Annotated in this window: 54 protein-coding genes and 1 pseudogene (1 of these 55 only partly in view); 17 read left to right on the top strand and 38 right to left on the bottom strand. The window is 68.8% G+C overall.

Annotated features, from left to right (window positions below):
• Positions 1-170: 170 nt before the first annotated feature.
• Positions 171-659 carry a cold shock domain-containing protein gene (locus ACLQ2T_RS27085; RefSeq protein ID WP_425769180.1) on the top strand — a complete coding sequence of 163 codons (489 nt, stop codon included), beginning with the start codon at positions 171-173 and terminating at the stop codon, positions 657-659.
• Here the strand turns inward: ACLQ2T_RS27085 and ACLQ2T_RS27090 are convergent.
• Both ACLQ2T_RS27090 and ACLQ2T_RS27095 read right to left on the bottom strand, forming a co-directional pair.
• Positions 649-1,299 carry a hypothetical protein gene (locus tag ACLQ2T_RS27090; protein WP_425769181.1) on the bottom strand — a complete coding sequence of 217 codons (651 nt, stop codon included), beginning with the start codon at positions 1,297-1,299 and terminating at the stop codon, positions 649-651. The genes ACLQ2T_RS27085 and ACLQ2T_RS27090 overlap by 11 nt on opposite strands.
• Positions 1,296-1,613 (bottom strand): PadR family transcriptional regulator, encoded by a 318-nt coding sequence (locus ACLQ2T_RS27095; protein ID WP_425769182.1) that lies wholly within the window; start codon positions 1,611-1,613, stop codon positions 1,296-1,298. Before ACLQ2T_RS27095 ends, ACLQ2T_RS27090 begins: the two co-directional genes overlap by 4 nt.
• Positions 1,614-1,832: 219 nt before the next feature.
• On the opposite strand from ACLQ2T_RS27095, the gene ACLQ2T_RS27100 reads away from it, so the two are divergent.
• On the top strand, positions 1,833-2,471 hold the full coding sequence (locus ACLQ2T_RS27100) for an SAM-dependent methyltransferase (RefSeq protein ID WP_425769183.1): 639 nt from the start codon (positions 1,833-1,835) through the stop codon (positions 2,469-2,471).
• A 3-nt stretch (positions 2,472-2,474) separates the two neighbouring features.
• Here the strand turns inward: ACLQ2T_RS27100 and ACLQ2T_RS27105 are convergent, their stop codons facing one another.
• The 4 genes from ACLQ2T_RS27105 to ACLQ2T_RS27120 all read right to left on the bottom strand — a co-directional run bounded on the left by ACLQ2T_RS27105 (position 2,475) and on the right by ACLQ2T_RS27120 (position 6,225).
• Positions 2,475-2,741: a hypothetical protein gene (locus ACLQ2T_RS27105; RefSeq protein ID WP_425769184.1), complete on the bottom strand. Its 267-nt coding sequence runs from the start codon at positions 2,739-2,741 to the stop codon at positions 2,475-2,477.
• Between the two features lie 283 nt (positions 2,742-3,024).
• Positions 3,025-4,089: a zinc-binding dehydrogenase gene (locus tag ACLQ2T_RS27110; RefSeq protein WP_425769185.1), complete on the bottom strand. Its 1,065-nt coding sequence runs from the start codon at positions 4,087-4,089 to the stop codon at positions 3,025-3,027.
• 8 nt (positions 4,090-4,097) lie between these two features.
• On the bottom strand, positions 4,098-5,516 hold the full coding sequence (locus tag ACLQ2T_RS27115; RefSeq protein WP_425769186.1) for an aldehyde dehydrogenase family protein: 1,419 nt from the start codon (positions 5,514-5,516) through the stop codon (positions 4,098-4,100).
• Positions 5,517-5,559: 43 nt separating this feature from the next.
• Positions 5,560-6,225, bottom strand: a complete 666-nt coding sequence (locus ACLQ2T_RS27120) for a TetR/AcrR family transcriptional regulator (protein ID WP_425769187.1) — start codon at positions 6,223-6,225, stop codon at positions 5,560-5,562.
• Positions 6,226-6,314: 89 nt separating this feature from the next.
• Between ACLQ2T_RS27120 and ACLQ2T_RS27125 the strand changes: the two genes are divergently transcribed.
• From ACLQ2T_RS27125 to ACLQ2T_RS27140, 4 genes are read left to right on the top strand one after another with little or no spacing between them, the layout of a single operon-like run.
• A complete protein-coding gene (locus tag ACLQ2T_RS27125; RefSeq protein WP_425769188.1) occupies positions 6,315-7,463 on the top strand; it encodes an acyl-CoA dehydrogenase family protein in 1,149 nt (382 codons plus the stop codon).
• 21 nt (positions 7,464-7,484) lie between these two features.
• On the top strand, positions 7,485-8,657 hold the full coding sequence (locus ACLQ2T_RS27130; RefSeq protein ID WP_425769189.1) for an acyl-CoA dehydrogenase family protein: 1,173 nt from the start codon (positions 7,485-7,487) through the stop codon (positions 8,655-8,657).
• Positions 8,654-9,118, top strand: a complete 465-nt coding sequence (locus tag ACLQ2T_RS27135) for a MaoC family dehydratase (protein ID WP_425769190.1) — start codon at positions 8,654-8,656, stop codon at positions 9,116-9,118. Before ACLQ2T_RS27130 ends, ACLQ2T_RS27135 begins: the two co-directional genes overlap by 4 nt.
• Positions 9,115-9,996, top strand: coding sequence for an AMP-binding protein (locus ACLQ2T_RS27140; protein WP_425769191.1), 882 nt, complete (start codon positions 9,115-9,117; stop codon positions 9,994-9,996). Before ACLQ2T_RS27135 ends, ACLQ2T_RS27140 begins: the two co-directional genes overlap by 4 nt.
• A gap of 51 nt (positions 9,997-10,047) precedes the next feature.
• Here ACLQ2T_RS27140 and ACLQ2T_RS27145 read toward each other — a convergent pair whose 3' ends face one another.
• Positions 10,048-10,764 (bottom strand): YqjF family protein, encoded by a 717-nt coding sequence (locus tag ACLQ2T_RS27145; RefSeq protein WP_425769192.1) that lies wholly within the window; start codon positions 10,762-10,764, stop codon positions 10,048-10,050.
• Between the two features lie 228 nt (positions 10,765-10,992).
• On the opposite strand from ACLQ2T_RS27145, the gene ACLQ2T_RS27150 reads away from it, so the two are divergent.
• Both ACLQ2T_RS27150 and ACLQ2T_RS27155 read left to right on the top strand, forming a co-directional pair.
• Positions 10,993-11,469 carry an Atu4866 domain-containing protein gene (locus ACLQ2T_RS27150; protein ID WP_425769193.1) on the top strand — a complete coding sequence of 159 codons (477 nt, stop codon included), beginning with the start codon at positions 10,993-10,995 and terminating at the stop codon, positions 11,467-11,469.
• 5 nt (positions 11,470-11,474) lie between these two features.
• Entirely contained in the window at positions 11,475-11,999 is a 525-nt protein-coding gene (locus tag ACLQ2T_RS27155; protein ID WP_425769194.1) for a nuclear transport factor 2 family protein, read from the top strand.
• 24 nt (positions 12,000-12,023) lie between these two features.
• On the opposite strand, the gene ACLQ2T_RS27160 is transcribed toward ACLQ2T_RS27155, so the two are convergent.
• A complete protein-coding gene (locus ACLQ2T_RS27160; protein ID WP_425769195.1) occupies positions 12,024-12,851 on the bottom strand; it encodes a helix-turn-helix domain-containing protein in 828 nt (275 codons plus the stop codon).
• A gap of 187 nt (positions 12,852-13,038) precedes the next feature.
• Between ACLQ2T_RS27160 and ACLQ2T_RS27165 the strand changes: the two genes are divergently transcribed.
• On the top strand, positions 13,039-14,835 hold the full coding sequence (locus tag ACLQ2T_RS27165) for a carbohydrate binding domain-containing protein (RefSeq protein ID WP_425769196.1): 1,797 nt from the start codon (positions 13,039-13,041) through the stop codon (positions 14,833-14,835).
• 4 nt (positions 14,836-14,839) lie between these two features.
• On the opposite strand, the gene ACLQ2T_RS27170 is transcribed toward ACLQ2T_RS27165, so the two are convergent.
• Entirely contained in the window at positions 14,840-15,358 is a 519-nt protein-coding gene (locus ACLQ2T_RS27170) for a helix-turn-helix domain-containing protein (RefSeq protein ID WP_425769197.1), read from the bottom strand.
• Positions 15,359-15,589: 231 nt separating this feature from the next.
• On the opposite strand from ACLQ2T_RS27170, the gene ACLQ2T_RS27175 reads away from it, so the two are divergent.
• A complete protein-coding gene (locus ACLQ2T_RS27175; RefSeq protein ID WP_425769198.1) occupies positions 15,590-16,597 on the top strand; it encodes a helix-turn-helix domain-containing protein in 1,008 nt (335 codons plus the stop codon).
• Positions 16,598-16,651: 54 nt separating this feature from the next.
• On the opposite strand, the gene ACLQ2T_RS27180 is transcribed toward ACLQ2T_RS27175, so the two are convergent.
• Positions 16,652-17,149 (bottom strand): YcxB family protein, encoded by a 498-nt coding sequence (locus ACLQ2T_RS27180; RefSeq protein ID WP_425769199.1) that lies wholly within the window; start codon positions 17,147-17,149, stop codon positions 16,652-16,654.
• Positions 17,150-17,315: 166 nt separating this feature from the next.
• Between ACLQ2T_RS27180 and ACLQ2T_RS27185 the strand changes: the two genes are divergently transcribed.
• Positions 17,316-18,089, top strand: a complete 774-nt coding sequence (locus tag ACLQ2T_RS27185; protein WP_425769200.1) for a hypothetical protein — start codon at positions 17,316-17,318, stop codon at positions 18,087-18,089.
• Positions 18,090-18,105: 16 nt separating this feature from the next.
• Here ACLQ2T_RS27185 and ACLQ2T_RS27190 read toward each other — a convergent pair whose 3' ends face one another.
• Together ACLQ2T_RS27190 and ACLQ2T_RS27195 are read right to left on the bottom strand one after the other, a co-directional pair.
• Positions 18,106-18,708 (bottom strand): DUF998 domain-containing protein, encoded by a 603-nt coding sequence (locus ACLQ2T_RS27190; RefSeq protein WP_425769201.1) that lies wholly within the window; start codon positions 18,706-18,708, stop codon positions 18,106-18,108.
• A gap of 96 nt (positions 18,709-18,804) precedes the next feature.
• Positions 18,805-19,401 carry an NADAR family protein gene (locus tag ACLQ2T_RS27195; protein ID WP_425769202.1) on the bottom strand — a complete coding sequence of 199 codons (597 nt, stop codon included), beginning with the start codon at positions 19,399-19,401 and terminating at the stop codon, positions 18,805-18,807.
• 290 nt (positions 19,402-19,691) lie between these two features.
• On the opposite strand from ACLQ2T_RS27195, the pseudogene ACLQ2T_RS27200 reads away from it, so the two are divergent.
• Positions 19,692-20,532 (top strand): annotated as a pseudogene (locus ACLQ2T_RS27200) (SAM-dependent methyltransferase).
• 77 nt (positions 20,533-20,609) lie between these two features.
• Here ACLQ2T_RS27200 and ACLQ2T_RS27205 read toward each other — a convergent pair.
• The 3 genes from ACLQ2T_RS27205 to ACLQ2T_RS27215 are packed head-to-tail and all read right to left on the bottom strand — an operon-like array spanning position 20,610 to position 21,771.
• Positions 20,610-20,966: a nuclear transport factor 2 family protein gene (locus ACLQ2T_RS27205; RefSeq protein WP_425769203.1), complete on the bottom strand. Its 357-nt coding sequence runs from the start codon at positions 20,964-20,966 to the stop codon at positions 20,610-20,612.
• The gene (locus ACLQ2T_RS27210) at positions 20,963-21,430 is read right to left on the bottom strand and encodes an SRPBCC family protein (protein WP_425769204.1); all 468 of its coding nucleotides are present in this window, start codon (positions 21,428-21,430) and stop codon (positions 20,963-20,965) included. The genes ACLQ2T_RS27205 and ACLQ2T_RS27210 overlap by 4 nt, the downstream gene beginning before the upstream one ends.
• Entirely contained in the window at positions 21,427-21,771 is a 345-nt protein-coding gene (locus tag ACLQ2T_RS27215) for an ArsR/SmtB family transcription factor (protein ID WP_425769205.1), read from the bottom strand. Before ACLQ2T_RS27215 ends, ACLQ2T_RS27210 begins: the two co-directional genes overlap by 4 nt.
• A gap of 96 nt (positions 21,772-21,867) precedes the next feature.
• On the opposite strand from ACLQ2T_RS27215, the gene ACLQ2T_RS27220 reads away from it, so the two are divergent.
• Positions 21,868-22,206, top strand: a complete 339-nt coding sequence (locus ACLQ2T_RS27220) for a PadR family transcriptional regulator (protein ID WP_425769206.1) — start codon at positions 21,868-21,870, stop codon at positions 22,204-22,206.
• The gene (locus ACLQ2T_RS27225) at positions 22,203-23,183 is read left to right on the top strand and encodes an HAAS signaling domain-containing protein (RefSeq protein ID WP_425769207.1); all 981 of its coding nucleotides are present in this window, start codon (positions 22,203-22,205) and stop codon (positions 23,181-23,183) included. The genes ACLQ2T_RS27220 and ACLQ2T_RS27225 overlap by 4 nt, the downstream gene beginning before the upstream one ends.
• 134 nt (positions 23,184-23,317) lie before the next feature.
• On the opposite strand, the gene ACLQ2T_RS27230 is transcribed toward ACLQ2T_RS27225, so the two are convergent.
• From ACLQ2T_RS27230 to ACLQ2T_RS27240, 3 genes are read right to left on the bottom strand one after another with little or no spacing between them, the layout of a single operon-like run.
• Positions 23,318-24,301 (bottom strand): patatin-like phospholipase family protein, encoded by a 984-nt coding sequence (locus tag ACLQ2T_RS27230; RefSeq protein WP_425769208.1) that lies wholly within the window; start codon positions 24,299-24,301, stop codon positions 23,318-23,320.
• Between the two features lie 27 nt (positions 24,302-24,328).
• A complete protein-coding gene (locus tag ACLQ2T_RS27235; protein ID WP_425769209.1) occupies positions 24,329-25,588 on the bottom strand; it encodes a hypothetical protein in 1,260 nt (419 codons plus the stop codon).
• A 20-nt stretch (positions 25,589-25,608) separates the two neighbouring features.
• Positions 25,609-26,832, bottom strand: coding sequence for a fatty acid desaturase family protein (locus tag ACLQ2T_RS27240; protein WP_425769210.1), 1,224 nt, complete (start codon positions 26,830-26,832; stop codon positions 25,609-25,611).
• A gap of 1,062 nt (positions 26,833-27,894) precedes the next feature.
• On the opposite strand from ACLQ2T_RS27240, the gene ACLQ2T_RS27245 reads away from it, so the two are divergent.
• Positions 27,895-29,106 (top strand): PP2C family protein-serine/threonine phosphatase, encoded by a 1,212-nt coding sequence (locus tag ACLQ2T_RS27245; protein ID WP_425769211.1) that lies wholly within the window; start codon positions 27,895-27,897, stop codon positions 29,104-29,106.
• A 16-nt stretch (positions 29,107-29,122) separates the two neighbouring features.
• Here the strand turns inward: ACLQ2T_RS27245 and ACLQ2T_RS27250 are convergent, their stop codons facing one another.
• Genes ACLQ2T_RS27250 through ACLQ2T_RS27270 form a run of 5 tightly spaced genes read right to left on the bottom strand, consistent with a single transcriptional unit; the run spans position 29,123 to position 36,390 of the window.
• Entirely contained in the window at positions 29,123-31,954 is a 2,832-nt protein-coding gene (locus tag ACLQ2T_RS27250; protein WP_425769212.1) for a DUF5682 family protein, read from the bottom strand.
• Positions 31,951-33,063, bottom strand: a complete 1,113-nt coding sequence (locus ACLQ2T_RS27255; protein WP_425769213.1) for an ATP-binding protein — start codon at positions 33,061-33,063, stop codon at positions 31,951-31,953. Before ACLQ2T_RS27255 ends, ACLQ2T_RS27250 begins: the two co-directional genes overlap by 4 nt.
• Before the next feature lie 14 nt (positions 33,064-33,077).
• Positions 33,078-34,529, bottom strand: coding sequence for a VWA domain-containing protein (locus ACLQ2T_RS27260; protein WP_425769214.1), 1,452 nt, complete (start codon positions 34,527-34,529; stop codon positions 33,078-33,080).
• Complete coding sequence (locus tag ACLQ2T_RS27265; protein WP_425769215.1) at positions 34,526-35,923, bottom strand: hypothetical protein; 1,398 nt, start codon at positions 35,921-35,923, stop codon at positions 34,526-34,528. Before ACLQ2T_RS27265 ends, ACLQ2T_RS27260 begins: the two co-directional genes overlap by 4 nt.
• Positions 35,923-36,390, bottom strand: coding sequence for a hypothetical protein (locus tag ACLQ2T_RS27270; protein WP_425769242.1), 468 nt, complete (start codon positions 36,388-36,390; stop codon positions 35,923-35,925). Before ACLQ2T_RS27270 ends, ACLQ2T_RS27265 begins: the two co-directional genes overlap by 1 nt.
• 388 nt (positions 36,391-36,778) lie before the next feature.
• On the opposite strand from ACLQ2T_RS27270, the gene ACLQ2T_RS27275 reads away from it, so the two are divergent.
• On the top strand, positions 36,779-37,198 hold the full coding sequence (locus tag ACLQ2T_RS27275) for an SRPBCC family protein (protein ID WP_425769216.1): 420 nt from the start codon (positions 36,779-36,781) through the stop codon (positions 37,196-37,198).
• 24 nt (positions 37,199-37,222) lie between these two features.
• Here the strand turns inward: ACLQ2T_RS27275 and ACLQ2T_RS27280 are convergent, their stop codons facing one another.
• Positions 37,223-38,449, bottom strand: coding sequence for a helix-turn-helix domain-containing protein (locus ACLQ2T_RS27280; protein WP_425769217.1), 1,227 nt, complete (start codon positions 38,447-38,449; stop codon positions 37,223-37,225).
• Positions 38,450-38,796: 347 nt separating this feature from the next.
• Between ACLQ2T_RS27280 and ACLQ2T_RS27285 the strand changes: the two genes are divergently transcribed.
• Positions 38,797-38,979: a helix-turn-helix transcriptional regulator gene (locus ACLQ2T_RS27285; RefSeq protein WP_425769218.1), complete on the top strand. Its 183-nt coding sequence runs from the start codon at positions 38,797-38,799 to the stop codon at positions 38,977-38,979.
• A 202-nt stretch (positions 38,980-39,181) separates the two neighbouring features.
• Here ACLQ2T_RS27285 and ACLQ2T_RS27290 read toward each other — a convergent pair whose 3' ends face one another.
• The 14 genes from ACLQ2T_RS27290 to ACLQ2T_RS27355 all read right to left on the bottom strand — a co-directional run.
• Positions 39,182-39,664, bottom strand: coding sequence for a tetratricopeptide repeat protein (locus tag ACLQ2T_RS27290; protein ID WP_425769243.1), 483 nt, complete (start codon positions 39,662-39,664; stop codon positions 39,182-39,184).
• Complete coding sequence (locus ACLQ2T_RS27295; RefSeq protein ID WP_425769219.1) at positions 39,634-40,428, bottom strand: aminoglycoside N(3)-acetyltransferase; 795 nt, start codon at positions 40,426-40,428, stop codon at positions 39,634-39,636. Before ACLQ2T_RS27295 ends, ACLQ2T_RS27290 begins: the two co-directional genes overlap by 31 nt.
• Positions 40,429-40,654: 226 nt before the next feature.
• Positions 40,655-40,996 carry a hypothetical protein gene (locus tag ACLQ2T_RS27300; RefSeq protein ID WP_425769220.1) on the bottom strand — a complete coding sequence of 114 codons (342 nt, stop codon included), beginning with the start codon at positions 40,994-40,996 and terminating at the stop codon, positions 40,655-40,657.
• Positions 40,997-41,228: 232 nt separating this feature from the next.
• Positions 41,229-42,179 carry an amidohydrolase family protein gene (locus ACLQ2T_RS27305; RefSeq protein WP_425769221.1) on the bottom strand — a complete coding sequence of 317 codons (951 nt, stop codon included), beginning with the start codon at positions 42,177-42,179 and terminating at the stop codon, positions 41,229-41,231.
• The gene (locus ACLQ2T_RS27310) at positions 42,176-43,192 is read right to left on the bottom strand and encodes a methyltransferase (RefSeq protein ID WP_425769222.1); all 1,017 of its coding nucleotides are present in this window, start codon (positions 43,190-43,192) and stop codon (positions 42,176-42,178) included. Before ACLQ2T_RS27310 ends, ACLQ2T_RS27305 begins: the two co-directional genes overlap by 4 nt.
• Entirely contained in the window at positions 43,189-47,043 is a 3,855-nt protein-coding gene (locus ACLQ2T_RS27315) for a type I polyketide synthase (protein WP_425769223.1), read from the bottom strand. Before ACLQ2T_RS27315 ends, ACLQ2T_RS27310 begins: the two co-directional genes overlap by 4 nt.
• 109 nt (positions 47,044-47,152) lie before the next feature.
• Positions 47,153-48,196, bottom strand: coding sequence for a PEP/pyruvate-binding domain-containing protein (locus ACLQ2T_RS27320; protein ID WP_425769224.1), 1,044 nt, complete (start codon positions 48,194-48,196; stop codon positions 47,153-47,155).
• Positions 48,193-50,040 carry a PEP-utilizing enzyme gene (locus ACLQ2T_RS27325; protein WP_425769225.1) on the bottom strand — a complete coding sequence of 616 codons (1,848 nt, stop codon included), beginning with the start codon at positions 50,038-50,040 and terminating at the stop codon, positions 48,193-48,195. Before ACLQ2T_RS27325 ends, ACLQ2T_RS27320 begins: the two co-directional genes overlap by 4 nt.
• A gap of 31 nt (positions 50,041-50,071) precedes the next feature.
• On the bottom strand, positions 50,072-50,779 hold the full coding sequence (locus tag ACLQ2T_RS27330) for a hypothetical protein (RefSeq protein WP_425769226.1): 708 nt from the start codon (positions 50,777-50,779) through the stop codon (positions 50,072-50,074).
• A gap of 19 nt (positions 50,780-50,798) precedes the next feature.
• Positions 50,799-52,034: a beta-ketoacyl-[acyl-carrier-protein] synthase family protein gene (locus ACLQ2T_RS27335; RefSeq protein ID WP_425769227.1), complete on the bottom strand. Its 1,236-nt coding sequence runs from the start codon at positions 52,032-52,034 to the stop codon at positions 50,799-50,801.
• Positions 52,034-52,273, bottom strand: coding sequence for an acyl carrier protein (locus tag ACLQ2T_RS27340; RefSeq protein ID WP_425769228.1), 240 nt, complete (start codon positions 52,271-52,273; stop codon positions 52,034-52,036). Before ACLQ2T_RS27340 ends, ACLQ2T_RS27335 begins: the two co-directional genes overlap by 1 nt.
• 10 nt (positions 52,274-52,283) lie before the next feature.
• Positions 52,284-53,309: a beta-ketoacyl-ACP synthase III gene (locus ACLQ2T_RS27345; protein WP_425769229.1), complete on the bottom strand. Its 1,026-nt coding sequence runs from the start codon at positions 53,307-53,309 to the stop codon at positions 52,284-52,286.
• Positions 53,288-54,316, bottom strand: coding sequence for an AfsA-related hotdog domain-containing protein (locus tag ACLQ2T_RS27350; protein ID WP_425769230.1), 1,029 nt, complete (start codon positions 54,314-54,316; stop codon positions 53,288-53,290). Before ACLQ2T_RS27350 ends, ACLQ2T_RS27345 begins: the two co-directional genes overlap by 22 nt.
• 14 nt (positions 54,317-54,330) lie before the next feature.
• Positions 54,331-54,981 carry the 3' portion of a hypothetical protein gene (locus ACLQ2T_RS27355; RefSeq protein WP_425769231.1) on the bottom strand. It continues 507 nt past the right edge of the window, so the window shows 651 of its 1,158 coding nt (coding positions 508-1,158); the start codon falls outside the window, past its right edge — the gene reads right to left on this strand; it ends in the stop codon at positions 54,331-54,333.

Below are 54,981 nucleotides of genomic sequence, written 5' to 3' on the forward strand. Positions count from 1 at the left end.
ACCAACGCCTACGCACCCGCACCGCCACCACCCGACGCCACCGCGGACACCTCAACCCCGCTTAAGTTCGAAGAGCCAGCATGGTCGAACGCGCACCCCGCAGCATGTGAGTGCGTCGGCAGGATGGTGCACTTCGCGATGCTGGTAGGCGCCAGGCAGTTTTTGTGCGGGTGTCAGGCCCAGGAGTCGTTCGGATCTATCACAGCGATGAAGGCTGGGGTGTCATCGATGGGGCAGAGGTTCCCGGCGGGTGTTGGGTCCATTTTTCGGCTATCGCCATGAATGCGTACCGGCAGCTTGCTGCCGGACAGGAAGTCTCCTTCATCGCCGAGCCGGTGGCGCAGGACGGGTTCGCGTATCGGGCGGTGAAGGTGTGGACAACCGAGACAGAGCCCTTGACCAACAGAGAGACAGTGCCCAGTCCCGCGCGTACCACAGCACGGTGGCACTGGCCTTTGACGAACCACCCGAGCTTGACGGGAGCTGACAGCGGAAGGCCTGGCCGACCCAGCGGCCAAATGATCGAGCATTCCGTCGATCGGCCACCGCACCGAGAGCGGCAGGTGTGCGCATCCGGCCGGGGCGATAGAGACAGCCCTGCACGCAAATCACCGATGGCGTTTCGCTCGCCACGCGATCTCGCTCGCCCTAATCCCTAACCCAAACGAATATGTCCCAGCCGAAGCCACTGAGCGCGATGGCCAGCACAACGGCGCTGACCGCCGTCGCGGTCACGGAAAGCCGCCGCCGGCGGTCGTTGCCGGTAAGTGCGTGGACGAGTGACCCTGCAGCGAGGACAGCTCCGAGCACCCAGCCATGAAGCATTACGTACAGCTGCGAGGTCATGAACAGCCAGGTGAAGGGGTTGAGCAGGGAGAACCCGAAAGGCACGAGATCCTTGGGGTCGTGCATATCGTGGGTGAGTTCATAGTGGCCGAGTCCCAACCGGATCCGGCTGACGGCGTATAACACCAGCACGACCGCATATAGACCGCCGAATCCCAACTGCGTCAGTGCAAGGCCGGTACGTACGCGGGGCGCACCGGCTGCCCGGATGGCCAGCGCAATGTTCGCTGACGCAAGCACAGCTGTCTCCTTTCTGGTGGTAGCGGCAAGTTGAAGGGCTGCCACTGCGGTGCCGAGAGCGAGCCGCAGCGGAGACAGCCCTATGTCGGCGGCGCCGCGTATGTCGGCCTCCCACTGCTCGCGGTAGCGCGAACGGGCATCGGAGACTGGCAACGCGGCCGAGGCGATCCGGCTGACGGCCAAAGCGAGGCGCATTCGGTGGGATGCTGTCATCGGGCCAGGTTCGGCCGGATGGTGGAGATCCGGAGCGTGCTCCGCTGAGCGGCAGGTTGGCAGATCCGGCGAGCCTCGGTCGCCCCGTCGCGCGTCAGTACGTACAGTCGCCGCCGGGCACCCTTGCGATCCTGGTCATCCCAGGAGGATGTGACCCATCCGGCTCTCTCTAGGCGGTCCAACAGTGGGTAGACCGTGCCGGACGGCCGGCCGGTGGCCTTGATGATCTCCAACCCCCATCGCGGCTGCTCAGAGTCAAGCAGGACGGTCAGGACGTCAACGGTTGCCCTACCTATGCGGGCGAGCGGTTCCACGGGCCTTAAACTACATATGTAGATCAGCAATGTCTATCGAAAGCACCGGGTGGCCGAAGGCCGTCGGCTCACCAGCTGCGGGTGTGTGTGGATTACGTCCGGCTCGCGTGGCTCGGGCCGGGTGTTCACCGGCAGCCCGGGATCGCTGTGGGTAGCGCGTTCGGTGCGGGCAAGCGGTCGTGGTCGGCAGGGCTCGGATGCGTCTGGCAGCATCGTCGGATGGCCGAGACGACGGACTGGCACGACTGGCATTCGCCGTACGCCGACGATGCGTCAGCGTTGTCGCGGCGACTGCGGATCGTGCAGTGCCACATCGATGACTGGCTGGACCAGCGGTCGGAGTCCACGCTACGAGTCGTCAGCGTTTGCGCGGGCCAGGGCCACGACCTCATCGGCGTGCTGGCCGGCCGCTCGGACGCCGACCGGGTGCAGGCGGAACTGATCGAAAAGGACCCACGTAACGCCGCAGCCGCCCGCAAGCGCGCCGCTGCGGCCGGTCTCGGCGGTATCACCGTCCGGTGTGCCGACGCCGGTGACTTCGCCGCGTACCGTACCGCCGTTCCGGCCGACCTGGTGCTTCTCGCCGGCGTGCTGGGCAACATCAGCGACCAGCACGCCCGAGCGACGATCACCTCACTGCCGAGGCTGTGCGCGCCAGGAGCCACGGTGATCTGGACCCGGACACGTAGGCCTCCGGACCTGACCCCGGCGGTGCGGCGCTGGTTCGCCGGCGTGGACTTCACCGAGCAGGCATTCGACGCGCCACCCGACGAACTGTTCTCAGTGGGCGTGCACCTGTTCCGCGGCCGACCTGACAGCCCGCCCCGGAGCGGCCGGATCTTCACCTTTGCACGATAAGGATCATCCGCCGCCGAGACTGCCGATAGCGGTCTGAAGTGCGTGGGGCGCATGTCGCACAGGATGGTTCTTCGACCCTGATCCAAGGTAGTCGAAGTAGCGGGTCCACCAGGTGGCGTTGCCGGGCGCGAAGGTAGCCGGATCGCAGGCGCCGTCGTAGCTCTGCCAGAGGGGTCCTTCGAGGATGAGGGTGTAGTCCAGGTCGTCAAGGGCTCGGCGGATTCGGGTGCCGTCGTGTGGAAGGCCGCCGCCGGCTGGCTGGGCCGCCATCCCTCGCTCAGCGCCTTGCGGATGACTGCCGCGACCATCGATGGGAGAACAGGGACCGGCGGGCCGCCGATCCAGTTGCTCGGGTGGTCCTGGGGCAGGCTGACCAGAAGTACGCTGCCCCTGCAGTCGGCCTGCTCGACGGCGAGGGCGGGTGGTCGCTCACCGAGCGCCTGGACGTAGGTTGGTCTCCCGCGCACCCGCCACCTGTAGACCACGCCGTCGACCGTGATGAGCCGAGAGCCCTTCCTGGTCAACGCCACGTCGATCCCCTCGCCGCCGCGCGTCAGTCGAACAGAACCACGGTGCGGGCGCCCTCGCCGCGGGCCATCCGGGCGAGCGCCTCGGGTGCTTCGTCGAGGGTGATCCGGTCGCTGACCAGGAAGTCGAGGTCGAAGCTGCCGTCGAGCACCGCGCGGGCCAGCTCCGGCAGGTCGCGGTCCGGGTCGGAGGAGCCGTACACCGAGGAGCGCAGCGTCCGGGCCGAGTGGAAGATCTCCAGGGCGCTCAGAGCGACCAGGTCGTCCTTGCCGCCCATGCCGACCACGATGACCTGCCCGCCGCGGCGGGTGGCCCGCCAGGCGGTGCGGATGGTGGCGGCCCGACCGACGCACTCCACCGCGTGATCGACGCCGCGACCGTCGGTCAGCTTCCGTATCGCGCGGCTGAGGGTGTCGTCGGCGATCAGGAAGTCGGTGGCACCGGCGGCGCGGGCCAGGTCGGCCTTGGCGGGGGAGACGTCGACCGCGATGACGGTGGCGGCCCCGGCCGCGCGGGCGGCGGCGACCGCGGACAGGCCGACGCCGCCTAGGCCGATGACGGCGACCGAGTCGCCGGGGCGCACCTGGGCGGTACGGCGGATCGCGCCGACGCCGGTGAGCACCGCGCAGCCGAGCAGCGCCGCGGTGGGGAAGGGCAGGTCCGCCGGTACGACCACCATCGCGTGCTGCGGCACCACCACCTGTTCGGCGAGCGCGCCGAGGCCGAGGGTGACGTGCAGCGGCTCGCCGTCGAGGGTGTGCCCGGCATCGGTGGCCGGGGTGCCGGTGTGTTCGCACAGCCAGGGTTCGCCGTGGGTGCAGGACCAGCAGGCCCGGCAGGGTGGCGCCCAGTTGAGCACCACGTGGTCGCCGACCGCGACCCGGTCGACACCGGCGCCGATCTCGACCACCACACCGGCGGCTTCGTGGCCGAGCAGCAGGGGGTACGGCGCGGCGATGGTGCCGTCGACCATGGACAGGTCGGAGTGGCAGACGCCGGCCGCCCGGATCGCCACCCGTACCTGCCCGGTGTCGATGTCGGGCAGGTCGACCTGCTCGACGCGCGGGGGAGTGCCAGCGGCCCTGGCCACCAGGCCCCTCACCGCTGGATCGCCTTCAGCTCGCAGAACTCCGCCAATCCGTGCGTGCCCAGCTCGCGGCCGAGGCCGGACTGCTTGTAGCCGCCGAACGGTGCGAGTGGGTTGAAGGGTGCGCCGTTGATGTCGACGGCACCGGTGCGCAACCGGCGCGCGACCTGCAACGCGCGTTCCTCGTCGGTGGACCAGACCGCACCGGCCAGCCCGTAGCGGGAGTTGTTGGCTACCCGTACGGCGTGGTCGTCGTCGTCGACCGGAATGACCGCCAGGACCGGGCCGAAGACCTCTTCCTGGGCCAGGGCGCTGTCCGGGTCGACGTCGGCGATGATCGTCGGGGCGACGAACCAGCCGCGCTGCGGCACCGGGGCCTCGGGTCCGCCGACGACGAGTCGGCCACCGTCGGCCAGGCCCCGGGCGATGTGTTCGCGTACCCGGTCGCGTTGCTGCGCGGAGACCAGCGGGCCGAGTCGGGTGGCCGGGTCGAAGGGGTCACCGAGCCGGTAGCCGGCGACCGCCTTGGCGGCCAGTTCGAGGGCTTCGTCGTAGCGGTCGCGGTGCACCAGCATCCTGGTCCATGCGGTGCAGGTCTGTCCCGAGTTGAGCATCGCGTTGCCGACCCCGACCTTGATCGCGGCGGCCAGGTCGGCGTCGTCGAGGATGACGTTCGCCGACTTGCCGCCGAGTTCCAACGCCACCCGGGCGATCCGGTCGGCGGCCAGGTGGGCGATGCGTCGGCCGGTGGCGGTGGAGCCGGTGAAGGAGACCAGGTCCACGTCCGGGTGGCCGGCGAGGGCCTCGCCGACCACCGGCCCGGTGCCGGTGACCAGGTTGACCACGCCCGGTGGCAGGTCGGCCGCGTGGATGGCGTCGAAGAGCAGGTACGCGGTCAGCGGGGTCAGCTCGCTGGGCTTGAGCACCACTGTGCACCCGGCTGCCAGGGCGGGAGCGAGTTTGGCGACGATCTGGTGCAGGGGGTAGTTCCACGGGGTGATCGCCCCGACCACTCCGACGGGTTCGCGTACCACCAGGGAGTTGCCCACGGTCTGCGGCGCCGGCGGCCGGGCGGCCAGGTCGACGTAGCTGCGCAGGACGGTCAGCGGCAGTCCTGCCTGGACCCGGGTGGCGACCTTGAACGGGGTGCCGAGTTCGGTGGCGACCGTGCGGGCGATGTCCTCGGCCCGGGCGGTCAGCTCGGCGTGCAGTCGGTCGAGGTGGGCGGCCCGGTCGACGGGGTCGGTCGCGGCCCAGCCCTCGAAGGCGGCCCGGGCGGCGGCCACCGCCCGGTCGACCTCATCGGCCGTGCCGGCCGGAACCGTGCCGATGACCTCCTCGGTGCTGGGGTTGTGCACCTCCAGGGACTGCCGGCCATCGGCGGGAACCCAGCCGCCGTCGAGGTAGAAATCGGTCCGTACGGATTCCATGAGCCTCCACCTCGACCTAAAACTAGCGGTGCAAGTTTGGACTCTAGTGCGTCCCGCCCTCCGGCGGGAGGGGGGCAAGTGGACCTACGAGGCGTTCGTAGGTGTGCGACAGCCCCTCGATCAGCGCCTCCAGGCCCAGGGCGAAGGCGCCCTCGTCGACCCGGTGCTGGTGCTCGGCCAGACGGTGGGCCTGGCTCAGATGGGGGTACTGCGCGGCGTACAGGCCCGGGTCCTCCACGAAGCCTCGGGCGAAGGACCCGAGCGCCGAACCCATCACGAAGTAGCGCATGAGGGCGCCGATGTGGGTCGCCCGGGCGGGCGGCCAGCCCGCCGCGACCAGCCCGCCGTAGACGGCGTCGGCCATGGCCAGGGCCGCCGGACGGCGGCCGGGGCCCTGCGCCAGGTGCGGCACGATGTTCGGGTGGGCCGCCAGGGCGGCGCGGAAGGTGTACCCCCAGCGACGTAGGGCCTCACGCCAGTCGACCTGGCCGAAGAACGACACGTCCACCTGGCCGGTGATGCTGTCCGCGACCGCGTCGAGGATCTCGTCTTTGGTGGCGAAGTGGTTGTAGAGCGAGGGCCCGCGTACGCCGAGCGCGGCGGCGAGCCGGCGGGTGGAGAACGCGTCGAGTCCGTCGGCGTCGATCAACGCGGCGGCGGTCTCGACGATCCGCTCCCGGCTGAGCAGCGCCTGTCGCGGCCGGGGCATGGGCGTCTCCTTCGGATGTGTGTGGTTCGCGGGAACTGTGCCACACCGGGGTCTGGACAGCATAAAACTTGCACCGCTAGTTTAAGTGCATGGACCTTCACCTCTCCGTCGAGCAGGTCGCGGTCCGGGAACTCGCCGCCGACTTCGTGAACCGCGAGGTGGTGCCGCACGCGGCGGCCTGGGACCGGCGCGAGGCCGTCGACCCCGACATCGTCGGCCGCCTCGGCGACCTGGGCTTTCTCGGCCTGACCATCGCCGAGGAGCACGGCGGATCCGGCGGCGACCATCTCGCGTACTGCCTGGTGCTGGAGGAACTCGGCCGGGGTGACTCCGCCGTACGCGGCATCGTCTCGGTCTCCCTGGGCCTGGTCGCCAAGTCGATCGCCACCCACGGCACCCTGGAGCAACGTGAGCAGTGGCTGCCCGCCCTGTGCTCGGGGGCCGCCCTGGGCTGCTTCGCCCTGACCGAGCCGGACAGCGGCTCGGACGCGGCGGCCCTGGCCACCCGGGCGGTCCGCGACGGCGACGACTGGTTGCTCACCGGCCGCAAGACCTTCATCACCAACGGCACCACGGCCGACGTGGCGATCGTCTTCGCCCGCACCGGCGGCCCGGGGCACCGGGGCATCACGGCCTTCCTGGTGCCGACCGACAGCCCGGGACTGTCCCGATCGGAGATCAAGGGCAAGCTGGGCCTGCGCGGACAGGCCACCGCCGAGCTGGCCCTCGACGGGGTACGGGTGCCCGACTCGGCCCGGCTGGGCGAGTGCGGGGCCGGTTTCCGGCTGGCCCTGGGCACCCTGGCCAAGGGACGCATGTCGGTCGCCGCCGGATGCGTCGGCATCGCCCAGGGCTGCCTGAACGCCGCCGTCGACTACGCCGGCACCCGGACCCAGTTCGGCAAACCCATCGCCGGGCATCAACTGGTGCAGCAACTGCTGGCCGGCATCGCGGTCGACACCGCCGCCGCGCGGCTGCTGGTCTGGCAGGTGGCCGACCTGATCGACCGGGGACAGCCGTTCGCCACCGAGGCCTCGATGGCCAAACTGTTCGCCAGCGAGGCCGCCGTCCGCGCGGCCAACGACGCCATCCAGGTCTTCGGCGGGTACGGCTACATCGACGAGTACCCGGTCGGCAAGTACCTGCGCGACGCTCGCGTCGCCACCCTCTACGAGGGCACCAGCCAGATCCAGCAGCTACTCATCGGGCGGGCGCTCACCGGCGTCAACGCCTTCTGACCGGAGAGGAACCCTGAGCACATGGACTTCGGGCTGTCCGACGAACAACGGGCCATCCGCGACACCGCCCGCGATTTCATCACCCGGGAGGTCATGCCGCTGGAGCAGGAACTGCTGCGCCGGGAGCGGGCCCACCAGCCCGGCCTGGACCGCTCCGAGCTGCGCGAGTTGCAGCTCAAGGCGAAGAAGTTCGGCTTCTGGGGGCTGGCCACACCGCAGGAGTACGGCGGCATGGACCTGCCCGCGGTGGTCCAGTCCCTGATCTGGACGGAGATCGGCCGCACCTTCGTGCCGTTCCGCTTCGGTGGCGAGGCCGACAACATCCTCTTCCACGCCACCGAGGAGCAGCGGCAGGAGTTCCTGCTGCCGACCATCGCCGGTGACCGGATCTCCTGCTTCGCCATCACCGAGCCGGGTGCCGGCTCCGACGCCGCCAACATCCGGTTCCGGGCCCGCCGCGACGGCGACGACTGGATCCTCAACGGCGAGAAGACCTTCATCACCGGCGGCAACGAGGCCGACTTCGCCATCGTCATCGCGGTCACCGACCCCGACCGGGACGTCCGCAACGGCGGGGCCACCGCCTTCCTGGTGGACCGGTCGATGGGCTGGCGGTCGGAGTTCATCCCCACCATGGGCGAGGGGGGTCCGGCCTCGCTGATCTTCGACGACGTACGGGTGCCGCACCGCAACATCCTCGGCGAGCCGGGCCAGGGCTTCGCCCTGGGTATGCAGTGGATCGGCAAGGGGCGCTACATCATCCCCTCACACGCCATCGGCATCGCCGAACGGGCCCTGCAGATGGCCATCGAGCACGCCAACACCCGGGAGACCTTCGGCGCCAAGATCGGTACCAACCAGGCCATCCAGTGGATGATCGCCGACTCGGAGACCGAGCTGGAGGCCGCCCGCTGGCTGATCCTGCGGGCCGCCTGGACGGTCGACGCCGGAATGGACCCCCGGCACTCCTCCTCCATGGCGAAGCTCTACGGCGCGGGCATGGTGAACCGGGTGGTCGACCGGGTCATGCAGATCCACGGTGGCATGGGCTACACCCGGGAGCTGCCGATCGAACGCTGGTACCGGCAGGTGCGGCTGTATCGGATCTTCGAGGGCACCGACGAGATGCAGCGCCTGATCATCTCCCGCGACCTGCTGCGCGGCTACACCAAGATCGGAGGGCATCTGGGATGAGGACCTTCGCCAGCATCGAGGAACTGGCCGGGGCGGTCGGTGAGACCCTCGGCCCCGGCCCGTGGTTTCCCATCGACCAGAGCCGGGTCGCCCTGTTCGCCGACGCCACCGACGACCACCAGTGGATCCACCTGGACCAGGAACGGGCGGCGGCCGGACCGTACGGCGGCACCATCGCCCACGGCTTCCTGACCCTCTCCCTGCTGCCCGCCCTGGTCGGCAGCCTGTACCGGGTCCAGGGGGTACGGATGGGGGTCAACTACGGCCTCAACCGGGTCCGGTTCCCCGCCCCGGTACGGGTCGGCACCTCGATCCGGGTCGTCGCCACCATCGACCAGGTCAGCCCGTTCGACGGTGGGGTGCAGTTGGTCGCGACCGCGACCGTGGAGGATGAGGGTGGCGGCAAGCCGGTCTGTGTGGCCGAGACGGTGAGCCGGCTGTACACCGCACCGCCCCGATGACCACCATCTCCCCGGCGACCGTACTGGCCGGCTCCGCCCGCCGGCACGCCGACACCGTGGCCGTGGTCGACGGCCGGGTCCGCGTCACCTACGCCGAACTGTGGTGGGAGGCCCGCTGCTACGGCGCCGGGCTGCGCGCCGCAGGGGTACGCGCCGGTGACGCGGTGGCCCTGCTCGCCCCGAACGTGGTCGACTTTCCCCGGGTCTACTACGCCGCCCTCGCCGCCGGTGCGCACGCCGTGCCGATCGGCGCGCCGAGCAGCCCACAGATGGTCCACCTGCTGCGGGGCGCGCGGCTGCTCGTCTGCCACACCTCACAACTGGCCGCCGGGCAGTGGGCCAGCGCCCGGGCCGGCGTACCGCTGGTCACGGTCGGACCGACCCGCGGCCCGTCCGGCGTACCCCGGCTGGAAGACCTCAGCGACCCGGCACCCGGCTGCGTCGCCACGGACCCGGACATCGACGGCGAATCGGCCGGTCGGGCCGCGACCGACCCGGACGACGGCGAGGTGGTGCTCAGTTGCCTGCCGCTGGGTGGCCGGTTCGGCCAGGACGTCGCGCTGACCGGCACCTTCGCCGCCGGGGCGACCCTGGTGCTGCTGGGCCGATTCACCGGCCCGGCGGCACTGGACCTGATGCTCCGCGAGGAGGTCACCGTCTTCCACGGCACCTCGGCGATGTACGCGGCCCTGCTCGACGCGGCCCGGGACCGACCCGCCCTGCCCCGGCTGCGTAGCTGCGTCAGCAGAACACCCCTGCCGCCGTCGCTGGGCGAGCGCTTCACGACCCTCTTCGCCACCCAGGTCGAGGTGGCCGAGGAGAAGTCGCGAGGCGGCGGCGGGCGGCGACGACACGGGTGGTGCCGGCACCGCCGGTGACGGGCGCTGTCGGCCCCACCCACACCGTCACCGACGCCGAGCGGTCGGGGATCAGCGGTGCCACATTCCCAACCTGACCGGCACCCCCGGTGATGCGTGCAGCAGCGGTTGTCCGTCCGGCGCCGGTAGACCCGCCGCAGCCAGCAGGGTCTGGTCGAGGTGCAGCAACTCGGCGCGGTGCAGGGGCCACTCGACGTGTTCGGCCTCGGCGGCGGCAAGCCGACCGAGGACGACCGTGAAGAGTCGGTAGCGGGCGGTGAGGAAGTGCGCCTGCTCGTCTCGCTCCCGCTCACCCAGCGGCGGACCGAAGCGTACGTCCACATCGCAGCGGGCTCCGCGGGGTGCGGGCCAGCGGCGGGAGGATCGATAGGAGATCAGATCCGCGGTACGGCGTACCGTCATGTCGGACCAGAAGTAGGGCAGGCCGTAGCTGGCCCGCGCTGTTACCACCGCCGGCAGCCGGGACGCGTCCAGGGACAGGAACCAGATGCCGCTGCGACCGCGCTCATCCCGGACATAGGTCCGGACATTCGTCTCCGGGAATTCCGACAGCCAGGGCAGTGGTGGCACCCCAGTCGGCCTGACCCCCTGCATGAGGAACGGGATCAGGCTGATCCAGGCTGATCCGTCGAAGGTCTCCACTTTCAGCCCGGCCGGAAGCAGGGACTGAATGAGATCGGGTGGGTAGCGCCAGTGGATGAAGGTGATCAGGTTCCACTCCTGGTACATCACCGGGCGCTGCACGGCGGGCGGAGGGGGAGCGTGCATCAGGTCGCCTCCTACGGCCACGGGCCGGTCGGCCCCGATCCGTCACAGCAGCCTACGTCCTATCCGGACGGTCGACCGACCAACCGTCGCCCGATGACATCACGGCCTGTGCTGTCGTCGACGCCGATCCGGTGGCCGGGTGCGCGGCCCGGCTACCTGCCCGGCCGCGACCTTCCTGGGAGTACCAGGACCAGGCTGTTTGCGGGCGCGATACCTACCGTGGTCGACATGGCGAATCCGAGACTAGATGGCCACCGTCACCGACCGCGACGCCTCTTCCGAACCGCTGACCGATCGACCGGCTCCGGGCAGCCGTACCTGGCCGTACTCACCGGGACCTGCCTTTTCCTGCTGCTGGCGGCGTGTTCCACCGGCCCGGGCGGCGGGGGTACGGCACCGCAGTCCGCGCCCGCCCCGACTTCCTCCACCGGCGAGCAGGCCCCGCATCCGTACGTCGGGATGTGGGTGACCGCCGACGGGCACATCCGGCAGATGCTGCTGCCCGAAGGGCGCTACGACGAGGCCCGCGGCGAACGGGAGAGCGCCTACACCGGCGCCTACCGGGTCACCGGCAACCGCATCGAGTACGACGACGACACCGGGTTCAGCGCACACGGCACCTTCGACGGGGATGTCCTGCACCACGCCGGATACGTCTTCTACCGCGAGGGCAGCGAGGCGCACCGCACCGCGAGAGAGGGATGACCATGATGGACAACGCGACCCCAAACGGCCGGCGCCTGCTCCTGACCGCCGGACTCGCCGGCGGGCTGACGGTACTCGCCGGGGCCGGTGCCGCCTCGGCGGCAACCCCCGGGAAGCCGGACGTGCCGGGACGGCCGGCCACGGAACGCCGGAACAAGGAGGCGGTGCGACACGCCTTCGCGCGGCAGAACGCCGGTGGCGACATCTACGACATCCTGCACGACCAGGTGGAGTGGACCATCGTCAACGGCCGGACCTACACCTCCAAGGCCGAGTTCCTGGCACAGGGATCGGCACCGATCATGGACCGGCTGGCCTCGACCCTGGTGATGACGATCCGGGAGATGTGGGCGGACGGAGACACCGTGATCATCCGATTCTCGGGGGACTCGACCGCCGTCGACGGGGTCGACTACCACAACGAGTACTGCTGGATCTGGCAGTTGCGCGGCGGGCAGGTGGTGCGCTGTCACGCCTTCCTGGACATGGTCGCCGTACGGGAACTCATCGACCGCATCGACCTGCCCTGAGCTGAGCTGACCCGGACCCGCTGGTCACCGTAGCCAGCTGCTGGCGGCCAGGGTGCCCAGCAGCCGCAGCGCCTCGGCGCTGCGGCTGTCCGGCTGGGCGCGGTACACGATCAACTGCTGGCCGGGGGCCTCCCGTACGTCGAAGGCGTGGTACGACAGCGTCAGTTCGCCGACCGCGCCGTGCCGGAAGGTCTTCGGCTCGTGGGTCTTGCCCTGCACCTCATGCCGTCCCCACCACCGACGGAACTCCGCGCTGGCCGCGCTCACCTCCTCGACCAGCTCCCGCACCTGCCGGTCCTGCGGGTCATGGCCGAGGGCCAGGCGCAGGTTGGCCACGCAGGTCTTCGCGGCCCGCCGCCAGTCGGCGAAGAACCGGGGACCGGCCGGGTCCAGGAAGGTCATCCGGACCAGGTTGTCCGCCTGGGTGAAGTCCGCGTAGAAGGCGTCCGCCAGGGCGTTGCCGGCCAGCAGGTCTAGTCGACGGTCGAGGACGAAGGCCGGGGTGTCCGGCCAGGCGTCGAGCAGGTCCCGCAGGCTCTGCTCGACCCGGGGCCGGGCAGGGGTCGGCTGCTCGCCGGGGGAGAGCCCGGCCAGCCGGAACAGATGGTCGTGGGCGTCCGGCTCCAGGTCCAGGGCCCGGGCCACCGCAGCCAGCACGGACCTCGAGGGGTGGCGTTCCCGGCCCTGCTCCAGCCGGGTGTAGTAGTCGACACTCACCCCGGCCAGTACGGCCACCTCCTCGCGCCGCAGCCCGGCGACCCGCCGGGTCCCGGTGGAGACCAGACCGACATCGTCCGGGGTCAACCGGGCACGCCGGGCGGTGAGGAAGGCTCCGAGCGCGGTTGTCGACATGCCAGCCACGGTAGCCACCCGGGCTCCGGCCACCCAGGGTGCGGCACACCCTGGCACCGGCGTACGACCGGTGTTCGGCACTGTTCCGAAGCCTGTTCGGTGGCGGTGAACAGCGAAAACGCTCCTACGGTGAGCCGAAATCCCCGGCGGATGAACTGATCGCCGCCGATTCCCGGAAAGGCTCTCCATGAACCGATCGATCAACCCGCGGCACCATGGCGGCGAACGGCGACTGCGTCGTCTGCTCAGCCTGGTGCTGGCGGTCGTGCTGGCCGGCACCCTCCCGGCCCTCGTCCGTTCCGCACCGGCCGCCGCCGCATCCGGCAACCTCATCCGCAACGGCACCTTCGACAACGGCAGCACCGATCCCTGGTGGACCCGACTGGCCGCGACCAACACGACCGTCGACGCCGGGCAGTTGCGCATCCGCACCGCCAACACGGTCGGCAAGCCCGTCTGGGAGGACCTGGTCGGGCACTTCGAGTTCGGGGTGACGGCGGCGACGCCGTACCGCCTCCAGTTCGACGCCTCCGCCGAGGCCAGCCGCAACGTGCGGGTCTCGGTCTCCCGGGTCGACACGCCGTTCACCTCCGCGTTCGACCGGGAGGTCGCACTCACCGCCACGATGCGCCGCTTCACCTTCGACTTCGTCGCCCCCTTCGGTGACCCGAAGGCGGTGCTCCTGTTCCACTTCGGCGGGCGGGCGGCCTCCACCGTCCGGCTGGACAACATCTCGCTCACCCCGTTGGCCGTGGACGCGGTCAGCGACCCGATCCTCTACTGGAACGAGGTGCTGCTGGACAGCTACCGAGCTTCGACGCCGGCACCCACCGTCGCCGCCCGGGACGCGGCGATCCTGCACGCGGCCATGCACGACGCCGCCGTCTCGGTCACCGGTGTCGGCAACCCCTACCGGGTGCGGGTACCGGTCAACTACCCCGGCACCATGGACGACGTGGTGGCCCCGTCCCTGCACGCGGCCCTCGACAAGGCCGCCTTCGACGTACTGGTCGCCCGCTTCCCGCAGCGCCGAACGGACCTGGAGACGGCCCTGGCCACCGCGGTCACCCGCCGACCCTCCGGAGTGAACGCCGCCGAAGCCACTCGGGGTACGACGGTCGGTGCCGCAGCCGCAGCCGCCAACCTCCAGGCTCGCGCCGACGACGGCTCCGGCGACGCCGGCCAGTACCAACCCGACGGGGTCGACGGGGCCTGGCGACCGACCGACGGCACCCCGGCGGTCACCCCGCACTGGGGTCGGGTCACCCCGTTCGTGTTGACCTCCGGCCGGCAGTTCCGACCCGACCTGCCCGCCGACGCGGACGACTACCAGGACCTGCTCGGCAAGCAGGAGTACCTGGACCAGGTGCGGGAGGTACGCGAGCTCGGCAGCCGGACCTCGACGCTGCGCACCACCGACCAGACCCAGCTCGCCCACTTCTGGGCCAACGACGTGGCCGGTACCTACAAGCCGCCCGGTCAGCTGTTCGCGCACACCCAGATCGTGGCGAGGCAGCGGCAGCTCGGCATCCTGGCCAACGCCCGGCTGTTCGGGCTGGTCGGCCTGGCGTTGGCCGACTCCGCCATCGCCGCCTGGGACGCCAAGTATCTGACCCCGATCGATCTGTGGCGACCGGAGAGCGCGATCGGCAACGGGTGGCAGCCGCTGTCGCGGCAGGTGAACGGGGTCTCCTTCTCACCGGCCTTCCCGGCCTACATCTCCGGACACGCCACCTTCGCCGGGGCGTGGGCGGCGGTGATGAAGGGCTTCTTCGGCACCAACGACATCGCCTTCGACGCCACCACGGACGACCCGTTCGCCCGGGGCGTCGTGCGGCGGATGCCGGGCTTCGACCAGGCCGCCCAGGAGAACGCCCTGAGCCGGATCTACCTGGGCGTGCACTACCGCTTCGACGCCGACGCCGGTCTGGCCGTCGGCGGGTCCGTGGGCGCCTACGTCTACGCCAACCGGCTCCGACCGTGAGTCCTCAGTCGGGGTGAGAGGGCTCCCCGTCCGGTCCGTCGACCGGGCGGGGAGCGACGTCCCGCCGGTGCGCCAGCAGCATCCCGTACGCGCCGAGAAGCGCCCCCGCCACGGCGATCACCGCCGGATGCAGTCGCCGGGGGTACGACGTGACCGGCGGCACCGGTTCGCGCGGCGGGTGCCGCACCCCGCAGCACGCCGAGGGGGCCGGACCCTCGACCGGTCGGGTCGGCCGGCTGAGGCGTACGTCGATGTCGTGTCGCAGTTCGATCCACTGCTCGATGGTGGCCGGCGGCATTCCGCAGGCGGTCAGCAGGGCCACGACGGCCTGCTCGCGGGGCAGGGTGGTCCGCCCCAGCATGGTGGCCAGAGTGCTCGGCGGCAACCAGTGTCCGCAGGCGGAGGCGCGGCGGGAGATCTCCCGATAGGTCAGGCCGGACCGTCGGCGGATGTCCCGCAGCAAATCGACGTACTCGCCCGCCGTGGCGGTCCGCGGCACCGGATCCCGGGCAGCCTCATGCATCGCTTCCACCCCCGTGGTGATTGATGTGTTCGGGCTCGACCCGAGCCCCTCGGCCCTGCGTCGGCCGTCGAACAAGACGCTAGGTATCCCGGCTGTCCGAGACAATGCCCTCCGAGCCTCGGTGCGGTGTCCGCGCAGCTCAGGGCGGCTTGTCCGGGTCATGTCCGACCATCTCGGACAGTCGGGTGAGGCGGGTTGCCCCGGCCTCCGCGGGCTCGGGAGAATCAGACGATGACCACGGGGGAGCTACGACCGGAGGAGGCGACCGACCCGGCCGGGTTCGTCGACCTGTTACGCCGGCTGAAGGAACGGTCCGGACTGACCTACCGGCAACTGGAGCAGCGCGCGGCCGCAGCCGGCGACGTGCTGGCCCGCAGCACCGCTGCCGATCTGCTGCGCCGGTCCACCCTGCCGCGACCGGAGGTGTTGGCCGCGTTCGTCCGCGCCTGCGGGGCGCCGGATCAGGTGGAGCGGTGGTTGCGGGCACGGGATCGGCTGGCCGCCGGCCCGTACGCCGGGGCCGATCCGACTCTGCCCACCTCTGCCCTTCAGAACCCGACCGGGGCAGGCCCCGACGAGGACGGCGTGGCGCAACCGGTCCGCCCGGTGCGTCCGGGCCGGTTCACCCGACCTGCGCCGACGCTGCTCCTCGTCGGCACCCTGCTGGCCGCCCTCGCCGTCGGCGCCTGGTTCTGGTGGCCCGACGACGAGCAGCGGACCTCGACGGAGCAGGCCGGGGCGCTCACCTCACCGGGCCGCGTCTCGTCGGCCCTGCCCAGCGGCGGGCGGAGTCAGATCCGGCCCGCCCACGCCCCGCACCTGTGCATCACCGAAGGGCGCGACCGCACCGGCGGATACCCCAGCGAGGTGGCGGCCCAGCGCCCCTGCGCGGAGGCCACCCCACCGGACACCTACCTGGAGCCGGTGGCGGACGACCTGTACTTCATCAAGTGGCACCACCCGGAGCACGGAGCCGGCTGCCTCACCGTCCGCCGGGATGATCCCGGCCGGAACCTGATCGAGCCCTGGCCGCACTGCCGCACCGACTTCTGGCCGCAACTGTTCCGCTTCGAGCCGACCGGGGCGGCGCCGACGGAGTACCGGCTGCGACCGGCGGGCAGCGACCTGTGCGTCGGCATCCGCGACGACCACACCGAGGTGCCGGCCGAGGCGTCGGCGGAGCCGTGCACCGGCGGCGCCGACCAGGTGTTCCTGGTCGACTCGCTGCCGGAGGACTGAGGCGAGCGGGGTGCGGCCTGGCTGCGGTGACCAGCGCCGGGCCGGCTCGCCGTCTCATCGGGGCTGGAGCAGCCCACGGTCGATCATGAAGGCCCGCAAGGTCTCGGCGTCCTCGGCGGACATCAGGCGGCGGGGGATCACCGTCGCTGCCATCCCGCCGACGAACACGACCCAGAAGTCCGGGGTGTCGGTCACCCGGGTGACCCCTTCCCAGGCGATGCCGCCGGACTCCGAGCCGCTGCGCATCATGATGTTGTCCTCGGTGATGTCATAGGCCCCGTCGACGGCGTAGCGGCCGGAGCGACGTCGGGCCCGCAGCCGCACGAAGGGGGAGTACAGCATCGCCAGCAGGCCGCCGAGGGTCATCGACACCCACAGCGGCATGAGCTGCTCGATCCACGAGGACCCCAGCGAGGCGATCAGACCGATGGCCCCGACCCCGGCCAGCACCGCGCCGACATAGCCGTACCTGCGTAGTCCGACACTGCTGAGCACGGCGGCGACCCGGCCCGGATAGCTGGGGTCGGCGGGGACCTCGAAACGGATGTGCATCGGCGAAACGATACTGCCCCACCCACCCGGCCAGTGCCGCGCTGCCCCCTGGCCGCGCCACTGGTTGGCGCGGGGACCCGGACCAATCGAATCTCTGCTATATATGGGAACGCTCCCAAGGTGGCCGATCGGTCGCCGCGCGGGGAGACCAAGCCATGGAGGAGCCATGCGTAAGTTTCTTGCCGCGTTGACCGCCGCCCTGATGCTCGGCGTCACGGCCGGCAGCGTCCCGTCCGCCGCCAGCGCCGCACCGCACAAGTCGTGCCCGCGCCACCTGCTCTTCTGCGAGGACTTCGAACGTCTGCCGCGTGGCGGCGCCAGCAGCCTGAACTGGGGCATCGACACCCGCAACGGCACCCTGACGGTGGAACAGGCCCGCCGGGGCAACAAGGTGCTGCACATCCACACCGTGGACAACGGGCGGGCCTTCCTGCGGGTAGACGACTTCGAGGCACCGGGCAACCGGTTCTACGGCCGGATGCGGCTGCGGGTCGACGCCTTCCCGACCGCACCGGACTGGGCGCACTTCACCCTGGTGGAGGCGACCGGCACCGGCAGCTCGGAGATCGTCCGACCGATCGGCGGCCAGTACGCCCCCACCGTCCCGGGGATCTTCTGGGGGGTGGGTGCCGACGGCGGGCCGACCGGCGACTGGACCAACTGGCGCGAGTCCGCCCCGGTGGTCGAGGACACCTGGCAGTGCTTCGAGTGGAAACTCGACCCCAGGGATAACCGGGTCACGGTGTGGATCGACGGGGTGGCGAACCCGGAGTTGACCGCCTCCACCAACCAGCACGGCGGCAACCAGGTGCCCTTCATCCTGCCGAAGGTGAACACCGTGAAGATCGGCTGGCAGCTCTACCAGGGCGGCACCACCCCGGGCCAGTTCGACCTCTGGATCGACGACATCGCCCTGTCCAGCCAGCGCATCGGCTGCTGACCGGCCGACCCCGCCCTCAGATCAGCCCGAGCGCCAGGGCGGCGAAGAGGGCGGCCAGCCAGCCCCAACCCGGAATGATCATGGCGCGTTGAATCAGGCCGATGCGCGGTGACACCTGTTCCCAGGCTCTGCCGAACTGGACGAGCCCGAGGAACAGGGCCACCGCGACCCCACCCGAGACGACCCGCCAGGGTGTCGTGGGCAGGGTGAAGGCGCTGATGGCCGCGCTGACGGGCAGGGACAGGAAGACGACGGCACCGGCGAGGTCGTGGATCCGGTGTGCTGTGCTCTGCTGCTCGGGTATCCCGGTCGGTGCACCCGGCGGGTATCCGAGCAGCGGGTCCATCCGGAACACTCCGGAGGCGACAAGGCTGAGCCCGAAGATGGCCAGCACCACGCCGAGCAGGGCGCTGGGGCCCTTGATGATCACGCCGAGGGCTCCCGCCGTGATCGCGGAACCGGAGATCAGGAAGTTGGCCGTCTGGATCCCACCCCGGCTACCGAGGGCCAGGGAGCTGACCGGGTGGCGGATCGGGGCGTAGCCCGGTCGGCTGGCCCCGTCGATGAGGAACACCAGCACGAACGACACCGCTCCGACGGCACCCACCCACAAGGCCATGTGGTCCTTCTTCCCCGTGTCGGAACCTCCGGCTGATCCAGTACATCGAACAAGACGCCGGTCGACCCAGTGCCGATGGTCATGGCCTCCCTCGGCTCAGCGGAGGCGCGACTGTCGATCTCCGCCGGTTTCCACGCTCTCCCGCTGGCCGGCGCGGGCCCGCATGAGGGCGAATCCGAGCAGGTTGAGCCCGCGCCAACGTGCGGGGTCGGTGGCATCCGGATGGTCGGCGGCCAGACCGATGCCCCAGACCTGGTCGAACGGGCTGGCCTCCACCAGCACCCGCTCCCCGGTGTCGAGCAGATAGGCACCCAAGGCCCGATGCTGGTCGAACTTGGCCCGGTTGCCGGTCACCACGATGCCGAAACGGTGCCGTTGCCAGGTCTGCGGGTCGAAGCCGACGACCCGACGACCCAGGGCCTTCACCGCCTCCGGCGAATCCACCGTCAGGATCTGAGCGGCCCGGGCGTGGTCGTCGAAGAGGACGGCCTTGCGCCACATCATGTAGTGCTCGGCGGTGGCGAAGCGTAGCCCGTCGAGGGTGAACGGTGCCGGCCACCACTGACTCAGGCACTCGGCGCCGATCCGGCCGTCGGCCCGCGGCTGGTGGCCCCAGAAGAACAGGTAGTCCACTCGGGAACCCGCACTCACGGCGGCGATCAGTTCGGCGACACTGCCTACGGACGTGACCATGCCCGCGAGTGTCGCACCGCGAGACCTGCCGCACCATCATGTCTCAGGACCGGCCGCGATCGCACTGGCAGTACGCCGGTGGCATCTGCCGAGCGGGCGGTGGCCCCGGCCGGGTGAGCGGACACCCGACGGCGGCACGAAACGGTAAAGTGATCCGCACCTCGCAAGTGGACACACCGCGAACGGGCCCATCCCAAGCGGACGCATCGGCCGAGACCGCCGATCAGTGCGGCTCTCCACGGCAACACTGCTGCGCCGCCTCGACGGCGGCGAACATGACGACCCACGAGATGAGGCGGCATGGCTGGAGTGAGCGACGACGGCGAGACCAGGCCGGCGACCGCGGCCCGGATCTACGACTACTTCCTCGGCGGCACCCACAACTTCCCGGCCGACCGCGAGGCCGCGCAGGCGATGCTCAAGGTGTTGCCGCTGGGGCCGCAGATGGCCAGGACGAACCGGGCCTTTCTGCGACGCGCCGTGCGATATCTCGCGGAATCGGGGGTGCGACAGTTCCTCGACATAGGCTCCGGCATCCCCACCGAAGGCAACGTCCACGAGATCGTCCAACAGGTCGAGCCCGAGGCCCGTGTCGTCTACGTGGACGTCGACCCGGTGGCGGTCGCGGAGAGCCTGAAACTGCTCGACGGCAACCCGTTGGCGACCGTGGTCAACGCCGACCTGCGCGATCCTCGGTCGATCCTCGCGCATCCGCAGGTCACGGCGCTGCTCGACTTCGACCGGCCGATCGGCCTCGTGTTGGGCGCGGTCCTGCATTTCGTCTCCGACGACGAGACCGCCTACGACGCGGTGGGTCGACTGCTCGCCGCTATGGTGCCCGGGAGTCACCTGCTCATCTCTCATGCGACGGCCGACGAGGCGCCACACGAGCCGGACGAGATCGACGTGGCCCACGACATCTACCGGCACCGGACCGCCACGCCTCTCGGGCTGCGCACCAGAGCGCAGATCGAGCGCTTCTTCGACGGTCTCGACCTGGTCGAACCGGGCGTGGTGTGGCTGCCGCTGTGGCGTCCGGCCCCGGACGATCCGCAGTACTTCGCCGACGATCCGACGCGCAGCGCCGGCCTCGGTGGACTCGGACGGATCCCGCCCCACCACGGCAGGTAGCCGAGATCGATCACGATGCGATGCTCCCGGCAACGGCACGGGTCACCGATCGCCGACCAGGGTATCGGGGCCCCGAGTCAGGGCAGCGGGACGACGTACGAGTCGACGCGGGCGATCAAGCCGTCACGGAAAGTGAACAGGTCGTTGAAGGCGAACCGGAACGTCCCGTGCTCGACGCTGGTGCCGCGTCCCGCTCCGGTGGTGATGACGACCGGACCGTCCTCGTGGACGCGCTGGACGTCGAGTTCGGGGCTGCCGGTGAAGGCCGGATTCTCGATCTCGGCGTCGAACTCCGCCTTGCCGTGGGTGGTCCGGTGGCCGTGGATGACCCATTGGACGTCGTCGGTGAGGGTCGCGAGGATCCGCGCGTGATCGCTCGTCCGGAACCCTGCGAAGTACTCCGCGACGAGGTGGCGTTGGCTCTGCTGGGTCATCGTCTGCTCTCTCCTGGCGTGGCGTCGTCGTGCTGCAGGTGGGTGGCGAGGGCGTCGAGGATCGAGGCGAGTCCGTCGCTCGCCTGGGCGGTCTGAAGCTCGGGCGGCAGCCGACGTTGGTGGACGGTGAGATCCGTGCCGCCGTCGGCGGGGCGCAGGCTGATGGTGGTACGCAGACCGGTGACGGGCTCGTCGAAGACGAGTTCGTGCGGTGCGGCGACGCTCACGTAGACGAATCGGAGGCGGCGGGAGACACCGTCCGGAGCGCGGGTGTCGAGCGCGAACTCTCCGCCGGGACGCAGGTCGACGGTCACCGAGTCAGGCGGCACGGTGGCGTGTGAACCGCCCCAGAACGCCGCGACGCTCGCCGGTGAGGTGAGGGCGGCCCAGACCCGCTCGGGTTCCGCTGGGAGACGACGTCTCGCGATCAGTTCGTCGCCCCGACGTTGTGCGCTGGCGGTCAACGGGTCGCCTCCTCCTCGGTGAGGTGTTGTTCAAGGGCGTCGAGCCGGTCGTCCCAGGCGCGGCGCTGCTCGTCGATCCACGTGCCGAGCCGGGACAACTGGTCGACCCTGAGTCGGCAGGGGCGTCGGGTGCCCTCGCGACGCTGCTCCACCAGGCCGCACCGCCGCAGGACACCGACGTGGTGGGAGATCGCCTGTGGGGTCAGGTCGAAGGGTGCGGCAAGTTCGCCCACTGTGGCGTCGCCGCGCGCTAGGCGAGCGACAAGGGCCCGGCGGACGGGATCACCGAGGGCGGCGAAGGCCGAGTCGAGCTCTGGCCCGGGTGCGACGAGCGAGGGCATGGCTCCACCCTAACACAAACAATCATTTGCGCAAACAGGCGTTTGCATCGCCACCCCGATGCACGAGGTCTTGCTATGCAAGGTATCTTGCTTTTCATGGACGGCGCGCGTGAGCGGATCACCACCAACATCCGCAAGGGCGTCCTTGAGTACTGCGTGCTCGCGTTGCTCTCGCAGCGCGACATGTACGGCCTGGAACTGGCGGACTGGCTGGCCGCTCGGGGTCTGATCGCCAGCGAGGGCAGCCTGTACCCGATGCTTGCCCGGATGCGGCAGGCGGGCAGTGTCGAAACCCGCTGGCTGACCCCCGAGCAGGGGCATGCCCGGCGGTACTACGCGATCACCGGCCAGGGGCGGGCGCAGTTGCGGGTGTTCGCGGCGGTGTGGCGTGACATCCAGCCGCACGTGAACGAACTGATAGCGGAGGAAACATGAGCAACGGCGCCCTGCCCGAGGTGGCGGAGACCTACCTTCGGGCGCTCGCCGCCGAGTTGGCCGACGCGCCACCGGACACCGTGCGGGAGATCATCGAGGGGGTTCGCGCGCACATCGCCGAGGCCTTGGACAGCGGACGCCAGATCGACCAGGCCCTGGCCGGTCTCGGCAGCCCGCAGGCCGTGGCGGCGCAGGCGCGTGAGGAACTCGTCCTGACCGACCGTGCCGGGGACCGGGTGGCCGGTGTCGGCCGGGCGCTGCGGATGGTCGCCGTGGTGCTCGGCGTACTGACCGCGGTGTGTGTGAGTTTCCTGCTGCCCTCCACCGCGCTGCCCTCGGATCTGGCCGGTCCCGAGGGGCAGAGCATCATGCGACGCCTCGGGCCCGGGTTCGCCATGCTCACCCTGCTACCGGCGCTCATCGCGGCCATGCCGTTCGTCGTACCCCCCAGGGTGCGCGAGGTTACCGGCGCAGTCGGTGCCGGTGTGCTGACCGCACTCGCCTGCGCCACCGGTGAGGTCGGCCTGTACTACCTCCCGCTCGTGCTCATGCTGTGGGCGGCGACGGTGGTGCCGTGGGTGATGCGGCGAGGGATCGGCCGGGCCGCCGTACGGTCCTGGCGCCTCGTCGCGGCGGGGGCGGTCACCCTGCCCGGACTGCTGCTGACGCTCTCCGTGGCCACCGGCTCGTTGGGCATCGAGTGGCTGGGCGTGGTGCTGTGGATCGTCGGGCCGCTGGTCGTCGGTGCGCTGTGCGCCTTCGGCCTCCGGATCGGGTACGCCCTGACCGCCCTGGCCGGTGCGCTGGTCATGGCCTTCGCGATCACCGAGCGGGGCTTCCTGTTCGCGGCCTTCTGGGTGTTCGGTGGGCTCTACCTGATGATCGGCTCCACCGGTGTGGTCACGACCCGTCGCGGCAACCGTCCCGAACAGCGACCTGCAGTGCGAGGGCGACCCACCTCGACTTCGGGAGGCTGACGACGGACTCGCGCTTGCTTGCCCTGGCCACGTCGCCCAGGGTGATGTAGGTCGGTGCCCAGGACACCTCAGAGTTGGCCGCGCAATTGGCCTTGCCAGCGGCCAAATCGAGGTCCACGTCAGTTCACTACGGCCTACCTCAGCCGAACGCGATTGGATCCCAGGCCATTCGAGATCGGCCCTAATCGCTCTTCTGTGCTGCTTGGGATGCCCCTATCAGTGGGTTTCGTCTCGCCAGCAACTTCCGCCTGGGGTGCTATCGCGGTGAGCGCTCGCGACGCGTCGGCGTAGCCCATCTTCTCGAGAGCTGCCAACCTTGATCGATCTGTCTCAAGACGGTGCCCCAATTCTCGCTGATCTCTTGGCGCGATCCTCACGACTTGTATTCCTCCAACAAGATCGGCTTCTATCAAGTCTTCCACAGCGACTCCGAGTGGGTTGCGTGAAAGCAGGAGGTGTCGGATCACCGAGGGGAGTATGGGAAGGAAGCGCACGATCCTCGACTCATTTCCTTCCAGCTCGCGGCCGAGATTGGACTTGGCGACACTCGAGATCGCAATCAACAGTCGCGGACTCTGTCGAAGTGCACGAAGTACTGGCAGAGGATCGGTTATTCCGCCATCCATGTAGTGGCGTCCACCGATAACTACCTTGGGCGGGTAGAGCAGCGGGACGGCCATGGTGCCGAGCATGCCTTGATAGAGGTCGCGGTCGGCCGGCACCGATGCGAGGTCGACGTAGGACGCTGTCCCGCTGCGAGCGTCTGTCAGCGCCACCTCGAAGATCAGCCGATGCGCTCTCAGGGTTGTGGTCGACAGTCCTGTCACGGCTTTGATCGTGTCAACGAGGTATGCCACATCGACCATCCGGCGCGGCCTCCAGAGGTTTATGAATCGGTCGCCAGAAAGCTTCCCGAGTAGTTTGTCGCCCATCTCGGCCACAGTCGGCCCGCTTGGTTCGGCAATCTTCTTGGCGAGAACCGCTCCGGCGACACAACCAGCACTTGTCGCGTGTATTGATTTCACATCAGGCGCGAGGCCTCTATCGACTAGGGCGCGAATTGCGCCCAGGCAATATATCGAGCGCATCGCTCCGCCTTGGATCGCGACTGAGATCACTTGAACTCCTTAAATCGGCTGACGCCGTCATGGTGCCGTGAAGTACCTGACGACTTGAACCAGAATTGCTGAGAGTGGCCCTGCTATTGACAAAGCGCCTGCCACCAACCACCGTTGCCTTATGGGTGTGGCAGGAATCTTGGATATATAGTCCAGTCTCTTGTACGCCGCTAGAAGCGCCAACAAGCCTTCTGTGTCCTCTCTCCCCTTGAATTTCGCAATCTCTTTTGCTACCTCCTCGGTCTGCGCCTCCTTGTCTTGTCGTACCTGGCGTCGGAAGTTTCCGTTCACTGCTGAGAATACGTACAGTACGATTCCAATGAATATTGCCAGGACTGCTGCGGCTGCTATTGTACCCATGGCGGGTTCAAGAAAGAACGACACTGCCCATGCGCTGAGCATGGTGCAAAGGGCACCCGCTTGCATATTAGTAATCAACTGGCGGAGGCGTCGCCACCCAAAGAATCCATCCGGATTCACCATGTTGGCGCGGAATTGATAGTCGTTCTTAAGTCGTTTGAGGAACGCGACATACGTTAGTCCTACAATGGCCTCGATGTAAACCATGTAGATGCCAATCGCACCAAAGAGGACCCAGAGGACTCCGCCGGGACGCAGGGGGCTCAGACTTGCCCACCAGTTGCTGTAAAGTTCCGGCGCAAGGAAGGAGAACAGCTCCGACTGCATCCCAAGGTTCGTCAGTGTGGTAAATCCCAGTGCTACGACGAAAACGATCGGGGACAGCTTGCCCCAACGATGCAGACGCTGGTTGACGGCATCCACGGCTTCCGTAAGCGCCCGCCGTCCGGCCTCATCGTACTTAATGCAACCGGTTGCCTCCATGTCGGAGTGTAGACGGGCTGCACCCAGATAGAGGCCGTACACGAGTAGAACTGATGTGACAATCGTGAACGTCAGAACTATCGATGGATAGTCGCGCAAGTACGGCATATCGAGATAAGTGCTGTCGGATCGTGTTCGGATCACGAAGTGCCAGGCGTCTTTCCAGAATGGGTCGGCGTCGCTTCCAGGCAGAAAGAGGCCAGAGCCCGCAGCCGCCCATATCACCGCGAGCCCCGTTATCCCTCCGACTATGACCGAAGCCCACCCCTGGCTGACCTTTCCACCGTGCAGTCGCCCCAAGATAAGTGGGTCAACCACGAATGGCTCCAGATCCGGGATTGGCTTGGGCTCATGATCATACTGGGTAGTAGGGCTCTCGTCGTCAACAGGGTGCCGTGGAGACACGACCTTACCTGCCCCTCGACGTCCAATGTTCTGTGTCACGTTCCTTCTTTCTAGCAGACCTAGCGTGAGCTATTCGTTGACGCAGGATTCGGGCGTGAGAGAGAATAGATTAGTGAAGCATGCGAGCTTATTGCGGCGCGCATGCCAGTATGAGTTGGAAGCTCGACTCCGATATCGGCGAGGTCGGCTCGTAATCTCGAGGTGGCGGCCGGTAGTTCCAGGAAGCTCAAGCTCGGCGCGATGTGGTGAACTACGTGAAAATTAACTCCACCGCATAGCCGCCACCACAGGCCGGCGTGGTGGCCGACATCGCTCGTCTGGATGAGTTGGTTGCACAGGGGCCAGCGATCCGAACACTCGCGCCCCTCAGTGTTGCTGAGGGTGGTATTGTGCTGCACCTGCGTAATGAATGAGACTAGCGTCCCGGCCAGTAGGTGAAACGAGAGAAACATGACTATCGTCGAGCCAAACGAACGTGCGATGAAGACGGGCGCCCAGACGATCGCTGCCGGAACGTATTTATCCAACAAGAACAGCCAGCTAGGCGTTGTTGCCCTCAGGCCGTGCCGATTTCTATAACGCCGTTTGAGCCATGGCTCCGCAGGCTTGAGCATGTTCAACGTCGACATGGGTAGCAGCAACCACATATGAATGTGTTGGGTGGAGTGGAGCGGACGCCATTTCTGGCTGTTTGTCACACGGCCCAGGCTGCCGAACTGGATATCGGGATCGAGTTCTGGATCTCCCGGATACCGGTGGTGGAGACGTACGTGTTTGTAGATCCACCAATGCGGACTGAACCCGACTGGGCTGGATCCGAGGCGTTGAAGGATGACTGCCACCCAGCGCGGCGCGCAGGTGTTGCCATGAACGGCGTCGTGGAACCATGAGCCCAGCAAGGAAACTGTCGCCAAAGCGAAGATGGCTACCGCGAGGAGATTGTATGGATACGGCAAGAATATCGTCCCTGTGTATCCAATGGCCTGCGGTACTACCCGTGAGAGTGCGTCGTACGCAATCTGCCGATGTGTAGGGCGTTGACGATGCGCCAGTTCATTGGCGCGGAACTTTCGTAACCGGACCTCGAGAAGATCAGATGGAGTCGCCGGCTGAAGTTTCCGGATGCCAGCACGCTCTGCCGTCGTGGAATGCCCTGCAGGCGTTCTCCCTGTTGATGTAGTCCTCGCTCGCCGGAGGAGGATGCCTCTTGTTGTCGCGATGCGGCCAGACGAGCGAGACGAGCGGACGCCTCGCAAATTGGTTTCTCCACCGTCGATCTTCACAAATGAGATCCAGATCTAGTGGGTGCTCGTCAACGCACCATGCTACAAGAACCGGAGGCCCATCTTACTCGAAAATGGGGCTAGTTCTGTCGGGTCGGCGACACTCACCGGAGTTCTGGCTCTTAGCATTACGCGACGGTGTCCTGCTTGCCGACTCCGAACAGGATTATCTAGTGTCCAGACCACTAGCGTTCGGAGCGCCGGGATCCGGCTACGCGGATGGTGAACACCCCAGTGTCGTCGATCGCTGCGGATTCGGCCGTGTTCTCGGAAAAGCTCGTCTCGACTGCTTCTCTGGGTGGCTGTTGGCGATCTCTCGACGCACTGCTTGTCCTCGCTACTGGCCTGGTGGGGTCGGACCTCGCCACTGAGGGGCCGTGCGGCCATCCTCGATCAAGCCGGTGAATGCACATGCCGGTCTTGATCACCGAACCGCTGTACACGAAAGTTGCTGCCGCCCGCACGCTTCAACTACCCCGCCGCCCGGCTGGAACGCCGAACGGCGTTTCGCCAGACATTGACGCTACCCATCGATTGACCTGGTCGCGATAGGGCGCGGGCAAGGGCCCGTCGACGGCGGAGAAGCCTTCCGGGAAGACAGCAGTCGACCAAGATTCGGTCCCCCGGCGGGGTCTCGGTGCGCTGTCTTGCCCGTCTGCGGGTCGCCCTGTCCAGCCGGACCCTAAACCACCTGGCCGACCTCGTCCACGCCGGGCGTACCCGCCGTCGCGGACAGTGGCGGCGCCTTGATGCCTGCCCTGCTCGCCCCGGCTCATCTCTGCAATGGAGACACGCCACCGCGATCGTTCAGGTCGTTCCCGCCATGCGTGACGTCCCGACTGGCCACCCGAGACCCAGGTGGCCATCGCGAGCGCGTGTGACGACAGCCGTAGCCGGTTCGCAACCGGCGCCGGCGTGTCCGTGCCTACTCGCGCGATCGATCGCACATGCACGTCGGCGCGGTGCCCCAACCCCGTAGGCGTTGGGAACTGCATGGCTATGGCCAGTGCGACTCATCCTCCTGATGAGCATCGACGACCCGATGACAGCTAGGCTGCCCGCGTGGCCGATGCCGAACTGGTGACGAACGAGGAGCGCCTGCGCCGCTTCGAGGCGATCACCGACAGGGCTCTGTCGGGGCTGAACATCGCCGATCTCTTCGATGAGCTGCTTGATCGGGTCCGGGACCTGCTCAAGGTCGATACTGCGACAATCCTGCTGTTGGACGGCCATACCGGCGAACTCGTCGCCACGGCCGCCAAGGGCCTGGAAGAGGAGGTACGGCGCGGATTCCGCATCCGGGTCGGGCACGGCTTCGCCGGCCGGGTGGCAGCCACCTCAGCACCGGTGACGATCTATGACGTCACCCCCGCCGACGTGGTCAATCCCATCCTGCTCGACGCGGGGATCCGGGCCCTGCTGGGGGTGCCGATGCTGGCCAACGGCACCCTCGTCGGGGTGCTGCACGTCGGTTCCCTGACCCTGCGGCGGTTCGGCCCCGAGGACGTCCAGCTGCTGCAACTGGTCGCCGATCGGGCCAGCTCCGCCGGTCAGGTCCGGGCCCAGATCCTCGACCGGCAGGCGGCCCTGGCCCTGCAACGCAGCCTGCTGCCCGGCCGGCTGCCGGAGATCGCCGGCCTGGACCTGGCCGCCCGGTACGTGCCCGGTCACGACCTCGGCATCGGTGGCGACTGGTACGACGTGTTCGCCCTGCCCTCGGGCTGGCTGGGCGCGGTCATCGGCGACGTCTCCGGTCACGGACTGCCCTCCGCCGTCGTCATGGGACGCATCCGCAGTGCCCTGCGCTCCTACGCCCTGGACCGGGACGACCCGGCCGAGGTGCTGACCGCCCTGGACCGCAAGATCCACCATTTCGAGGCCGGCACCCTGACCACCGCCCTCTACGCCCTCATCGCCCCCGACCGCGCCTCGGTGCACCTGTCCTGCGCGGGCCACCTACCGCCACTGCTGGCCGTTCCCGGCGAACCCACAAGCCTGGTGGACCTCGTCGTGGACCGACCCTTCGGGGTGGGGGCGCCGCTCGCCAGGCGGCACACCACAGTGGTGGACCTGCCACCGGGCGCGACCCTCGTCTTCTACACCGACGGGCTGGTCGAACGCCGCGGCGAGCTGATCGACACCGGCATCGAACGGCTGGCCGACGCCATCCGGTCGGGGCCCGCCGAGGCGTTGTGCGACCACATCATGGCCGCCACCATCGACGAGCCCCCGACCGACGACGTGGCCCTGCTGGCCATCCGTCGCCACGACTGAACCGCAGAGGGGCTGATCAGGGCAGACCCAGCAGCCTCCCGACGGCCTCGGCGGTGCCCGGATGGCCCTGCACCAGGGCGGCGGCCCGGCAGTCCGACACCTCCTCGTCGGGACTTCGCCAGCCGCCCTGGACGCCGAGCAGGGCGGCCAGGGCCTCCACCGGCTCCCGGTGGTCGACCAACAGGCCGTGCACCTGCCCCACCGGCCGGCGCGGGATGACCCGGGCGGCCGTCGGGGCGGTGTCCGACCAGGGCGGCACCCAGGAGTCCAATGCGGCCAGGGTACCTGGGAAGGTACGCCCGGCCTCCCGCACCAGCAACGGCACCAGTTCCGGCCCGTGCTCACGCAGCGCGGTGATCAGGTTGGGCAGCCAGGGCAGCAGCACCGGGTCGGGTAGCCGGGCGAAGGCGGTGGACATCGTCTCCACCACGAACGGCGCGAGCCCCGGCACCGGCTCCAGCGCGTGCACGAAACCGGACAGGTACTGCGGGAAGGCCGGCACCACCAGCGGGTTGGCCAGCAGCTCCCGGCACCGTTCCCGCAACTGCGCCAACGGCAGCAGCCCCAGCTGGTGGTGGGCCGCCCAGCCCAGGGCGACCTTGGCCGGCGCCTGCGGATGGGACTGGGCCAACGCGAGTTCGAGCTGGGACCGGTCGCAGCCCAGCGACAGCGCCAGGCTCTCCAGGCTGAACAGGAAACCGAGCATCGCCCCGACCTGCCGTACCCCGGTCTCGCCGTCGACGAAGGCCGTCGGCAGCAGGGTGCAGTAGTGGGCGTACCCCGTGGTCACGAACGCCTCGCACCAGGCCGGCAGCTTCGCCGCGGTGGCCTGGTGGTGGGCCAGCAACCGGCGGATGCGCCGCAACACCTCCGGGGCCTCGTCGACGGTGCGTTCGCCGGCGAGCAACTCGACCGCCCGCGCGCCCAACTCCTCGACCAGTCGGGGACTGTTCAGCAGGGTGATGGCGTCCTCGACCGCCGTCAGAGCGCTGACGGCCGTCGCCTCGGGCCCGTGCGCCGCCCGACGCAGGCGCTGCTCCAGCACCTGCTCGACGGTCACCCCCTCGTAGCCGAGTTCGATAAGCGCCCGCTGGTGGCGGCCCAGCGCCAGATCCCAGCTCTCCTGGATCGACCGGTGGCCCAGCCGACGCTCACCCATGATCGGGCGGACCGCCCCCGGCGGCAGCAGGTGCCGCAGCATCCAGAGCAGATCCGAACAGCCGGCCAACTCCGGGTTGCCCTGGAGATCCAGCAGGGCCCGCTGCACGGTGCGTTTCTCCAGATCCAGACCGAGGGGCGCAAGCCGGTGCAGCACCTCACGGGCCAGCGGCGGCAGGGCGTCGTAGCCGACCTGGCCGATCCGATCCCCACCCAGCAGGATCTCGCAGAGCCGCCGCACGTCCCGCCGACCGGGTACGACATCCTTCTCGATGCAGGTCACCGCCGCGTCGGCGAAGTCGTACGGGGTGGGTCGGGCCCGGTTGCGCAGCCCGGCCAACAGGATCGAGGTCTCGAACACCGCGATCGCGTCGGCGGTGCTGGCCAGGTACCCGTTGCGGCGGGCCAACCGGACGATGTCCACACACCAACTGCGCAGCTCCGCCTCATCGAGCCCGTCGAGGACTGGCGGCGCGGCGAGGAAACCGGAGAGCCGGTCGGTGACCGCCGCAGCCGGCGTCGGAACCGGCTTGCCCCGCCCCTTGCGGCCCGTCGCCCCCCGCTGACCACCCAGCCGGTACGGCTGCACACCTGAGGCGCTCACCGCCTTGTTCCAGGTGGCGGCGGCGATCGACACCGACCCGGGGGCCAGGCCGAACTGGGCCTCGATCGCGGAGTGGCTGGACGGGATCAGCCCGTACTGCCACCGGGTGGCGGTGCGGCCGGTGATGTCGAAGTCGGGGGCGGGTGAGTCCAGGCCGAACTGTTCGACCCGGCTGGCGGCGTGGAAGGCCCCGCAGACATACAGACAGTCGGCCGGGTCCGCGCCGGCGGCCGCCAGGTGCTGCCGGATCCTGGTCCACATGTAGCGTTCGCGGTCCTCGTCGCGGTCGGTGCGCTCCGACCCGGACGGCCGCAGCCGCCGGAACAGGCTGCCGATCAGCACCATCACCTGGCGGTAGGTGTCATGGTCGGCGGCGGCCAGGGGTCGTTCGACGTAGCTGTCCCACCATTCCGACCAGTGCCGCACCTTGCCGTGGTGTAGCAGGTACGCCTCCAACTCGGCGAACCGGGGCCGCAGGTCGCCGATCTCCACCCCGACCGCGTCGCCGTGCAGTGCGGCCTGTTCATCGGCCCCGTCGCCAGGGGACTCCTCCGGCCCCGGGGACTCGTCGCGCGGCGACCACTGGAAGACATGGTCGGTGGAGCGGTCCACCAGCACCAGCTCCACCCCTGGGGTCTCCAGCGCGTACGCGATGGCCTGGTATTCCGCGGAGGCCTCGGTGACCGGGGCGATCACGCTCAGCGGCGCCCAGGCGGCGGGGAAGCCGTCGAGTTCCGAGGCGAACGCCTGCACGGCCACCGGCAGTCGGCAGTTGCGCAGTTCCGTCAGGACCGGTTGGAGGTCCTCGCAGAGTTCCAGGTAGATCACCCGGGGCTGTTTCTGCCGCAGTCGGCGCACCATGGCCAGGGCGGAGGCCGGCGAGTGATGGCACACCGGGAAGATCTCCAGCCGTTCACCCAGCGCCCGGTCGACGTCGTCGACCAGGCCGGTGAGGATGTCCGCGAGGGCGTCGGGGCCCTCGGCGAACGCGGCGGCGGCCTCGGTGAGCTGCTCCCGCAGCGCCGCGAACGCGCCGACGGAGACCGGGGCGGCGGTGTTGGCCGGGACGGCGGTGGGGGCGGTCATGACAGGGCGGCGATCGTCTGGCGGCCGCCGTCGAGGAAGTCGTTCCACTCGCCGCCGTCCTGCTTGGCCCGTGGCTCCACCACGGCGTGCAGGTACTTGTTGAGGATCGCCAGGTCCTCCGGGCTGCGTCGGGCCAACGACCCCACCAGCGACCCGGCCAGCGTCCCGGCCCGCAGGGTGCGGTCGCCGAAGAACTGGCTGTGCAGGATGGCGTCCTCCAGCACCCCGATCTGCTCGGCGGTGGACAGCGCCGACTCCAGCTTCTCGTCGTCGCTGGTGGCCGAGGCGGCAGCGGCCCGCAGGTCGGCGAAGCTCTGCAACAGGATGTCCAGCAGGGTCGGCGGCACCTCCAGCTCGACATGGTGGCGGCGCAGCAACTCCTCCGTACGGAACCGGACGATCTCCGCCTCGCTGCGCTTGTTGGTGACCACCGGGATCCGGACGAAGTTGAATCGCCGCTTCAACGCCGAGGACAGGTCGTTGACCCCCCGGTCCCGGCTGTTAGCGGTGGCGATGATGGAGAACCCGGGCTTGGCGAAGACGATGTTGTCGTCGTTGAGTTCGGGGATGGAGACGTACTTCTCCGACAGGATGGAGATCAGGGCGTCCTGCACGTCGCTGGTGGAGCGGGTCAACTCCTCGAAGCGGCCGATCACCCCCTGCTCCATCGCCGTCATGATCGGCGAGGGGATCATCGACTCGCGGGACTGCCCCTTGGCGATGACCATGGAGACGTTCCACGAGTACTTGATGTGGTCCTCGGTGGTGCCGGCGGTGCCCTGCACGACCAGGGTCGAGTTGCGGCAGATCGCCGCGGACAGCAGCTCGGCGAGCCAGCTCTTGCCGGTGCCCGGGTCACCGATGAGCAGCAGACCCCGATCCGAGGCCAGGGTGACGATGCTGCGCTCGACGAAGCTGCGGTCACCGAACCACTTCTGCGGGATATCCCGGTCCAGGCCGTCGGCGCGCTCCGAACCCAGGACGAACAGCCGGACCATGCGGGGGCTCAACCGCCACGAGTACGGCTTGGGGCCGGTGTCCACCGACTCCAGGTAGTCGAGTTCGTCGGCGTACTTGACCTCGGCGGGGGCACGCAACATCTCGGACATGAGGGGTGTCTCTCCTAGGTGAGGAAGCTCTTGAGCTCGAAGACGAGTTTGCGGATGTGGCCGGAGATGACCGGGGTGCCCAGGTCCTTGAGGCGTTGGCGGAACCAGGGGTTGACGCTCTGCTGGCCGGAGCTGCTGACCGAGCCGACCGGGATGAACTTGACCCCCGACCGGTGCACCGCCTCGATGCCGTCGAACAGCGGCTGGGAGCGGTCGAACTCGTAGAAGTCCGAGATCCACACCATCACGGTGTTCTTCGGCTCGACGATCTTCGGGCGGGCCATCGCCATCGCCACCGGCCCGTCGTTGCCCCCACCCAGGTTGGTCCGCAGCAGCACTTCGAAGGGGTCGTGCACCCACGGGGTCAGGTCCAACGCCCGGGTGTCGTAGGCGATCAGGTGCACGTCGACCTTGGGCAGCCCGGCGAAGATCGACGCCAGGATGGTGCAGTTGACCATCGAGTCGACCATCGACCCGGACTGGTCCACCACCACGATCAGCCGCGACGGGGTGGTCTTGCGGGCCGTCTGCCGGTAGTAGAGCCGATCGACGTAGAGCCGTTCGTCCTCCGGACTCCAGTTGGGCAGGTTCTTCCAGATGGTGCGGTCCAGGTCCAGGTTGCGGAACACCCGCTTCGGCGGCACGGACCGGTCGATCGCCCCGACCGTGGTCTGCTCCACCTGGGTACGCAGCACCTGGGCGACCTCGTCGACGAAGCGCCGGATCAGGGACTTGGCGTTGGCCAGCGCCACCCCGGACAGGTTGGCCTTGTCCCGCAGCAACTGCTCGATCAGCGACATGCTCGGGGTGAGCTGCCGGGCCAACGCCGGATCCGCCAGCACCTCCCGAAGGTGCATCCGGTTGACCAGATCCCCCTCGATGCCGGCGAGGATGGGACCCAGCCCGGTGCCCTGCCGGCGCAGCTCGCCGGCTTCACCACCGAGGGCCTGCTCGAACCAGCCCGCGTCGGACTGCCACCGGGCCAACTGCCCGGCACTGACCGACCCCGCACCGGTGGCGAAGACGTTGAGCAGCAGCTTCGATACCAGGGCCGCCCGGCGTACCTCGGCCTCGCCCGGCCGGTGCGGCCCGGCATCCGCCCCGGCGAGGGCGTCCTCGGTGGGTACGGCCGCATCGTCGGCATCGGCCTCGCCGGTGGGAGTGGCCTCGCCGGTGGGAGTGGCCTCGTTGTTGGGAGTGTTCTCGGGGTCCGCGAGCAGGCCGCGTAGTTCGTCGGCGAGTTGCGGGAAACGCTGGACCACGGTGTCCACCGACACCGTCGGGTCCAGCAGCATGGCGGGCAGGCCCAGGTCCTCGACCACGGCCATGCTCGCCGATTCCAGTGTGGGCTGCTCGTCCGGGTCGAAGATGCGGCCCAGCAGCCGCCAGTAGAGCACCTGTCGGCGGTTCGCGGCGGCCAGGTCGCCCGGGCTGATGTCGCCGGGGGAGAGGTCGGAGTCGGTCATCGGCGCAGCAACCGTCCCGCCCGCTCGCGCAGCACCGCCACCGCGTCGCCCGCCTTCGCCTCGGCCTTCGCCACCTTCGGGTCGGTGATCCCTTCGGCCCAGTCGCCGTTGTGCGCCTCGACGGGCTTGCGCTTGACGGTGGCCTGCACGGCCAGCGGCTGCACCAGCCAGCGACCCCCGTCGAAGCGGAGCAGCCCCAGACAGCACGAGGAGGCGGCCACCAGCGCGGGCGTGAGCGGCCCGGCCGCCGGCAGCCGGTCGACGGCGACCGGAAGTTGCTGACCGTCCCATTCGACGGTCAGCCCGTCGTCGTCCTGCCGCACCGTGTAACCCTCCAACAGCACCGGTTCGGCGATCGCCGTCGGGTGTCGGTCCAGCGGCGCGGTGGCCGCCGCGACCGCCGGAGCGAGCAGCAACCGGGCGGTGGCGAACGGATCGGCCGGTTCACCGACCCGGGCCTGGCCGTCGATCCACCGCAGGTCGCCGCCGTGCAAGGGCAGGTCGGTGACGGTCACCGCCCGCCGTTGCGCCAGCGCGGCCAGCAGGACCGGATACGCCTGCAACAGCCGCCACACCGCCGGCCCCGTGATCGTCTCGACCTTCGCCGCCGCCACCGTCGTACGCACCAGACGGGTGCCTCGGCCGTCGGCCGGTTCGAGGACACCGTGCACCTGCACCCCGATGGCGGTGCCGTGCTCGTGGAGGTCCACGCCGAGCGGCAGCAGACGACCGGAGATCGTCTCGACGTCGTCGGCCGGACTCGACCAGTCCTGGGCCAGCAGCACGGCCCGGGACCACAGATCCGCCCAGCGCCGCGCCGGCACCTGCGCCATCATCGCCACCGGAAGGCTGGCCCGCAGCTCGGCGGCGATACCGTCCAGCAGCACCGCCAACCGGCGCAGCCCCGGCTCGGCCAGGGCCGCCTCGACCGGCGTCCCGACCGCCGAGAGCAGGTCGTGGTCGACCCCACGCCACCCCGCCACGGCCGTCTCATGCAACCAGGCCCGCGCCGCGCCACGAGGCGCAGAAACCTCGGCCGGTACGCCCACCGACGCCGACCACGGCGTCCGCTCGCGCCCGACGGCCGCGTCGAACTGGCCGATCAGCGCGTCGTGGGCCGCGCCCAGCAGGGCCGACCGGGCACCGGCCAGGGCGGCCAGGTCCTCCTGGCTGAACGACCCGGCGGTCACCTTGCCCACCGCCTCGGCCACCCGGTCGTGCAGCGGGGTGCCGGCGACGGCATCGGCCAGGGCGGCCAGCGCGGCGGCGGCCTCCTCACCGACCCGCGCGAACCCACCGACCAGGGCGTCGTCGAAACCGGCGACCACCGCGTCGGCGTCGGCCAGCCCCACCGGAGCGTTCTCCTGTAGCTGCGCCAGTTGAGTGCTCAGCATCAGCGTGCCGCCCCGGTGGCCGGGAACCAGTGCAGCTCGGGCAGCGCGGTGGTGCTGTCCGGCAGTTCGAGGTACGCCAGGTGACGCAGGAACCGGCTGAACACCACCGCGGCCGGGGTCGGCTCGTGCCGGGTGTCCATCCGGGCCAGCAGGTCGGACCCGCTGCGTACCCCGTCACCGGCGTCGACCCGCAGGTAGCGGGCGACCCGGTCCACGCCGTACTGGAGGACGGCCTCCTCGGCCAGGGCTTCCAGGTGCTTGCAGGGCGCGCCGCGCAGCCCGCCGCAGGGCCGGTTGTTGTTGGTGCTGCAGTGGTAGGCGTGGCTGCCGGCGGCCACGGACGAGACGTAGACCCGTTCGATGTCCGAACCGCTGGAGACCACACCCTGTAGTCGCCCGTCGGCCAACTCGACGAAGGGCACCTTCGCCAACTTGCGTGGCCGGGCGGGCGGCACCACCGCCAGCACGCTACTGCGCCGCCAGGCCGCCCCGTCAGCGTCCGTCACCTGTGTCCTCCCCGCCCCGTCGCGGACACCGTCCGCGCGTGGTGAAGCCGCACCGACCGATGTCGGCGCCGCCATGACGGGAGGATCATGACGGATGGCTACGACACTTCAGCCCTCCCGTCCGACCCTCGGGACACCACCCCCCACCCCCGCCCCACCCCCGCCCCACCCCCGCCCCACCCCCGCCCCACCCCCGCCCGTTGATCATGAGGTTGGCGGCGGTAGTTGATCTCTGGAGTGCCGCTAACGTCATGGTCAACGGGGTGTCACTCCCGCATAGCGTTGCACTTGGAGGCTTGTGCGAAGTCGTGTGAGTGGGCGGCTTCGGTGAGATATGTACGATCCGTGCATGCGGTATGAGCAGACGATCACGGTGCGGGCCGATCAGGCGCGAGCCTGGGCGGTGCTGGCCGCGGTGACCACTTGGCCGCAGTGGACCAGTTCAATGCGGGAGGTGCAGCCGCTCGACGGCGACGAACTGGCGCTCGGGCACCGATTTCGGGTCAAGCAGCCCGGCATGCCGGCCCTGGTCTGGCGGGTCAGCGCGCTACAGGTTGGCGACTCGTTCACTTGGGAGACTCGTTCGCCTGGTGTGCGTACCTCCGGGTTCCACCGGCTGGCCGCCAACCCGGACGGCACCACTTCGATTACCGTCGGCGTGGACCAGACCGGGCCAGTGGCGCGACTGCTCGACCTTCTGATCGGCGCCAGGACCCGGCGGTTCCTGGCGCTGGAGGCCGCCGGACTCAAGGCAGCCAGCGAAAGCTGACTGGGCGACACCCTTGCCACTCGGTCACCAAATGCCACCCGTCGGCGGTCCTGAAGGGTCGGTGAGGCCGACGACCGTGGCCAGTCGCGCCACGTCGGCCGCCGCCGGTCCACCCCGGATGACCTCGGCGAGCAGGGTACGAGCAACCGGACGGTTACGGACCTCGGCGGGCGCGATGCGGTCAGCCGCCAGTAGGGCCTGCCCGGCTCGGCTGTGGCGGCTGGCGTCGAGGTAGGCACGGGCAGCGTCGATGAGGTGGGCGGCGCGATGCTCGGGCGGCAGGCGCGACCAGGCGCCGCTGCGGATGACATGTTCGTGGCGCAGGATCGCCTCGGCGGTGTCGCCGAGGCGGTGCGCGGCCAGGGACCGAGCCGTCTGGACGGCAGCCGGTCCGAAGCCGGTGTGGTGGGGGTCGGTGTCGCTGACCTGCCGGTCGGCCAGGGCGGCGGCATGATCGAGCAGGTCGTGGGCGTTGCGGCGGTCCCCGTTGTCGGCGGCGGCGAGTCCGGCCTGGACGTAGAGGCTGCCGCGTACGGTGTCGTCGTCTGCGGGGTCCGCCGCCGCCAGGGCAGCGGTGAGGGCGATCCGGTGGTGGCCGAGGGCGCGCAGGGCCTGGGCGACAGCGATGGTCGCGCTGGCCGTGCGGGTGGGGTCGTCGGCGGAGGCGGAGACGGCCCGGTCGGCGGCGAGCCAGGCAAGTTCGGCGTGGTCGAGCTTGACCAGCACGCTGGCGGTCAGCCGGTACGCGGAAACCAGCAGGCTCCGGGTGCCGTGGGCCGCATCGAGCAGGTCGGGCAGGACGCCGAGCAGTTGCGGGTACCGGGCGTGCTGGTAGGCCATCCAGGCGTACGCGACCTGGCCGCCGGCCTGCTGTGCGGTGACCGTGGGCCGGGGTCGGTGGTGGTAGCAGGCCAGGGCGGCCCGGACCGCGTCGATCCCGTTCTCGGCGGGTGCGGGCGTCGGTGGTTGGCGGGGGCCCAGGAGCATGGTCGGGTCGAGACGCAGCACCTCGGCGATGTCCCGGATCACCGAGTACCGGTCGAGTCGACGTACGCCGCGTTCGACCTTGTCGACCCAGCTTTTCGACTTGCCGAGCCGATCGGCGAACGCCTGCTGGCTCATGCCCCGATGGGCGCGCAACTCGGCCACCCGCCGCCCGAGGGGTACGGAGTTGTGGTCCCGCCGGTGGGTCATCGGCTGCCCCCGGCGGGCGGCATCGTGTGAGTGGACTCCCCGCAACGCGGACACCACCGCGACTTCACCTTGAACGCGAACAACCCGGCCAGGAAACCCAGCAACACGCCGCTGAGAACCATCATCACCACCTCGACACCCTCACCTTCCAGCGGTGTCGAGAGGCGCGCCCCGTGCTCAGGGACATCGCGAGTACGGGCGACGCAGCCTGTGGTCGCAGCCGAGTTGGTCCTGAGGCCGTTCTGTCAGGTGAGTAGAGCTCATCGACGGATTCCCGGTATGAGTTGTCTCGGTTCACTTGCTCAGATTCGCATCGACCCAATGGTCTAGTCAACAGGCAATTGCCAAAAGGATAGACTGGATCTACTTACGTTCGAGGTGTGGACCGTGGGCCAGGCCGCTTGATGGGGCCTTACGAGATCGCGCAGCGCCTCGGTGTCTCGCGGCAGCGGTTCCAGCAGCTCGCCCGGTACGCCACCTTCCCGAAGCCCTACCAAGAGCTGCGGGGGATGAAGGTGTGGTTGGCCGAGGACATCGAGGACTGGATCGCCGAGTACCGACAACCGCGGCCCACCGACGACGACTGACGGTCAGCACCTGCCAGGTGCTGACCGCGTTGACGTTCTCACCTCTGGATGCGGGCCTGGATCAGGTCGCCGAGCGGTTTACCTCTGCTGGCGTTCCGACACGTTGCCGTTCAGCTCCCAGAAGGTGGATCGCTCCCCTGCGCAGCTTGTTCTTGGCGTAGTTGTTCGAGCATGGCCGTGTCGGATGCGAGGTCCGGGCGGCCTACTTGGCGGTCGAGATCGACAACGATCTCAAGCTCGCCGATCGCCTCGTCGAGATTCCCTCATCCCGATGGATCATCGCGATGTTGTACCGGGTGACTGCTTCGCCTTCGCGGTCGCCGACTTCGCGTCGGATGGGGAGGGCTTGGTGGTAGTGGGTGAGGGCTTGTTGTGGGTCGCCGAGCCCGTCGTACACGCGGCCGATGTTGTTGACGGCGGCGGCTTCGTTGGCGCGGTTGTCGGCCTCGTGGTACAGGCGTAGGGCCTTGTTGTAGTTCTCCAGGGCATGTTGAGGTTGCCCGGTAGAAAACTGGGCCCAAGCCAGGTTGTAGAAGGCGTCGGCGTCTGGGCCGAGGGTCAGGGTGACGGTCGCGATCGCCTTTACATCCGCGAACCGGGACGTACGTAGGGGTCGAACTGCGCGAGGTAGCTGCGGGCAGCGAATGGGCTCGGTCAGCGGTGCGGCCGGTGGGTTGCGAGCCAGTCCACGGCGAAGTCGACGAGCTCGCGTTGGCGCATCAGGCGGGACTCGGCCGCGCCCACCTGCCCGATGCGCGCCCGGCCGGTGGCCTCGAAGGCGGCACCCAGCTGGTCGAAGTCGTCTTCGTCGGTGGCGACGTCCTCCCAGTGTGCCCACCGCTGGCCGGTGTCGGTGCGTACGGCGGAGCTTTCCTGCCGGCGCGGCGGGTCCGGCACCCGGTATTCGGCCAGGTGCAGCGAGGTGTTGTTGCGGTGTCCGACGCCCTGCAGCAGGACGTCTCCGCCGAGCCGGTAGACGGCGCCCAGGGGAGAGTGATCGCCGAGCATCTCGTCGAGTTGGTGCCCGGTCACCACTGCTTCGGCGGCGGGGCCGAGGGCCGCGAAGGACACCTGCGGATGGTCGCTGCGGCGTGCGCCCGGCCAGGTGCGGACCGTTTCCGCGATGATGCCCATCCACTGGCTGGGTGTCACCGCCGGGTCGTAGGGCGGCATGTGTTCCCGGACCACCGGCCACCACGACTCCGGTACGGGCGGGTTCCGCCAGCCGCCGGGGTCGGTGTTGCCCGGGGTGTGGGTCGGCACCACCAGGGTGCCGTCGGGGCCCACCGCGTCGAGCAGCGCCTGGATCACCGCGACCGGGCCACCGCAGACCCAGCCGAGCGACTTCAGGGAGGAGTGGAGGAGCAGCACCGAACCGCGTCGTACCCCGAGCGACGCCAGGTCGTCGGCGAGTGCGGCGCGGGTGGCGGGCAGGCCGGTGCCGATCATCGGCAGACCCTACCTGATCAGGTGATCTATCCGATTGACAGCCGACGCGGGATCCCTGTCGCCGGCGTCAGGACTCGGTCGTCGGGTGGTTGCGGACTCTGGCCGGCGCAGGCCGTCGGCGTACTCGGCGAGGGGTTGAGTACGACTGGCAATCCGTAGGGCGGGCCTACCCTGCTGGAGGGTCGGCCCGCCCGCTCCGGGGGGATTCGTGGTGCGGCAGGACCCGTCAGAACTGGTACAGCACGCTCCGATAGCCCACCGACGCCGCGATGATCAGCACCGTGGTTCCGGCGACGAACGGCCACCAGCTACCGCGCGGGCGGGCGAAGGCCAGGACGACGGTCGCCGACCAGAGGGCCGCGACGATCACCGTCCAGAGCGTTGCCGTGGGCACCCGGTCGGCGGTCCGGCAGCCGGCCGACGCGGGTAGGACTGCCGCGCAGATGTCATGGCGTGGCACCGCCAGCCACCAGTAGCCTGCCCACGCCGCCGCCGCGATGCCGGTGACCGTTGCCGCCGCGAGCCACGATCGGGCGCGTGAGGGCACTCCAACCTGGACTTCACTCACCTCGGCAAGAATATCGTTCGCCGATCTCAGGACTCGGTCGTCGCCGGCTGAGCCATCGGGGAGCCTCAGGCGGTGATGACCGGATACATCGCGGCTACTTCGGGGAGAACGGAAGAACGCAACGATGTCGGATTCGTCAGCGACAGGGTGCTCGCTTGTCACTGACTGTGCCGATTTGGCCCGGAGTTTGCGATGAGTCAGTCGGATGATGCCATTCGGAGAATCAGTCGTGTCAACCTGGGTCCGCCAGCCGATCAAGCTCGCGGAGCTGGGGGAACAGCCGCTCGGCATTGCGGGTTGTCAACGTGCGCCACGCGGGAGGCACTGATGCCGCTTGGGCGAGAGCGCCGGCCCGGGGTGTCCAGCAGTAGTCGCTGCCGTAGAGGATCCTTGTGTCGCCGAAGGCACGCATCAGAGCCGGTGCGGCGTTCGGAAACGGTGTACCGGCGATGTCGTACCAGATGTGGGCAAGCTGGTCGATCACGTCCCGGCCGGCGGGCGGGCCCTGCAGCAGATCTCGGAACAGGTGGATGCGCTCGGCCAGGACCGGCAGAGCGCCACCACTGTGCGAGAACACCCAGTTGATGCCGGGGAAGCGTTCGAGTACGCCCCCCAGGACGAGGTCGCTCGCGGTGCGGGTCGAGTCGAAGATGAACTCCAGGATCGGCCGCGGTCGACCCAGCGAGACAACCTCCCAGTTGGGTGGGGACACCGGATGTACGAACACGGTGGCGGCACGCCGGTCCAGTTCGGCGTAGACCTCTTCGTACCGCTGATCCCCGAGATACACACCGTGCGCGTTGGACAGCACCCCGACACCGTACGAGCCCAGCTTGTCGAGCACGTACGTCAGCTCGTCGAGCGACCCCGGCACATCCGGGAACGGGAGCGCCCCGAAGTGCGCGAACCGCGTCGGGTGCCGGCGTACCAGTCCGGCGGCGTAGTCGTTGACCTCACGGGCAAGTTTCCTCGCCGCCACATCGTCACCGAAGTGGACTCCTGGCGATGAGATGGACAATACAGACAACTGAATGCCGGCGTCGTCCATCAGAGCGAGGTGTTCGTCCACACTCCAAGCTGCCCACTGAGGCATGCCCTCCGGTCGAGAATGCCCCGCTCGGGTCGCTGCCTCGATGTACTCCGGGGTGACGAAGTGCGAGTGAACGTCGATCAGGCTGCTCATTGCGGCACCGCAACCAGCAGGCCGGTCGACGAGGCGACAGCGCGGATCTCCCGCAGACGCATACCGGCGCCGGCAAGCAGCGCAGCGTACTGGGCCTCGGTGCGTTCTCGACCGGTGAGCATGGTCAACATGATCAGATCACGCGGTTTCCCGTCGTGTGGTTCCTGCCCATCTGGAATGACGGCGTCGACGATGAGCAGCTCGGAATCACGGGTCATGGCGCGACGTACCGTGGCCAGGATCCGGCTAGCCTCGTCGTCGTTCCAGTCATGCATGATCATCGACATGAGGTAGACGTCGGCGCGGTCCGGAATCGAGGTGAAGAAGTCGCCTCCGACGAGCTGCGTACGGTCGGCAACGCCGGCCCTGCTGACCACGTCGCTGGCGTGCCGCACGACCTCCGGTCGGTCGAGGACGGTCGCCCGTAGGTCCGGATACCGGCGGAGCAGCGTTGCCACGAGGTGACCGTGGCCACCACCGATGTCCACGAGGGTCTTCGCCGCCGACAGATCGTACGCATCGACGGTAGCCGCGTGCAGCCGCCGCGACAGGTCACCCATGGCAGCGGCAAATATGCTTGCGGGCCCGGGGTTGGCGGCGAGGAACGCCCACCAGTCTGTGCCATGCAGGTACGGGAACGACGGGCGGCCGGTGCGCACGCTGTACAGCAGCGCACCGATAGCCGTGTGCCGTTCGGGGATGCCCCAGAGCCGGGCCCAGTGGCGCAGCGAATCCTCGGTCCCGTCGCGCAGCGCTTCCGACATGGGAGTCGGGCCGAAGACCCGCGGGGTGACCTCGTCGAACACACCGGTTGCGGCCAGGGTACGCAACACTCGATACAGGGCGTCCGAGTCGACGTCGCACCGTTCGGCGAGCTCTTCGACACCGCGTGGCGCGGTGGTAACGAGGTCGGCGATCCCGAGTTCCGCCGCGACCGCCACGGCCTGCGTGACAACGGGCGCCTGCAACATGTCCATGAGTTTCTGGTGGGGATCGGTGGGTGCGTCGATCATCGAGTGCCTCCGGTGAGTCGTTCGCTGGTCAGCTGGTCGGTCAGGTAGCCGGCCATCGCCGCGACGCTGGGGTGGTCCCACAGCAGCGCCTCGGGCAGCGACATGCCGAGCGCCCGGCCAATCGCATGACGAATGGCCTCGGTGAGCAGCGAGTCGGCACCCATCTCAGACAGAGGTCGATGACCGTCGATTTCATTGGGATCCAGCCGCAGTTCGGTCGCGACGACCTCTCGGACAGCCGTTTCGACGAGCCCCGCGAGATCCGCCTCCGGCACGTCCCGCCACGTCGGCTCGGGTCCTGCGGCGAGATCTTCCTCAGCGTCGTGCTGGGGCGCCGCCTGCTGGACTACACCGAAGTGCACGCCGTCGAGGCGAGCGAGAACCGTACCGTCGAGGTTGGCGATCTGCACCTCGACCAGGACATCGCCGAGGAGGCCGTCCGACCATGCGGCGTCGAGCAGCGACACGCTGATCAGCGCTTCCTGCGGCGGATCGCCCGTGACCACGATGTCTCTCATCCGGCCCGGCATGCGAAGCCGGGGAGTGCCGGCGAACAACACAGGTGCGGCCGATAGCCCGGCATCGAACAGGGAGGCCCAGGTGTTGGTTGCCATCAACCGATCCGGGTCGGCAGACACCCGGGCAACGATTCGGTCATCGGTTCGGCATACCTCACGGACCAGCCACGGGAAGCCGATTCCGACCACACCGATCGTTCGCAGCAGGTCCATGACACAGTCCGGGTCGAGCACCTCGGCATCGGCGAGAGGTGACAACCGACCGAAGGCGCCGGACGGAGGTTCCATCGCCGTCGCTGTCGCATGTGTCGCCCAGGCATCCTCCGACGCACGCTGGCCGACCAGTCGGGAGCTGAGCCGCACCGCGTTGTCCTGACGGACGACCTGCACGTCGCGTGGCATGGTCACGGCCACTGGCACTCGCAGTGTCACGTCTGCAAGTCGGCCCGATCCGGCCGCGGCGAGGAACGTGGTGAGTACCACCGCGGCGGGGAGGATCTCGGCCCCGAGTACTTTGTGGCCGCCCGGGTAGGGCCTGCTGGCCTCATCCAGGCTGGACTGCCACAGGGAAACCGATGAGGCGCCCTGGACGACGGTGCGCGGACCCAGCACGGTGTGGCTTTCCACGTCGTGCTGAGGAAAGGCCCGGGAGTCCGTGGGGGTGGGCTCAACCCAGTACCGTCGGTGCTGCCAGGCCATCGTGGGCAGGTCTGCCCGGTCGCCACCACGGTGCAGCACCGCGAAATCGACCGGCACCCCGAAGCAGTGCAGCTTTCCGAGGTTGGTCAGCAGAGTCCGATGTTCAGGCCGGTCACGTACGAGAGTGGCGAACACGGCGCCGTCCTCGATGGCGTGCGCGGCGAGGTTCTGCAGGATGGAGTGCGCCACCACGGGATGCGTGGATACTTCCAGGAACAGTCGGTGACCGTCTTCGATGGCAGCGGCGACGGCAGCCGAGAACTGCACCGGGTTGCGTAGGTTCGCCGCCCAGTATGCGGCGTCACGCGGCGGATCCGCGCGAGGATCGTCCATCGCCGTGGTGTATACGGTTGTCTTTCCCTGATGGGAGACGATTTCCTTGCACGCGGCGAGCAGGTCGGGCACCAGCGGGTCCATGTGAGGACTGTGGAAGGCTACGTCGGAGTTGACTCGACGCGCCTTGATCCCCTCCGTCGCCCACCGCGTCGCGATCTGCTCCACGGTTGCGGCGTCGCCGCTGATCACCGTCGACGACGGCGATGCCGCGATGGCGGCAGTCGCGCCGGGTGTGTCCGTGAGCCACGCCTGCGCCACGTCGAAGGGAAGATCGACCATCACCATCGCACCCTTCCCGGCGACCTGACGCAGCAGGCGGGATCGGCGGCAGATCAGCCGCGCGGCACCGGGCAGGTCAAGCAGGCCGGCGGCCACCGCTGCGGCGACCTCTCCGACCGAGTGGCCGATGATCGCGGCCGGCTGCAATCCGTAGCCGCGCCAGACCCGGGCCAGCGCGACCTGCATGGCAAACGTCATCGCCTGGACCTCACCGACCTCTTCGAGATGTCCGTCGAGCAGCACCTGGCGGGGCGCGATGCCGAGCTCCTCCCGGAAGATCGGGTCGAGCTCGTCCAAGGTTCGGGCCACCTCCGGCTCGGTCTCCAGAAGGTTGCGGCCCATTCCCTGCCACTGCGCACCGTGGCCGGAGAAGACCCAGACGGCGGCCGGCGTGGCGGCGCCCGGGTGCACTCGGCCTGTGACGACGTCGGCGGTCGAGCGACCGGCGGCCAACTGTTCGAGCCGGGTGACCAGTTCAGCGCGGTCAGCCGCGACGACACCGGCCCGGACGGGAAGTGCCGACCGCCCGTACGCCAGGGTGTGACCGATCGCATTGAGCGCGGTGTTCTCGTCCTCCGTCAACCAACGGGCCAGCCGCCCGGCATTGGCTCTCAGACCGGCTTCGGTCCGTGCGGAGAGCGGGAACAGCATGGCACCGGCCGACCGCATCCTGTTGTCACCATTGCGACCCGCGGTCCGGGGCGGCGCCTCTTCGAGGATGACGTGCGCGAGTGTCCCGCCGTAGCCGTAGTTGCCCACACCGGCGCGCCGCACCTGCCCGACGCTCGGCCAGGGCGTGTTCTGCGCGACAACCCGCAGCCCGGAACTCTCCCAAGGAATCTGCGGGTTGGGACCCTGCTGTGACAGGGTCGCCGGGATCAACTCGTGCTGCATTGACAGCACCACTTTGATGACGCCGACGACGCCCGAAGCTGCTTCGAGGTGGCCTACGTTGCTCTTGACCGATCCGATGAGGCATGGCTGGTCCGCGGCTCGGTCGAGACCGACCGTGGCGGTGAGCGCGCTGGCCTCGATCGGATCTCCCACACCGGTGCCGGTGCCGTGCGCCTCGATATAGTCGATCGACCGTAGCGCTACGTCGGCGTTGCGGGCGGCCTGGCGCATGAGGTGCACCTGTGCCTCCATGCTGGGTGCCATGATTCCGTTGGTACGACCGTCCTGGCACACCGCGCTGCCTCGGATGACAGCCATGATTGTGTCGCCGTCCCGCTGCGCGTCGGAGAGCCGCCTGAGGGCCAGGATCGCGCAGCCCTCACTGCGTACGTAGCCGTTGGCTGCGGCGTCGAAGGCCTTCGAGGTTCCGTCCGGTGACAGCGCACCGGCGGCTTCCAGGACGAGCGCGAAGCTGGGGCTGGCGACGAGCATGACTCCGCCGGCCAGCGCCAGTGATGTGTCGCCGGCGCGCAGGCTCTGACACGCCTGGTGAATCGCGACGAGTGATGCCGAGCACGCGGTGTCGACGGTGACGCTCGGCCCGCGCAGGTCCAGCGCGTGGGAGACCCGGTTGGCGACAGCGCACATGGAGGAGCCGATCCCGGTCCAGGCCTCGAGCCGAGGTAGGTCCTCCAGCAGTCGACGACCGTAGTCGTCACAGCAGACGCCCATGAACACGCTGGTATCACTACCGGCAAGGCTGCTGGGTGCGATACCCGCGTGTTCCAGGGCTTCCCAGGCGACCTCCATGGTGATGCGCTGTTGGGGGTCCATGAGTTCCGCCTCGCGCGGTGAGATGCCGAAGAAATCGGCGTCGAATCCGGCGATGTCGTCGAGGTAACCACCGGAGCGGATCGCCCGGCGGACCGCCAGGGCGTAGTCCGCCCCGCGAGCCGCGTACGCCTTCCAGCGGTCTGGCGGCACCTCGCCCACCGCATCGCCGTTGCTTCGCAACAGATCCCACAACTCGCGTGGTGACTCGATGCCGCCGGGCAACCGGCAGCCCATGCCAACGATTGCTACCGGTTCCGGTTCCGCTGAGTCCCGTCTGCCATGAGTGTTCAAGGCAAGCTCCTATTCAACGTGGCCAGGTCCGGTCACGTTCTGTCGATACGCAATGAATTTCTCGGGATTCCGTCGTCCACGTCGTGGACGCCACCAGTCGGGGAGACGGCTAATTCACTTTGTCGTGCTGATGGCCGACGGGCGCGAGTGAGCGCGAGGCACCGTCGGCGGTCGCCGCACCAACGATCCAATTCGTGAGGCTCGCACCGGCGGCGAAGCGCGGGACGTGGACACGTCTGGACCAGACGGTTTCGGCGCGCATTTGTAGCAGGACAGGACCGTCGCCATCGACAGCGAACTCGATGTCCTGTGGATGACCCTGTTCGCGTTCGATCCGTTTACCGAGGCGGGCCAGCGTGAGTACCATTTCGTCGTCCAGGCAGGGTATGGCCCGCCGATCGGCCGGCACCACGATCGGGGTGCTCCCGCGCAGATATTCCACGCGCTTGTCGCCAGGGCGCCGCTCGACGATCTCCAGCGAGACCTTGTCGACGATCCAACGGTCCGGAGTCACCTCGCCACCGACGACAGCGATGCCGAGACCCCAGCTCGCCTCGATCACGATCCTGGACCGGTCGCCGGTGACCGGACTGACCGTGAACATCACTCCGGCGGCGCGGGCTCGTACGGTCTTCTGCACCACGACGGCCATTTCCATGCCGTCGAGGTCGACACCGCGGGCCCGGGCGTAGGCGCCGGCGCGGGCCGTGAACAGCCCGGCCCAGCAACGGCGTACGTGATCGACGACGTCATCGGCGCCAGAGACGTCCAGCCAGGTGGAGAACTCGCCGGCGAAGCTCGCGGTGGCAGAGTCCTCCACGGTGGAACTCGACCGGACGGCGACCTCGACGTCGTCGGCACCGGTGTCGGCACACAACCGCGCGTACCGCTGCCTGATCGCCTCGGCGACATCGTCGGGCACGGCAGCGGCGGCGAGAAGGTCGGCCGCCCGCTCTGGGCTCGCTGGGTCGAGGGCTGAACGCAGCCCGGTCGCATCGAGGAAGGCGCGACAGGCCGAGGTTGCGACGGCGAAGCCCGGGGCGACCGGCAGCCCGGCCGCAGCGAGTCTCGCCAGGCCGGCGGCCTTGCCGCCGAACTCACGAGGGTCGCTGCAGCCAGGCTCGTCCAGCGTACGAACGTACGTGATGCTCATGCTGTCGATTCCCCGGCTTTCACGGCGGATCGGAGCACGGTCACCTCACCGGTGGCTCCGTCGAGCCGGACCTGGTCTCCGGTTCGCAGCCGAGCAGTGGCGAAGCCTGTGCCCACGACTGCCGGAAGCCCGTACTCGCGGCAGACGATCGCCGCGTGGCTCATCATGCCGCCGACGTCGGTGATCACGCCGTTGGCCACCGAGAACGCCGGACCCCACGACGGTGCGGTGATCGGGCAAACCAGGACTTCGCCGGGACGCAGATCACCAAGGTCCCGCTCGGAACGCAGCAGTCGTACCGGCCCTTCGACGATTCCGGGCGACCCACCGATGCCGGTGAGGCTGTCCGCTTCATCGTCGTCGCCCTGGCCCAGCCAGGCCGTGACCCGCTCGGTGGTGATGCCGTAGTTCATGATCGCGATCGGATCGGTGATCTTGTCCGGCGCGGCTCCGTAGGCTGGTAACGGCGTAGCCTCGCGCAGCGCGGCGACGATGCCGCGGCGTCGTTCGATCTCGGCTGCCCATCGACCGGCGCCGCGGTGCGGTACACCGATTGCCCAGGACTGCACGATGTCGTGGAGAACGGCCTCCAGCTCAAACCGATTGAGGTAGAACAGGTCGTCTCGGTTTTTCGCGAAGCCGGTCGCGAGGAGGAAATCACCGAGTTCCCACAGCTTTTGCCAGAACACCGCGTGCGACCAGTGTTCCACGTAGATGTTATGTTCCTCGATGTACGGGAACACCCTGCGCGCGAGGCTCAGCAGTTCGTCGAACTGCGTCGCTTCGGCGTCGGTGAGCAGCGCGCGGTACTCCGACACGATCTTGTCGCGTTCCGCCCGCAGCCGGGCAACCGGCCGATGGATGTCTTCGCCCGCGTCCAGCATGGTGATGTAGCGAGCGATGCCTGTCAGTGGAATGGCCGGATTGCTCAACCAGGTGTCCTGGTCGTGGGTGAAGCCGTACTCGGCGAAGTAGTTGAACCAGGGGTTCTTCGCCTCGTCGTAGGCGTTCAGCCACCTGCGGCCGGGCTCCGACTCGGCAAGGGCCTCGAAGGACTTCTCCGGCTCGCTGCCGACGATGACGTTGCCGACGCCGAGCTCGCGCGCAAGCAGCGCGAGCCTGCGCAGTTCCTCGTCAGGCCGGAACGCGAGAACGTCGATCCCGGCGACCATCCGGGAGATCGCCTGCTCCGTGATCTCTGGGAACGCCTCTCGACAGAACTGGAAGAAGGCTATGTAGCCGCCGTAGCCGAGGTTGAGAAACTCGAAGTGGTACTGCCAGACCAGGAAGAGGTCGTCGACGAGGCGCCGGTAGCCAGCGATGATGTCCCAGGCGGTGGAGCGGCCCCGTGCCTCGGTCACGACCTCCATCGGCTCCAGTTCGGGCAGGGGCGGGAACTGGATGGACCGCATGTCGTCGACCACTGCGGCGACCTTGTCCTTCCACCGCGCATAGAGCCCCTCCCAGTTCTCGTAGTAGTACCCGGCTCTCGCGTGGAAGTGTTCGGTCCTGCGCGCGATCTCATCCGGATCGGTGACCGGCACGGGAGATATGTACACGTACCCGTGCTGAATACGCAGGTCGAGTCCGAGTGCCGCCGGAAGGGCGAAGATACGTGTGCTGTTCTGACCGGCACCGAGGTACGCCGCCTCGGCGATGACGCTGCCCAGCGGGTAGGCCCCGCGGGACCAGTGCATGGTGTCGGCGAACCACAACCGGGCCTCTTCCTCGGTGTGGGTCTCCGGATGTGGCACCAGGTAGTAGGGGTACATGCTCGCCCAGTCCTCACCGCCGGGCGGGGGCGCGATCTCGTGGAACGAAGCGAAGCGTCGCGGACTCGCCATGACAGACCTCCTGTGTTTATCTGTTCCCCGGTCAGTCACGGCCTTGCCAGAGGGTGCCGGCGGCGAGTTCGCTGTCGACCTTCTCCAGCAGCGTCAAGTCGATCTGCCGGATGTCATCGACCGCATACCGCACCCCGGTCTGGGCCATTTCCGCGCGCTGGAAGTTGTGCGGCATGCTCGCGGGCACTCCGACGAAGCCTGCTCCGAGTGCCTTCGCCACCTCGGCTACCCGGTTGATGTCGTCGATGAAGAGCACCTCGTCGAACCGGTAACCGAAGATGTCCCGAACAATCTCTTTGACACCCGGCCGGAAATCGTTGACGTCGACGTACGGGATTTCGCTGTCGAAATATTCGGCCACCGGGGCCAGTAACTTGTCGAAGGTGTAGTCGCGAGTACGGCCGCCGTAGCTGGTGATGCGTGCACCGGTTGCGCCCAGCGTGGTAAGTAGGCTCACGGCGCCCTCCATCAGCGCGGGCGGATTCTCCTTGAGGTACTCATCGCGCTCCTGGAAGAACGCCGCGATGGTGTCCTTGGCCGACCACGGCAGCCGGCACGCCAGCGCCATGTTCTGGCCGGCGGCCAACTGGGGCGATCCCCACACGGCTCGCTCGACTGCGGCGGTGTACTCCCCGCCATGCTTGGTCACGAACCGTTCGATGACCGGGCTGTAGGTGTCGTTGAGAATGACCCCGTCGGTGTCGACGGCGATCAGTTTGATGTGCTGCAAGGTGTTCATCGTTGCTCCCTGAGGAACGTCATGCGGCTGTCAGGACGAGTGCTGCGTTGTGCCCGCCGAACCCCATCGAGGTGCTCACTGCCACGTCGACCGAGGCGGTACGGGGAGCGCCGTGTACGACGTCAATGTCGAGTTCCGGGGCGAGACGGCATAGGTTTGCGGTCGGTGGGACGCTTTTGTGCTCGACGGCCAGCGCGGTGTAGGCCGCCTCTATCGCCCCCGCCGCAGCGAGGGTGTGCCCGATGACGCCTTTGGTCGAGGTGACCAGCGGACGGCGGCCAAGTACCCGGGCCAGCATCCGCCCTTCTACGACGTCGCCGAGTGGCGTGGACGTGCCGTGTGCATTGACATGGTCCACATCGGAGCCGTCGATCCCCGCGTCACGGAGAGCCGTCCGGAGCGCACGCTCGATGCCCTCGCCGCCGGGCGCGGGGGCGGTCGGGTGGTGCGCATCGGTGGTAGCACCGTAGCCGCGTACCACGGCACGGACGGGAGTCCGACGGGCGCCGGCATCTTCGAGCCGTTCCATGACCAGCACCCCGGCGCCCTCGGCGGGGACGAATCCGTCACGGTCGGCATCGAATGGCCGAGAGGCGCCCGCAGGATCCGAAGAACGCCGCGACAAGGCCCCCATCCGGTCGAAGCCGGTCACCGCCAACGGGGTGAGCGCGGCCTCCGTGCCACCGGCGAGAACCACGTCGCACTCGCGCCGGCGTAACATTTCCCGGGCTACCCCGATCGCGGTGGCGCCGGAGGCGCACGCGGTCGCGGTGACCTGGGTCGGCCCGGTCGCCCGGACATCGATGGCGACCTGCCCGGCGACCATGTTCACCAGGTACATCGGCAGCATGAGCGGTGAGACCTGTCGCGGCCCTCCCCGCAACATCGACGCATGCCCGGTCAGCAGCGACTGTATCCCGCCGAGGGAGTTGCCGAGAACGATTCCGACCCGCGCGCCGTCCCACGTGCGGGTGTCCCACCCGGCGTCAGCCACCGCCTGTCGCGCGGCCACAATCGCCAGTTGAACGAATCGCTCCAACTGCCGAGCCTGGAAACCGCCGAGCATGGCCTCGGGGTCGAATCCTGGCACCCGGCAGCTCAGGTTCACTGAGCATTCGGCCAGCATGTCGTCATGCGCGGTGCAGGAAACGCCGGACCAGACCCGGTCACGGTTCGCCTCGATGCCGACGCCTGCCGGTGTGACCAGGCCGAGGCCGGTGATCGCGGCGCCGAACGCCTGCTGATCGGTAGCCATCAGGACACCGCGTCCTTGGCGTCAAGTACCTTGGCGATGTCGGCGACGGTCATCCTGTCGTGCAAGTCGCTGTCCTCGAGCGGTACTCCGAACTCATTGCTCAGGATCAGGACCAGCTCGACGATGACGAGCGAGTCGAAGTTGAGTTCGGAAAGCGTCGTGTCGTGCCGCAGCGCCTGCGGCGACACCTTAAAGATGTCCAGCAGAACCTTGCTGACTCGCTCCTCGATTGCTTGCATCATCACTTCCTCAGGTGTCGGTGCTGCCAGCGGAGGCGCCGTTCGGTAGATCCGGCCAGACGAGTGCGACCGAACCCCAGGTCAGGCCGCCACCGAAGCCGGCAAGTACCACCCGGTGTCCAGCCCGTAGATCTCCCGCCGCCAAGCCGTCGGCCAGTGCGAGCGGGACAGAAGCAGCGACGGTGTTGCCGACCCGGGCGATGTTTGTGATGAACCGCTCCAGTGGCACCCGCAGATGTTGAGCGACAGCGGCGAGGATGCGGGCGTTTCCCTGGTGCAGCACCCACCGGTCGACCTCGTCGATGGTCCAGCCGACGTCGGTTGCACTGTGTCGGACCGACTGCGACAGTCGTAGTACGGCCTGCCCGAAAACCGCACGGCCCTCCATACGGAGGTAGATGTCCTCTACCTTGACCGGCTGGCTCGTGGAGCGTTGCCGGGAGCCGCCGCCCGGGATCTCGATGAGCGTGCTGCGGCCGCCGTCGCTTCCGAGCCGCATTCCCGCCAGTGCGCCCGCCTCATCATGGTGGCCGGCCCTCAACACCACTGCGCCGGCACCGTCTCCGAACACTGCCCGAGTTTTGAGATCCTGTGGGTCCAGTACGGTCGAGAAGGTGTCCGCACCGATCACGAGCACACTGCTGGCGGTTCCCGCGGCGATCAGGCCGGCCCCCGTGGCGAGGGCGTAGACGAATCCCGAGCAGACTGCTCCGACGTCGAAGGCTGCCACTGCGCCGAGTCCGAGGCGGGCCGCGATGTCGGGGGCGACGGCCGGACTCAGCCGGTCAGGGGTGTTGGTGGCGACGACGACGGCAGCAGCCTCCGTGGTGCCAGCACAGACCAACGCCCGTCGGCCGGCCTCGACGGCGAGGTCGCTGGTCGCCTCGCCGGGCGCCACGATGTGGCGTTGCTCGATTCCGGTGCGGGTTTGGATCCATGCGGGCTCCACATCCCACGAGGTGGCCAACTCGTGATTGGGGACCACCCTTGCCGGCACGCATGCGCCGACACCGGCTAGAACTGCGGCCCGGCCCACGACGTCTCCTTCTCCTGGGTCTGCTCTGGAACCGCCATCACGATTCGCGCTTGTGCGATCTGTGCGCCCGTCTGCTGGAAATGCACGTCGACGGACCAGCCCGCCGCAGAGCCGACCGGGGCTGCGGCGGTGAGGTCCACCGGATCGTCGAGTTCGGCGTACGCATCGAATGTCGCCTCGATGGCCACCAGCCTCGTGCGGCTCGGTGCGGGGCCACCCGCCTCAGCGACGACGAGCGCGGCGAACTGGCGCGCTGCCTCCATCAACACCATCGCCGGGACGTGGTCCTGGGCGTGGTCGAACATGCTCTGGTTCTCAGTCGGTACGCGTAGTCTCGCGGTGGACAGGCTCCCCCTCGAGTCCACGTCGAGCAGAACGACGTCGGTGGGCCGGGTCCGACCTACCGTGGACGGGTCCGCCGGCCGACCGTCCAAAGCGACGAAGGTGTCCGAGGACGGCGGCGCACCGCCCCGGCGGCGTCGGCTGCGCAACACGGTGTAGGCGGCGGCGCTGACATACCCGACGTCCATCAGGACCCGGCCGACCCGGCTACCGGCCGCCCAGAGCTCGAAGTCGTACTCCAGCCTGCCGAGCCGAGCACCCAGGGTCCTCGGGTTGCGGGTCTGTGCGGTCAACCGCAGTTCGGTCGGGCAATCCCGCACACCGGGTGGACTGGGCGAGAATTCAGTGGACCAGCTACGCAGCACGAAGTGCGCGTCGGGTTCTACACCGAACAGGGTGTGGGCGGCGTAGGTCTCCGCCTGCCTGGCACATTCGAGGAGCAGGAGCGGATCCATGGTGCGGCTCGGCCCGGTGTGCCCGCCGTAGTGTGGATGAGCCGATGGCAGTACCGCTACGGCGGTGAAGGTGTCGGGGCCGGTCCGTGCCAGGTCGGCAAGGAACGCTTCGTCGGCGTGGTGGCGATGGATGAGCGCATGGTCCAACCTGGTTGTCTGCTGCCCGGACCAGGAGGACGGCTTGTTCGGACTGTGATGTTTAGTCGACATCGTGGGTCACTTCCTCAGGTCCAGCTGGGCTCTGGAAGCCGAGCGGCCTGTCCGAGCATCACCTGAAGTAGGTCACCTGTCGGTGCTGCTCGATCGCGGCTCAGCAGTGTCGTGGTGAAGCGGTAGGGGTCCACGTACGGGTTCCGCCCCGCCAAGGCCCTCAGCGGAGGTACGGGGGCGGCGGAGCCGGCGACGTGCTCGTCGAGAAGCCGGCGCGCTCGATGAACCCACCGGCGCAGGTGCGAAGACGTGAACGATGCCGGTCGTGTGCGACCGAGACCGGCAATCAGGTACAGGCGCAGGCCGAGGGCGAACGCGTCGGCGCCCAGGTCGGCGACGAGCGGCGGGGCCAGCGCGCCGAGCGTGTAGCCATGCCAGTCGCCGTACCGAGTGGCACGGGCGACGTTCGACAGCGGAACGCGCGGGAACTCCAGACGCGAGACACCGATCCCCATGACGGACAGGACGTAGGCGATCGATCGATAGTCGGCGCGTACCTCGACGTCGTGTGCGAGAACTACATGATCGTGATCCGCTACCTGCGGCAGGATCTCGCGCAGTGTCGACACCAGGTAGTTGGCGTGACCATCGGCGCCGATCAAGGGCCGCAGGGGCAGGCCCTGGGCGGTGGCGTCGAGATAGACAGGCGCACCGAAGGGTCGTCC

Origin of the sequence: Micromonospora sp. DT229 (genome assembly GCF_049844505.1) — a bacterium.
Classification (GTDB): domain Bacteria; phylum Actinomycetota; class Actinomycetes; order Mycobacteriales; family Micromonosporaceae; genus Micromonospora.

What these genes read in the sequence shown, in the direction of transcription:
- ACLQ2T_RS27090 (WP_425769181.1), bottom strand. Translation starts at nt 1,299, where the DNA reads ATGACAGCATCCCACCGAATGCGCCTCGCTTTGGCCGTCAGCCGGATC.
- ACLQ2T_RS27100 (WP_425769183.1), top strand. Translation starts at nt 1,833, where the DNA reads ATGGCCGAGACGACGGACTGGCACGACTGGCATTCGCCGTACGCCGAC.
- ACLQ2T_RS27105 (WP_425769184.1), bottom strand. Translation starts at nt 2,741, where the DNA reads ATGGCGGCCCAGCCAGCCGGCGGCGGCCTTCCACACGACGGCACCCGA.
- ACLQ2T_RS27115 (WP_425769186.1), bottom strand. Translation starts at nt 5,516, where the DNA reads ATGGAATCCGTACGGACCGATTTCTACCTCGACGGCGGCTGGGTTCCC.
- ACLQ2T_RS27120 (WP_425769187.1), bottom strand. Translation starts at nt 6,225, where the DNA reads ATGCCCCGGCCGCGACAGGCGCTGCTCAGCCGGGAGCGGATCGTCGAG.
- ACLQ2T_RS27125 (WP_425769188.1), top strand. Translation starts at nt 6,315, where the DNA reads ATGGACCTTCACCTCTCCGTCGAGCAGGTCGCGGTCCGGGAACTCGCC.
- ACLQ2T_RS27130 (WP_425769189.1), top strand. Translation starts at nt 7,485, where the DNA reads ATGGACTTCGGGCTGTCCGACGAACAACGGGCCATCCGCGACACCGCC.
- ACLQ2T_RS27135 (WP_425769190.1), top strand. Translation starts at nt 8,654, where the DNA reads ATGAGGACCTTCGCCAGCATCGAGGAACTGGCCGGGGCGGTCGGTGAG.
- ACLQ2T_RS27140 (WP_425769191.1), top strand. Translation starts at nt 9,115, where the DNA reads ATGACCACCATCTCCCCGGCGACCGTACTGGCCGGCTCCGCCCGCCGG.
- ACLQ2T_RS27145 (WP_425769192.1), bottom strand. Translation starts at nt 10,764, where the DNA reads ATGCACGCTCCCCCTCCGCCCGCCGTGCAGCGCCCGGTGATGTACCAG.
- ACLQ2T_RS27150 (WP_425769193.1), top strand. Translation starts at nt 10,993, where the DNA reads ATGGCGAATCCGAGACTAGATGGCCACCGTCACCGACCGCGACGCCTC.
- ACLQ2T_RS27155 (WP_425769194.1), top strand. Translation starts at nt 11,475, where the DNA reads ATGGACAACGCGACCCCAAACGGCCGGCGCCTGCTCCTGACCGCCGGA.
- ACLQ2T_RS27160 (WP_425769195.1), bottom strand. Translation starts at nt 12,851, where the DNA reads ATGTCGACAACCGCGCTCGGAGCCTTCCTCACCGCCCGGCGTGCCCGG.
- ACLQ2T_RS27165 (WP_425769196.1), top strand. Translation starts at nt 13,039, where the DNA reads ATGAACCGATCGATCAACCCGCGGCACCATGGCGGCGAACGGCGACTG.
- ACLQ2T_RS27170 (WP_425769197.1), bottom strand. Translation starts at nt 15,358, where the DNA reads ATGCATGAGGCTGCCCGGGATCCGGTGCCGCGGACCGCCACGGCGGGC.
- ACLQ2T_RS27175 (WP_425769198.1), top strand. Translation starts at nt 15,590, where the DNA reads ATGACCACGGGGGAGCTACGACCGGAGGAGGCGACCGACCCGGCCGGG.
- ACLQ2T_RS27180 (WP_425769199.1), bottom strand. Translation starts at nt 17,149, where the DNA reads ATGCACATCCGTTTCGAGGTCCCCGCCGACCCCAGCTATCCGGGCCGG.
- ACLQ2T_RS27185 (WP_425769200.1), top strand. Translation starts at nt 17,316, where the DNA reads ATGCGTAAGTTTCTTGCCGCGTTGACCGCCGCCCTGATGCTCGGCGTC.
- ACLQ2T_RS27190 (WP_425769201.1), bottom strand. Translation starts at nt 18,708, where the DNA reads ATGGCCTTGTGGGTGGGTGCCGTCGGAGCGGTGTCGTTCGTGCTGGTG.
- ACLQ2T_RS27195 (WP_425769202.1), bottom strand. Translation starts at nt 19,401, where the DNA reads ATGGTCACGTCCGTAGGCAGTGTCGCCGAACTGATCGCCGCCGTGAGT.
- ACLQ2T_RS27205 (WP_425769203.1), bottom strand. Translation starts at nt 20,966, where the DNA reads ATGACCCAGCAGAGCCAACGCCACCTCGTCGCGGAGTACTTCGCAGGG.
- ACLQ2T_RS27215 (WP_425769205.1), bottom strand. Translation starts at nt 21,771, where the DNA reads ATGCCCTCGCTCGTCGCACCCGGGCCAGAGCTCGACTCGGCCTTCGCC.
- ACLQ2T_RS27220 (WP_425769206.1), top strand. Translation starts at nt 21,868, where the DNA reads ATGGACGGCGCGCGTGAGCGGATCACCACCAACATCCGCAAGGGCGTC.
- ACLQ2T_RS27225 (WP_425769207.1), top strand. Translation starts at nt 22,203, where the DNA reads ATGAGCAACGGCGCCCTGCCCGAGGTGGCGGAGACCTACCTTCGGGCG.
- ACLQ2T_RS27250 (WP_425769212.1), bottom strand. Translation starts at nt 31,954, where the DNA reads ATGACCGCCCCCACCGCCGTCCCGGCCAACACCGCCGCCCCGGTCTCC.
- ACLQ2T_RS27255 (WP_425769213.1), bottom strand. Translation starts at nt 33,063, where the DNA reads ATGTCCGAGATGTTGCGTGCCCCCGCCGAGGTCAAGTACGCCGACGAA.
- ACLQ2T_RS27260 (WP_425769214.1), bottom strand. Translation starts at nt 34,529, where the DNA reads ATGACCGACTCCGACCTCTCCCCCGGCGACATCAGCCCGGGCGACCTG.
- ACLQ2T_RS27265 (WP_425769215.1), bottom strand. Translation starts at nt 35,923, where the DNA reads ATGCTGAGCACTCAACTGGCGCAGCTACAGGAGAACGCTCCGGTGGGG.
- ACLQ2T_RS27275 (WP_425769216.1), top strand. Translation starts at nt 36,779, where the DNA reads ATGCGGTATGAGCAGACGATCACGGTGCGGGCCGATCAGGCGCGAGCC.
- ACLQ2T_RS27285 (WP_425769218.1), top strand. Translation starts at nt 38,797, where the DNA reads ATGGGGCCTTACGAGATCGCGCAGCGCCTCGGTGTCTCGCGGCAGCGG.
- ACLQ2T_RS27295 (WP_425769219.1), bottom strand. Translation starts at nt 40,428, where the DNA reads ATGATCGGCACCGGCCTGCCCGCCACCCGCGCCGCACTCGCCGACGAC.
- ACLQ2T_RS27305 (WP_425769221.1), bottom strand. Translation starts at nt 42,179, where the DNA reads ATGAGCAGCCTGATCGACGTTCACTCGCACTTCGTCACCCCGGAGTAC.
- ACLQ2T_RS27310 (WP_425769222.1), bottom strand. Translation starts at nt 43,192, where the DNA reads ATGATCGACGCACCCACCGATCCCCACCAGAAACTCATGGACATGTTG.
- ACLQ2T_RS27320 (WP_425769224.1), bottom strand. Translation starts at nt 48,196, where the DNA reads ATGAGCATCACGTACGTTCGTACGCTGGACGAGCCTGGCTGCAGCGAC.
- ACLQ2T_RS27325 (WP_425769225.1), bottom strand. Translation starts at nt 50,040, where the DNA reads ATGGCGAGTCCGCGACGCTTCGCTTCGTTCCACGAGATCGCGCCCCCG.
- ACLQ2T_RS27330 (WP_425769226.1), bottom strand. Translation starts at nt 50,779, where the DNA reads ATGAACACCTTGCAGCACATCAAACTGATCGCCGTCGACACCGACGGG.
- ACLQ2T_RS27335 (WP_425769227.1), bottom strand. Translation starts at nt 52,034, where the DNA reads ATGGCTACCGATCAGCAGGCGTTCGGCGCCGCGATCACCGGCCTCGGC.
- ACLQ2T_RS27340 (WP_425769228.1), bottom strand. Translation starts at nt 52,273, where the DNA reads ATGCAAGCAATCGAGGAGCGAGTCAGCAAGGTTCTGCTGGACATCTTT.
- ACLQ2T_RS27350 (WP_425769230.1), bottom strand. Translation starts at nt 54,316, where the DNA reads ATGTCGACTAAACATCACAGTCCGAACAAGCCGTCCTCCTGGTCCGGG.